Consider the following 57,671-nt stretch of genomic DNA (forward strand, 5'->3'; position numbering starts at 1 on the left):
TGATCTTCAGCATGCCGTCTTCGTTGACGATCGAGCCGCCGTCGGTCTTGATAACGGCCTTGTCGTTGTCGACGACGCTGGCCTTGTAGTAGACGCTCTCGGGCGCCGCGGGAGCAGCGGGGTCGGCCGTGGCGGTACCGGCCGCGACGCCGACAGCAGCAACCAACATCGCGGCGGTCGCGACGAATTTCCTCATCATCATTTTCTGCGGAACCTCGATACAGAGTGGTTCTGGGACATGAGAAATAGAAATCGACGTCAGCTAACGAGCGGTGAACCTGTTGTGTCCGTTCATTCAAATTCTGTTCACCATCGGGCTCTTGCCGATTGTCAGGTTGCGGAAACATGCAGTATGCGTGCGGTTTTCGGACACCACCTACAATTCGAACAAAAAGGACATCGAAGGTGTAGTGTGATGAAGGTCACATCCCCTTGTGGCCCGGTGTGACTCGCCGGTGATTCAAAGTCCGTATTCGCGCCCACGATAGGGTGGCACGGTGCGATTGCTCGTAACCGGCGGAGCCGGATTCATCGGCGCGAACTTCGTCCATCAGACCGTGTCGGATCGACCGGACGTCCGCATCACCGTGCTCGACGCACTGACCTATGCTGGAAATCGCGCCTCGCTGGCGTCGATCGCGGATCGGATCGAGTTCGTACACGGCGATATCGCCGATTCGGGTCTGGTCGACCGACTGGTCTCCGGAGCCGACGCCGTGGTGCATTTCGCGGCCGAATCCCACAACGACAATTCGCTGGCCCGGCCGCGGTCGTTCGTGCAAACCAATATCGTCGGCACATTCACCCTGCTCGAGGCGGTGCGCAAATACGACGTGCGCTATCACCACATCTCGACAGATGAGGTCTACGGCGATCTCGAGCCGGACGACCCGGCATTCACCGAAAACACTCCTTATCAACCGTCCAGCCCGTATTCGGCGACCAAGGCGTCCAGTGATCTGCTCGTCCGTGCCTGGGTGCGCTCGTTCGGGGTGCGGGCGACGATCTCCAACTGCAGTAACAACTACGGTCCGTATCAGCATGTGGAGAAATTCATCCCGCGCCAGATCACCAATCTGATCGACGGGGTGCGACCGCGCCTCTACGGTGCCGGACATCAGATCCGGGACTGGATTCACGTCGCCGATCACAATCGCGCGGTCTGGGAGATTCTCGACCGCGGGCGCATCGGGCAGACCTATCTGATCGGCGCCGACGGTGAACTGGACAACCGGACCGTCGTGGAGTTGCTGCTCGCCGAATTCGGCCGGGACCCCGGCGATTTCGACCACGTCACCGATCGGCCCGGACACGATCAGCGCTACGCCATCGATGCCACCCTGCTGCGCACCGAACTGGGCTGGCGGCCCCGGTACGGCGATTTCCGGGCCGGACTGGCCGCGACCGTCGCCTGGTACCGCGACAACGAAGCGTGGTGGCGCCCGCAGAAGGAACACACCGAACGCGCGTACGCGGCGGCCGGCGAAAAGGTGCTCTAACCCCAGATCACGACGTTGTATTTGATCGCGGCCGCGGCCAGTGCCACCACAGTCGCGACCACCACCGTGATCGCGGGCCCGCGTACCGGCGTCACACCGCGAGAATCGCTCAGCCGCAACGGCATCCACCGCAGCAGCACCGCGAATCCGGCGATCGCCAGCGGTACGAAATAGCGGCCCTGCACGCCGTCGATCATCCAGTAACCGACGGGCGTGAACGACATGTAGAGCGTCACGTAGATCATCGCCACACTGGCCAGTACGGTGAGCGCGACGATCCAGGTGCGCCACCGGTTACCGGTCAGCCGATCCGCGATTCCGGCGCTCACCGCCAGCGCCAGCAGGCAGGCCAGGATCGACAGCGCGGGAACGTCCACATAGGCGAATCCCAGCTCGCCGAAGAATTGGGTGAACCATTTCTCGTCCCGATACCAGATGCTGTCACCGAAGGTATTCGCGAAATGCACCGGATTCGAAAGAATCTCGTGTAGCTGATCGCCCGGACGCACCGAATGCCATTCCGCCGGCTTGCGCATCAGGCCCATACCGTCGCCGGTCGGCGCGGCGATCTTCATCCAGACCGCGAACAGGATCGCGCCCAGCGCCGCGAAGCACCACGGCAGCCAGCGCAGCACGTTCCCGAAGCCGTACTGCCGGGCGGGAATCAGCACCACCAGCATGGCGAGGATGACGTAGGTCGGCTTGCTCAGCGGCAGCGCCAGCGTCGCCGCCAATGCGGCCACCACCTCCGGCTTCGTCAGCCGGGTGTCGAGGAAGACGCCCTTCACCAGCAGGCACGACACCAAGACCGCCAGGGCGTTGGTGACGGTGTCGGCGGTGACCGTACCCGCCTGGAACAGTGCGATCGGCAGCACCGAGACCGTGAAGGCCAGCCACTGGATCCGGAACGCCCGCAGCGCCCGCAGCGCGAATGCCACGATCACCAGATAGGCCAGTAATCCGGCCAGCCGGGTGAGCAGCACCGTATCGCCGACATCGAGGCCGACGGCCTGCGCGAGCCGAATGCCCACGGCCGCGGGCACATACGGCAGCGGGGAGTAGGCGGCGGTGTTGGTGAACCACATCTGCTTGGTCGCGGTCGCGGTCACCGGCGCGGAACCCAGCCGGTCGTAGGCGGTCTCGTCGGCGGCGAGCGGGGCCGGCTCGGTCGGGTGACGGTTGTAGTCGGTGAAGGCGTAGCCCATCAGCCCGTCGATACTCAACGGGATCTGGCCGCCGTAGGAGATGCCGCGGTCGTCGGTGATCCGTTCGGGGGTGAATCCGCCGTGCGCCACCTGATACGCGCGGCCGAACTGCGTGATCTCGTCATGACCCCAGAACGGCGGGGTGATGGTCGCGAACACGATACCGAAGACGCCCGCCACCAGGACGAATACGGCCGCGGCCGGGCCCAGGTGATGCGCGACGGGAGACCAGGCGCGCCGGAGCAGATCCGCGGTCCGCCGCTGATCGGTGGCCCGGCTACTTCCGCGGCTCACCTCGTCGCGCTTCGGCTGCTCGGTGTCGGCTTCGCCGGTCACGGCGCCGGGGTCGGAAGCCTGCCTATCGGCTGCCTCCTTGTCGGCCTGGGTCGTCATCAGTGTGCCTGCCGGACCTGTTCGGGCGTCTCGACGCCGACGGCCGAATACCGCAGGTACATCAGGCGGGCGGCCTCGTGCCGGGACCTGCGGATGCCGTCGAGGATCAGACCGGCGGTCCACGCCAGGCTGCCCAGCAGCAGCAAGGTGAAACCGAGGAACAGCGTCGGGAACCGCGGCACCTGGTGGATTTCGTAGAACTGGATCACGATCGGCACGATCAGGATGATCGAGATCAGCCAGGCCAGCGTTCCGAACAGCCCGTAGAACGCGACCGGTCGTTCGTGCCGGGCCAAGCCGAAGATCAGGCCCAGGATCTTGAATCCGTCGTGGTAGGTGCGCAGTTTGGATTCACTGCCCTCCGGCCGATCGCGGAAGCCCACCCGCACCGAGGTCTGCGGTACCCGCAGGTGCAGCGAATGCACGGTCAATTCGGTTTCGATCTCGAATTCGCGCGACACCGCGGGGAAACTCTTCACGAAGCGGCGGGAGAACACCCGGTATCCGGAAAGCATATCTTCGACGTTTTCGCCGAAGACCTTGCCGACTACGCCGTTGAGCACGCGGTTACCGGCTTCGTGGCCCGCGCGGTACGCCTGCGTGCCCTCGTCCTCTTTCCGCACGCCGAGGACATGGTCGTAGGGGCCGGACAGCAGCGCCTCGATCATCTTCGGGGCGGCGAAGGCGTCGTAGGTGTCGTCGCCGTCGATCATCAGGTAGATATCGGCCTCGATATCGGCGAATGCGCGCCGGACCACGTTGCCCTTGCCCTTGACGGTCTCGGTGCGCACGATCGCGCCCGCCTCGCGGGCACGTTCGGCGGTGGCGTCCGTGCTGCGGTTGTCGTAGACGTAGACGTCGATGCCCGGCACGGCAGCCTTGAGGTCCGTGACGACCTTGGCGACCGCAGCCTCCTCGTTGTGGCAGGGCACGACTGCGGCGATGCGAAGCTCGGTGGGGTTCACCCCGTCAATCCCTCATTTGATCGGCCGATGAAATACGGAACACCGGGAGGGTACAGGTCGGCGCGGGACCCGCGCCCGCTAACCCTCACTGTGTCGGATGCGGGCCGGCGTGCCCCGCCTCGACCTCGCGCCCTGTGCATCCGCTGTGCGGCGCCTGATCACACCCGCCGCGAGCCGCGCTCCCACCTGCGTCACGCGGTGGGGAACCCGGGTGCGGTACCGTCGCCGGGTGGCCAGCAGTGAGACGGCGACCGAACCGGTCGATCGAACCGGCGATAGCTTGCGACACAAGGTCGTCACCGCCTTGCGGCAGGGGGCGGCGTTTCTGGTGGTCGGCGCGATCGGATTTCTCGTCGACGCCGGAACCTACAATGTGCTGGTCTTCTGGGGCGGCGACGGAGTTCTGAATCAGGCGCCGTTGGTCGCGAAGATCATCTCGATTCTGGTGGCCACGGTGGTCACGTATTTCGGCAACAAATGGTGGACTTTCGCGCACAAGCAGGGCGGAAGTCCCGCTCGCGAATATCTGCTGTACGCCGTTTTCAATGTGGTTGCCATCGGATTGCAGCTGGGGTGTCTCGGATTCTCCCGATATGTGCTGCACCTGTCTTCCCCGCTGGCGGACAACATCTCCGGCACCCTGATCGGCCAGATCGTGGCGGTGGTTTTCCGCTACTGGGCCTACGACACTTTCGTCTTCGCCGAGTCCCGCTCGGGTCGGGATATGCGGGACACCCGCACCCGGTCGGGCCGGTGATCGTGCTTCGCAATTGTCGATCACCGGCCCTCCGGTCGGACTCCGCGACGTGAGACGGACATAATGGGTATCGCTCACACCGAGCCTGCACTTAACCGCGCCCGCGCCGGATTCGGCGCCATCGGACACTGTTTACGAGGGATTCCACCATGGATCAGTCGGCTGGCCAGGCCGTGACCGCAACCGAGAACGATCCGCGGATCGCCGAGCCCGCGCCCGGCGCCCTGCGGACCGAGCACCGCGCCCCCGACCGCCTGGTTCTGGCCCGCGGCATTTTCACCGGGCCGGCGCCCAAGATCAGCGACGAACTGTACGCGGTGGTCAAGGGCAAATCGCATCGCGAACGGCTGTCGCTGCGGCTGGAAAAAGGCGCGCACGCCCACACCAACACCTATTTCGGCCGGTTCGCGGCCAGCTACTGGCAGCGCTGGACGACGGTGACCCAGGTCGAGGTCTCGATGCGGGTCGCGGTCGGCGATCGGGCCCGGATCCGGCTGGCCGCCTCCGATATCGCCGGGCACCGGCGCATCATCGACTCCGCGGACGTGGATTCCGACGGCATGGTCACCCTGCGGGCCCCGCTGGATCAGTACGTGGACGGTGGTGCGCTGTGGGTCGAATTCGATGCTGTCGGAGGCGAACTCGGGATCGGTGAGCTCACCTGGACCGCCGCCGCTCCGGACCGGGTCCGCCCGGTCGCGATCGCGATCTGCACTTTCAATCGGGCCGAGGACTGCGCGCACACGGTCGCCGCACTCGCCTCGGATCCGGAAGTGCTGGCCGCCATCGACGCGGTGTACGTGGTCGACCAGGGCACCGACCTGGTTTCGGACCGGGAGCTGTTCCAGCGGACGCAGCCGCTCTTCGGTGACAAACTGCGCTACATCCGGCAGCCGAATCTCGGCGGTGCGGGCGGATTCACCCGCGGGTTGTACGAGGTGTCGGCGGCCAACGAGCACGCCGATGTCATCCTGATGGACGACGATATCCTCTGCGAACCCGAAACGGTGTTGCGGCTCAATGCCTTTGCCAATCTAACGGTGGAACCGACACTGGTCGGCGCGCAGATGCTGTTCCTGCTGAACCCCGACTATCTCAACGTCGGCGCCGAGGAGGTGCACCTGAACGAGTTGCGGCACGGTCAGAAGGTGCCCAAGGCGTTGCGCAACACCAGCATGCTCAAGCGCAATCAGGAGCGCCGCGTCGACGCCGGCTACAACGCCTGGTGGACCTGCCTGATCCCGGCCGAGGTGGTGGCCCGGATCGGGCTGCCGCTGCCGATCTTCTTCCAGTGGGACGACGTCGAATACGGTGTCCGCGCCCGCGAGGCGGGATTCGTGACCGTGACGCTGCCGAACGCGGCGGTCTGGCACGCGGACTTCTACTGGAAGGATTTCGACGACTGGGCGCGCTACTTCAGCATGCGCAATTCGCTCATCGTCAGCTCCATGCACACCGATCTCGACCCGAAGGCGGTGACCCGCAAGCTGTTCCGTGAGATCGCGGAATATCTGGTCGGTATGCAGTACGGCCTCGCGCACACCACGCTGCAGGGCATCGAGGACTTCCTGCAGGGCCCGAAGATTCTGCGCGACGGCGGAATTCAGGCTTTGGCCACCGCTCGAACCAGCCGCGCCGACTACGGCGAGACCAAGAAGCACGCGGCCGCGACCGCACCGGTCCGGCAGTCGGACATCCAGCTCCGCCGCGCGGGCGGTGAACCGAGCCGTCCGCTGCTGGTGCTGGTCAAGCGCGCGATCCAGCAGTGGACCGGGCGTACCCAGCACGGCATCGTGGGCGTCACCCGTGAGGATGCGCACTGGTGGCATCTGGCCCTGTTCGATCACGTCGTGGTCACCGACGCGTCCCAGTCCGGCGTGCGAATCAGGCAGCGCGACAAGGAGAAAGCTCGCACCCTGCTGCTGCGCACCATCCGAGTCCTGCGCCGGCTGCGCCGCGAACTCCCGGAGCTGAGCCGGCAGTACCGCGCGGCGGCGCCGGAATTGACCAGCCGCGAGAACTGGGAACGGCTGTACGGCATCTGATTCGGGTGTCCGCCCGGCACGTCACCGGGCGGGCCTCGGCGAATTCGGTAGTGGCAACACCACTGTGTTCGCGGAGTGCGGACCGAGTTACAGGAACAGGTCCGTGGTCAGCGGGCCGTCACCGGGGACGACGCGGTACTTGTCCAGATCGGTGATGCCGTGCGCGTTCAGCACCTCGTCGTCGATGAAGAAGTTGCCGGTGGTGTCCTTGGCGGAAGAGGTGAGGACAAGGTACGCGGCGTCGGCGTAGATGTCGGGGGTGCGGGAGGTCTGGACCATTTCCTCACCGCCGAGCAGGTTGCGGACCGCGGCGGTGGCGATCGTGGTGCGCGGCCACAGCGAGTTGACGCCGATGCCGTACTTGCGCAGTTCCTCGGCCAAACCCAAGGTGGTGAGCGACATTCCGTACTTGGCGATGGTGTAGCCCAGTGAGCTTCCCGCCCATTTCGGGTCGAGGTTCAGCGGCGGTGACAGGGTGAGGATGTGCGGATTGCGCCCGGCCTCGGCCGACTCCTTCAATGCCGGGATGCTCGTCTTCGACAGCAGAAAACTGCCGCGGCAGTTGATGTCCTGCATCAGGTCGTACTTCTTCATCGACAGCGTTTCGGTCGGTGACAGATCGATCGCCGAGGCGTTGTTGACGACGATATCGATACCGCCGAACCGCTCCACCGTCTGCCGCACGGCTTCGGCGACGCCCTCGTCGTCGCGCACATCGCCGACGAATTTGTGCACCCGACCGCCCGCGGCCTCGAGCTCCTCGGCGGCGGTGTGGATCGTGCCCGGCAGTTTCGGATGCGGCTGATCGGTCTTGGCGATCAGCGTGATGTTCGCACCGTCGGCGGCGGCCCGCTTGGCGATCTCCAGGCCGATGCCGCGGCTACCGCCCGACATGATCATGGTGCGGCCGGCCAGTGGCTTACCAGCTTCGGTCATATCCCTGCTCCCATCTGTGCGATCACCCCGGGCTCCATGATCGGCGATGCCGTGGAGGCCGGGGTGCTGAACTACTCGATTCGCACAGTAGGGCACCGAGCGAGACTATGCAATCAGTTGCATAGCAGTCAGTGTCGATGGCGACGAGGATCACGTTCCTTGTACATCCGCCGCTGCGATTTGCTGATCTCGCGCCACACCCGCTCCCGTTCGGCCCGCAACCGCGCATCGCTGCGGGCGGCGAGCCGCTCGTTCTCGCGCTGCAATTTGCGGTAGCTGTCCAGTCGTCGCGGCGGCAGTTCGCCGCTCTCGAGGGCCGCGAGGATCGCGCATCCGGGTTCGGTGCGGTGACCGCAGTCGGAGAATCGGCACTGCGCTGCCAGCGATTCGATATCGGTGAAGGTCCGGGCCAGACCCTGTTCGGCGTCCCAGAGACCGATCGCCCGAAGTCCGGGTGTGTCGATCAGAGTTCCGCCGCCGGGAATCGGCCGCAACTCGCGATGCGCCGTGGTGTGCCGCCCGCGCTTGTCCGAGGCGCGAACCCGGTCCGTCGCGAAGACTTCTTCGCCCAGTAGCGCATTCGCCAGGGTCGACTTGCCGGCGCCGGACGATCCGATCAGTGCGACCGTTCCGGCCGCCACCGCGCGCAGCGTATCCATACCGGCAGCGGTGGTGGCCGAAACGGCCAGCACCGTCGCACCCGGCGCGGCGGCGCGCACTTCTGACAGTGAAATATCCGGCGCCAGATCGCATTTCGTCAGCACCACCACCGGCTGCGCACCGGACTCCCACACCAGGGCCAGCATCCGCTCGATGCGACCCAGGTCGATCTCGCCGTCGGCGGCGACACAGATCGCGACGGTATCCACATTGGTGGCCAGTACCTGTGCGTCGGAACGGCCGGATACCGTCGCGCGCTGCAGAATCGTGCGGCGCGGCAACAACTTTCGTACCGTGAACGCCGGGCCGGCGGTCGTTTCGGCCGGTGCGACGGCGACCCAGTCACCGGTACACAGGCCGTTGATGTTGGTATCCGCCCGCGGACAGTCGGCGCGTGCGAGCCCGTCGGGCGTCGCGACATCGCATTCACTGCGATCCATCCGGATCACGCGGGCCGGGACCCAGCCGGTATCGAGCAGTCCTGTGTACGCGGCGGAGAGGTCGGCGGTCCAGCCGTAAGGAATGAGACGGTCGTCATCGACCATGAGGGGAGACATCCTTCGTCGGGCACCGAGCCCGCGAAGGGCTCAGTGCATGGGGAGAAGAGTGGAAATACATGCGGCGGAGCGCTTTTCGGTCTGATACCGGGCTCCGGCCGCGACAATTCGACTGTCGACGTTCACGTATTCCACCTCCTCGACCCTCTCGTGTCTCGATACTCGGTTCGGTCGCGTGCGCGACCGGATGGATAAACGATGACAGCCCGCCGCGCGGGCCGCAACGTATTTTTCGGGCCTACTTCTTCCCGGGCTGCGCGTCAGAGCGAGCAGGCGAGCAGCAACTGCAGCAGGATGAGCACCCCGACCACGCCGAGGCTGATGTAGGACACGATCGCGCCCGGCGCGGCTTGCGGCACAGGCCCGATCGCACCGTTGATGAAGGCGATAGCAGGCGATTTGTAGTACACGTGGGTGCTGTGGCCCTCGGTGACCGGCACGGTCGTCTCGGCCGGTCCCATATCCCACAGCCACTTGGTCGCCACTCGTACGTGGTGCTGCCCGGGGCCGACCGGAATGTGGGTTTGTCCCCACTTCGCCACCGGCACCTCCATGCCGTTGACGATGATCTTCGGGCCGGTCAGCGCGAGCAGGAACCCCAGCGGGAAGTACGAGGCGTCGACGACGATGCCCTGCGGTCCGGGTTGCGGCTGGAACTGAACCGTCGGACCGTAGGGGCCGTATTGGCCTTGCGGTGCAACGGGATTGGGCGCACCGTAGGGCATCGGCATCGGCATCGGCATCGGCATCGGCATCGGCATCGGCCCGCCGGTGAACTGCGGCTGGCCCGGGTACGGTTGCGCCCCGTAGGGATTCGCCGGCGGTTGACCGTAGGGCTGTGGCGGAGCCGGGGGAGCGCCCCAACCCGGCGTCTGATGCGGCTGAGAGACGTTGTGCGGCTGGGGGATATGTGGCTGCGAGCCCGCGTGCGGTTGCGGATATCCCGGTGCGGCAACGGCTCCGCTACCGCCGTTCGGCGGCGGCGCGCCGTAGGGACCGTTCGGCTGCGGCGGGGGATACGGCTGTGCACCGTTCGGTGGGAATGGTTGCCCATAGGGTGGCTGCCCACCGTAGGGGTTGCTCACAGCCGTACCTCCTCATGCGAAAAGCACTGATCTAACCGGGTTTATGGAACTGCTCGCGTCGCCCCAGACGCCGCAGCCGCAACCATTCTCGCAGACCGGCCGGATCTTTTTGCTGTACGAGGAAGAACCAGGAGAACCGCGCCCATTCTTGGGGTAGCAGTTTCCGCATCCCGGGCTGTGCCATCAAATAGCCACGGTTGCGGTAGGTGAAATAGCGTTTGACCGGATCGTCCGGATATTGGGTGTGCATGCGGCCGCCCAGAATCGGCTTGAATTCCGCCGACCCGTTCGGATGCAGATACGCCGTCTGCAAACAGGTCCCGAACGGCAGGCCCGAGCGCACCAGCCGCCGGTGCACCTCCACTTCGTCGCCGCGCACGAACAGTCGCAGATCCGGCACGCCGATCACCTCGAGCGCCTCGGCGGAGATCAGGGCGCCGTTGAACAGCGAGGCGATACCGGGCAGGAAGTCCTCGTCACCGAGTTCGGACCGCAGCCGCCGCCACACCACCCCGCGGCGCAGCGGAAATGCCAGCCGATCCGGATCGTCGATATCGGCCACCACCGGCGAGACCTCCGAAAGGCCGTGGCGCTCGGCGCAATCGAGCAACTTCTCGAGCACGTCCGGGCCTTCGGGGCGGCCGTCGTCGTCGGCCAGCCACACCCAGTCCGCGCCCATGGTCAGCGCGTGCAACATGCCGAGGGCGAAGCCGCCCGCACCACCCAGGTTGTGTTCGGAACCCAGATAGGTGGATTCGATCGGCTGTTCTTCCACCAGTTCGCCGACCTCGGGCTCGTTGCCGTTGTCGATGACGATCAAATGGTCGATCGGGCGGGTCTGCGAGGCGAGCACCTTCAGCGATTCGCTCAGCAGTTCCCGGCGTTTGTGGGTCACGACCACCGCGATGATCCGGGCCACTCCGCTGTCCGCGGACGAGGCCGCCTGATCATCCATGGTCGTGTCCTTGCTCTCTGCCGCCGTGGTCATGCGGGATTGCGTTCCAGTTCGAGCTCACGCAGGATCTGCTTCACGTGATCGCCCGCCTCCGGGCCTTCGTACGCGCGCACCACATCCTCGATATCACCCTGCATCCGCAGCGTGCCGTGGTCGATCCACATTGCGGTATCGCACAATTGGGCCAGGAATTCGTTGGAATGGCTGCAGAACACCAGGATTCCGGAGCGCGCCACCAGGTCGCGCAGCCGGTTGCGGGCCTTCTTCATGAATTCCGCGTCGACCGCGCCGATCCCCTCGTCCAGCAGCAGGATCTCCGGATCGATCGAGGTCACCACGCCCATCGCCAACCGCACTCGCATACCGGTGGAATAGGTGCGCAGCGGCATGTTCAGGTATTCACCGAGTTCGGTGAAGTCGGCGATCTCGTCGACCTTGGCGAGCATCTGCTTGCGGGTCTGACCGAGGAACAGCCCGCGGATGATGATGTTCTCGTAGCCGGAGATCTCCGGATCCATCCCGACGCCCAGGTCGAACACCGGCGCCACCCGGCCGCACACCCGCGCGCTGCCGCGGGTGGGCTCGTAGATGCCCGAGAGCAGCCGCAGCAGTGTCGACTTCCCGGCGCCGTTGTGGCCCACCAGGCCGACCCGGTCACCCTCCTTCAGCGACAGCGTGATGTCGCGCAGGGCCTCGACCACGACCACATCGGACTGATTGCGCCCGATGGATCCGCCGGCCTTGCCCAGGAACGCCTTCTTCAGCGAACGTGACTTGGCGTCGAAGATGGGAAACTCCACCCACGCCTGGTGGGTTTCGATGCTTACTCCGGTCATATCGTCCTCTACACCCAGTACGGCACGCGGGAACGGTATTGCTTCAACGCCAGGATCGCCACCGCCCAGCCGACCACGGTGATCGCGCCCACGACCAGCCACGACCGCACCTGCACCGGGTCACCGAGCAAGGGTGCGCGCACGATCTCGAGATAGTGGTAGGTCGGCACCAACTCGACCAGCTTGGCCCGTTCGCTCACCGCCCCGCCCTGATCCCGCAGCGATTTCGTGGTCCACATGACCGGGGTCAGCACGAACAGCATCAGCGTCATACTGCCCAGAATCGGGGCGATATCGCGGTAGCGGGTGGAGAAGATGCCGAACACGATCGACACCCACGCCGAGTTCAGGAACACCAGCGCGATGGCGGGAATCGCCAGCAGCACCGTCCAATCCAGATGTTCCCAGACGCCGAAAGCTACCAGCATGACCAGATAGATCACGATGTTGTGTGCGAAGAACAGGAACTGCCGCCACACCAGCCGATAGACGTGCACGCTCAGCGCCGAGGGCAGCTGTTTGATCAGCCCCTCGTTGGCGATGAACACGTCCGAACCCTCGAGGATGCTGGCGTTGATCACGTTCCAGACGATCAGGCCGACGGTCACATACGGCAGATACGTCCACAGGTCCTGATTCAGGATCGCCGCGTAGAGGACACCCATCGCGGCCGCCTGCACGCCGGTGGCGATGGTGATCCAGAACGGGCCGATCACCGATCGCCGGTAGCGCTGCTTGATGTCTTGCCAGCCCAGCTGTAGCCACAGCTCACGCTGAGCGAACCCCTCGCGGAGGTCTTTGAAGGCCCGCGGGAACGTTTGCGCATCCGACATCAGGGGCACCGAGGCGTCGGCCGGGCGTTCGGCTGTGGCCGAATCGGCAGGGGCAGCTGCTGGCACAGTGCACGACTGTAGCGCAGAGCCGGTCCCCGCCGGTGGGGGCTCGAGGGTATCCGATGATCGGCGGTGTTCAGAGGTACTGACCGCCCCCGGTGACCGATCCACCCTGTCCGCCTTCGCGCGGGATGTGCGCACCCGACGGCAGAGCGTGACGCATCTGCTCGAGCTGCGCGCGGGCCGCCATCTGCTGGGCGAACAGCGCGGTCTGAATGCCGTGGAACAGACCCTCCAGCCAGCCGACCAGCTGGGCCTGGGCGATCCGCAGTTCCGCATCGGACGGCACGGAATCCTCGCTGAACGGCAGCGCGAGCCGCTCGAGTTCGTCGCGCAGCTCAGGGGAGAGACCCTGCTCGAGCTCGTGCACCGAGGTCCTGTGGATCTCTTTGAGCCGGCTGCGGCTCGCGTCGTCCAGCGGAGCCGCGCGTACCTCCTCGAGCAGCTGCTTGATCATGGTGCCGATCCGCATCACCTTCGCGGGCTGCTCGACCATATCGGCGAGTGATTCCTCGCCGCTGGTCTGCGCGCCCTCGGCGTCGGTCTCGCCCTCGCCGACCACCTGCCCGGCGAACGGCGCCTCACCCTGGGCGCCGGCCGGAATAACCAGCGGCCGCCCCTCGGGTCCGATCACCACGATGGAATCCGGTGCTCCGTCCGATTGCGTCATGGCATCCATGATGTCTGCTTCCCGCGCCGAGCGCTAAGTGAACGACGCATCGCCCGGTGGGGGCGCCGTGCCGGAACGGGGTATGCGGTCCGATTTCGGGCGGAAGTATTCTGTTGCGGTTCTGTCAGCCTCGTGTGTGGTTCGGTTTGTGAAAGTCGGTTGCCATGTCGCGTGATATCGCATTGGGTCGGCGCACGGTTCCGCCGACTTGCCCGCTGCCCTTAGAGTGGCCAGCATGACTTACGACGTCGCGAGGGTTCGGGGGTTGATACCGTCCCTGGGCGACGGCTGGATCCATCTGGACCCACAGGCAGGAATGCTGGTCCCGGATTCGGTATCGCGCGCCGTGTCAACCGGTTTCCGGACCTCTGCGTTTTCGCACACCAATCGTCATGCCGCCGCGCGCCGCAGTGGTGCGATTCTCGACGCGGCCCGGGAGGCGGTAGCCGATCTCGTCGGCGGCGATCCGGCGGGTGTCGTACTCGGCCCGGACCGGGCCGTCCTGCTGGCCTGGTTGGCCGAATCGCTGAGTTCGCGGCTCGGGCTCGGCACCGGCATCGTGCTCTCGCGCCTGGACGACGAGGCCAATGTGGCCCCATGGCTGCGCATCGCCAACCGCTACGGCGCCCACGTGCGCTGGGCCGAGGTGGAGATCGAAACCTGCGAGATGCCGGCCTGGCAGTTCGAGGAACTGATCGGCCCGACCGCGCGACTGGTCGCCGTCACCGCCGCCTCGCCGATCGTCGGTTCCGCGCCCGCGGTCCGGGTCGCCGCCGACCGGGTGCACGAGGTGGGCGGGCTGCTGGTGGCCGACTGTTTCGGCGCGGCGCCCTACGCTCTGATCGACATCGATGAACTCAATGCCGATGTCGTCGCTCTCTCCGCGCCGGCCTGGGGTGGCCCGCAGATCGGCGCGCTGGTGTTCCGCGATCCGGCATTTCTGGATCGCATTCCCTCGATGTCGCTCAATCCCTACGCCAAGGGCGCCGAGCGGCTCGAGGTCGGCGGACATCAGTACGCGTTGCTGGCGGGCCTGACCACCTCCATCGACTATCTCGCCGGGCTGGACGAACAGGCCACCGGCAGCCGCCGGGAGCGGCTGGAGGTATCGATTACCTCGCTGCAGGACTATCACGACCAGCTGTTCGAACATCTGATGGAGGTGCTCGACGCGGTCCCGGATCTGACCGTGATCGGCCGCGCTTCCACCCGCATCCCCACGGTCAGCTTCACCATCGCGGGGATGCAGGCGGAGAAGATCTCCGCCGAACTCGCCGATCACCGCATCGGAACGGTCAGCGGCGCGCACGGCGGCAGCCGCTTGCTCGACGCGCTGGGCGTCAACGACGAGGGCGGCGCGGTCACCCTCGGATTGGCGCCCTACACATCGAAATTCGAGATCGAACAGCTCGGCCGGGCGCTGAACTCACTGGAGAAGTAGGTCACGGCCGTCCGACGCGTGGTCGCCGGGTGCGGCGGACGTTCACGCCTCGTCGATGCGCAGGACCACCTTGCCGACGGTTTCGGCCGAATCGAGCAGTTCGTGCGCGTGCGCCGCCTCCGTGACCGGGATCTCGGCATGTACCACCGGCACCACCGCGCCCTCCGCGATCAGCGGCCACAGCTGCCGCCGCAACTCCGCGATGATCTCGGCCTTACTCGACCGCCCGGTGGCCGGCCGCTTACGCAGATTGGTGGCATGGATGGTGCCGCGCTTACCGAGCAGCTCCGCCAGATTCAGTTCGCCCTTCGCTCCGCCCTGCATGCCGATCACACACAGCTGTCCGTCCTCGGCGAGGGCGGTGACGTTACGCGGCAAGTATTTCGCGCCCATATTGTCGAGAATGATGTCGGCGCCACCCAATTCGCCGATAACTTCCACGAAATCCTGTTCCCGATAATTGATTCCGATGCTCGCACCCAATTCGGCGCAGCGATCCAATTTGTATTGTGAACCAGCGGTCACCGCGACGCGCGCACCGCGATTCACCGCGACCTGAATGGCATGGGTCCCGATGCCGCTACCGCCGCCGTGGACGAGTAGCAGTTGCCCGGCGTGTAATCCGGCGCGCATTACCAGATTCGACCACACGGTGGCGGCGACCTCCGGAAGTGCCGCTGCCGCAGCCAGATCCAGGCCTTCGGGCACCGGCAGTACCTGACTCGCGGCGACCACCACGCGCTGGGCGTAGCCGCCGCCGGACAGCAGTGCGCACACCCGATCGCCCGGCCGCGGATCCCGCACGCCTGCGCCGGCCTCGGCCACGACGCCGGACACCTCGAGGCCCAGGATGTCGCTGGCACCCGGCGGTGGCGGATAGAAACCCTGGCGCTGCAATAGATCCGCGCGATTGACCCCGGCCGCCACCACGTCGATCGCCACCTCGCCCGGCCCGGGCGGCGGCAGATCCGGCACCTCCGCCCAGCGGATCACCTCGGGTCCACCGAAACCGTCCAATGTCACCGCATACATAACTCGACTCTATGTGCTCGCCGCGCTGGAACGGGTGCGGCTGTGGATCCGCTCCGGGTGATCTTGTCCGCGGGTCGCTGACCAGGCGACATTGCTTCCATTCGGGCCAATAGAATGACGCCATGGCTTACGAACCGAGTGGTCGCCCGGCATCGCCGCCGTGGTTGAGCTCGGCACAGCAGCGGGCGTGGCGTGCCTTCATGGACGGGCACCAGCGTCTGATGGTGGAACTGAACCGCCAGCTCCAGGCCGACAGCGATATGAGCCTGCCCGAATACCGCATCCTGGTGATGCTCTCCGAGGCCCCGGGCGGTTCGCTGCGGATGAGCGATCTCGCCGACGGTGTGCTGTCCTCGCGCAGCCGCCTCACCCACCAGATCCGCCGCATGGAGGATCAGGGCATGGTCCGCCGCACCAGCTGCGAAGAGGACGGCCGCGGTGTCCGCGCCCACCTCACCGAGGAAGGTATGCGCCGCCTGCGCGCCGCCGCCCCCGGCCATGTAGCCGCGGTCCGCCGCACTTTCGTAGACCTGCTCAGCCCCGAAGAACTCACCGCCATCGGCGACGCCTTCGACCGAGTGAACGCCAAGACCGATCCGCGGCGAACCTGAGCTGACGCGCGGCGAACGTCGGCGTGCCGGGTGTAGCTCCACCGATACCCCGTTCGAACCGAATCGCCCGCCGGCGTTCCGATCGGAGAAGCAGGCGGGTAACGCTCCTGTCACTGCACCCGATCGAACTGCAGTACCCGCTGTGGGAACGATTCCGATTTCGATTGGATTGGGGGACGGCCGGCCCGATGAGCACTCACCGAAAGCACGGCACAGCACCGATTTTGATCCTGGTACCCGCCGTCGCGGGGATGTATCTGGCAGCTGGTTGCGCACTTCCCGATTCGCCCGCGGCCACCGGAACCACGAGCACGACGACCCTGTCGACCCCACCGACCACCGCATCGATACCGACGTCCACCGCGTGGACGGCGATGCGCACTCTCAGCACGCCGACCACGACCGTCGCGCCGGCCACGATCGAGCCGGTGGCCGACGACTATGCCGCGGTGTGTGCCGACGCTGTCAGCGGGGTCCGCGTCGACGACACCGAGTGCGACGATGCGACGGAAACCTATGTCGGCGACGATGCCACCGCCGCCGAGTACGCCGCGGCCGGCCTCGCGGGCGGTGCTGTGGGTGCTGCCATGTGGTACTACTACACGACTCGCAACCGGGTGGTCGCCCCAGCGATCGGCGCTCGCGTCGCGGGCGGTAGCTACGCCACCCCGCTCCCGAGCCTCGCCCGCACCCCCGCCATCTACCGATCCGGCAGCATCGACCCTAGCGGTGGAGCGATCACCAGCAGCACCATCCATCGTGGCGGCCTCGGACACCGAGATCACAGCGGCTCTTAGCGGAGTTGACCAGGGACGTTGTTCCCGTTTGTCCGTCGATGTGCACACGACGACGAGCAGGCATGTGCCGGACCGGAGATAGCCATGCCGCTCGGCGCCGTGGCGGCGCCCATCGCCTCTGCAGATAGCCCTTCCGGCACCACGGCGAAACCGAATCAAGACTGGAAACGACTGCGGCGCCGACCGATACGCCGGTTGGCGCCATAGTCGTCGACGCGCATGCCTGCGAACCGGTGTTGCTTCGCTCACCTGACGAATCGGCACAAGGCGGCCGTGGAACCACGGTGTCGGCTAGAGACGTGTCGCGGTGCGGACGAGGTCGGCGACGGCTTTGGATCTGCTGTGTGGTGGCCAGGCGATGACGGTCGTGACCGCCGGCGCGTCCGGCACCGGCACGATCGCGTGACCGTCGCGTAGCTGGGTTCGGACCGACTCGGGCATCACCGCGCAGGTTCGTCCGAGCGCGATCAGCTGGGCCAGCTGGGTGTGGTCGCGAACCTGCGGGCCGGAGCCGTCGGGATAGCTCCCGTCCCGTCGGGGCCAGCGCGGCAGGGGCAGATCGGTCAGCGCGGAGACCTCGGCCAACGACAGGTGGGGCCGGTCGGCGAGGGGATGGCCCGCGGGCAGGACCAGAACCTGTCGTTCGGTGTGCAGAGCCTCGGTGTCGAGTCCGGCGGTCGTGTCGAAGGGCCGGTGGAGCAGAGCGACGTCGGCACGGCCGTCGCGCAGCAGCGCCTCCTGCTCGCCGGGCCCGCACAGCAGCACCTCGACGGGGACAGCGCCCGGTTCGGCGGCGTAGGCGTCCAGCAGCTTCGACAGCAGTTCGCTGGACGCTCCGGCCTTCGTGGCCAGCACGACACCGGGCCGACCGGCGGCGCGGCGAGTGCGGCGCTCCGCGGCTTCGACCGCGGCGAGCGCGGCACGGGCCTCCCGCAAAAGCACCGACCCGGCCTCGGTCAGGGCGATCGAACGAGTGGTGCGATGCAGCAGAACCACGCCGAGACGCCGTTCGAGCTGTCGGATCGCCCGGGACAGCGGTGGTTGTGCCATGGCGAGCCGCCGCGCCGCTCGCCCGAAATGCAACTCCTCGGCGACGGCGACGAAGTATCGCAACTCCCGCGTCTCCACCACGTCATCGTATCCGGCATTGATACCCGTGCGGTATCAACGGCCACCCAGTCGGTGTTGGACCCGCCACCTGAGACCGAACCAGGATCGACGGTATGAGTGAACAGACGATCGCGCTGGTGACCGGCGCGAACAAGGGAATCGGATACGAGATCGCGGCGGGGCTGGGCGCCCTCGGCTGGCGCATCGGTGTGGGCGCGCGCGATGGACACCGCCGCGACACGGCGGTGGAGAAGTTACGCGCGGCCGGGATCGATGCCTTCGGCGTTCCGCTCGACGTGACCGACGGCGCGAGCGTGGCCGCCGCGGCCGATCTGATCGCCGACCGCGCCGGAGGGCTCGACGTCCTGGTCAACAACGCCGCGATCACCGGCGGCATGCCGCAGGCTCCCACCTCGGTCGATCCCGCGACCGTGCGAGCTGCCGTGGAAACCAACGTGATCGGGGTCATCCGTGTCACCAACGCGATGCTGCCCATGTTGCGCGCTTCGGCAGCGCCGCGAATCGTGAACATGTCCAGCAGCGTCGGCTCCCTCACGCTGCAGACCACACCCGGCACGGACACCGGCCCGATTTCCGCTGCCTACGCGGCGTCGAAGACCTTCCTGAACGCAGTCACCGTCCAATACGTCAAGGAACTGGCCGACACCAACATCCTGATCAACGCCGGCTGCCCCGGTTTCACCGCCACCGACCTCAACGGCTTCCGCGGCGTCCGAACCCCGCAACAGGGCGCCGCGATCGCAATCCACCTCGCCACCTTGCCCGACGACGGACCGACCGGCGGATTCTTTTCCGACGCCGGAACAGTGCCCTGGTGACAGGCCCCTGACCTGCGGTGGGTGTGGGATTTGAACCCACGGTGGCGTGAACCACGACGGTTTTCAAAGTAGCCCGGCGGGCTTTTGGTGATTCGTGGCGGTTTTGTGACGTTGGGCGTGTGAGCTGACCAGTTGCTGGCTAAGTTGGTGGAGGTTGGTTGCGTCGGAGGCTGCCGCGGGCCGGTTGCTGGCCCGCGGCAGAAAACCTCGTCGGCTGGTGACATGAATGCAGTTTCAGAGGCACTCGTCGGGATCGTTCAACCCCTTATATCTTGTGTAGCCATGCATTAGAAAATCGGCATAAGCCAACAATGCTCGTGCTCGGGCTCGAACAAAAGTCTCGTAATCGTCATCGAAGAGCGAGTTAGGGCATGCGGCAGACCTTAGAATTTCGTCGATTGACGCGGGCGGCATCTTCTTCTTGTAAACGCTTGGTGCATCGCCGGAGAGCAAGTTGTTGTCGATCGCCGAGATAATTGCAAAGTTTGCCAGCCTATTGATTTCTGTGGTGGTTTTTCCAAGCTTCTTCAGGAAACTCCTGGGCATTAAGTGATGGAACTGGTCTCGATTGTAGGATTGAAGCACCGGGCCTAAGTCAATAACTGTGCCAGATATGAATGAACGGGGCATCCTGTTAGCCAAGAGTAGTATCAAAGTTTTGGTGTGGACGGTCCCTATTGTGAAGGATTGGTCCAAAAAGTACTCTTCGTCGAGCGTGACTCCGAAGGAATCAATATTTGATGTGCCACGCTCCCTCAGTGCAATCATCTCGGTGATATCGCGCGTTAGATTGCGTAGTACGCCAGCGCTAAATCTGCGCGAGAAGCAGGATTTCCAGATCCATCTCTCGATTGCGGCGCGTTGTCCATCGCTCATCCTTATGCTCTTACCGTCTTCGACAGCAAAGAATACCGCAAGTGGTACCAGTAACGACGAATAGGGAAGGTTGGCAAGCGTCCTTACCTTCAAATTTGATCGCAAGAAATCAATCGCTCCCTTGACGCCGTTCTCGATCTCGTCGAACCGCGCACGTACATCCGCACCCTTAAGGCCCATCAAGGTGGCTGGGGAAGCGTCCTTAGCCACAACGGCCGCGCAGCATCGGAGTATGAGATTAGTGTCTTCTGATATATCCCCGAATCCGTGATCTGATACTTCGTCTGCGAGTGTTCTTATCCGCTCTTGCAGGTTAAAGTCGTCGCTCCATGTCCAGGCCGATAGAAGTTGGAACGTGTCCAACTCGACACCTAGCCGATTAACACGTTCGAATACAATCGCAACCTTAGCCCTGTCCTCAGTAGCAACCTCCTGTGTCGGGATCGTTGCTTCCTTGAAGACGGACTGTACGCGGTCTATCAGTTCAGCTTGCTTCGCCGGAAGAGGTTCGGTCGCCTTACGGTAAGCTGTGACGTCGAAAAATGTTCCTATCGGAAAGTGCTGACTCGCATCCAGCTCACCTGCCTGCGGGCAGACAAATTGACTTTCCTGAAGATCCGCCTCTGCGCTCATGTCGAAGTAGACCTTAGTCCACGGCGCATCCTCCGCCGGAGTCAGCTCTGTCTGAAACACCCCGAAAATGGAAGTTAGTCGCTGCTGCCCGTCGAGAACGTAGTCAATTGGGTACTCAGGTTCGACATCCGGCAACTCAAATGGCCCGAGCTGTCGCTCATAATTTAGCTTTTCTTTTGTCCGCCACAAGATGAGCGCTCCGAAAGGATAGCCTTTATAGATCGAGTCCATTAAATAAGCAACACGCTCAGCATCCCAGACGAACCCGCGCTGGAATGCTGGCACTCTGATGGTGCCGTTTTGGACCTGCTCAAGGATTCTCCGGATGGTTAGTGGCATCATTTCCTCGGTCGCTTGTGGTAACTGGTCTAGCTGTACTCTACAACCAGATAATGAAACGTGGCGGCACAAACGGAAGACGGAGCCGGACTCTTGAAGGCGGGCTTCTGTCCATCCTTAAGAGCCAGCTAAGTTTCCCTGTCGACCCGCGGTTTTCGAGGTGGCGTCTGGCAGGCAGCTAGACAGTTGAGTACTTAGCGCTGGTCGGCGCGGCCAAGCGCGAGAAGAGAGGACTGAAAGAAGGAATCTGGGCCAGGGAAGACCGGCACGAGGATAACCGGCACCCGCACTGGGGAAAGGTTCCAATTCGGGGCGGCGTGGTGCCCGGCCCCGGTCTGTAGCCAGAATTACCGGGGAGGCATTTATGCGGATCCGCCGGCGGGCTAAACCCAATACGCTGCGGCTGCGAGTGTGTCGACGTGCTCAATACGAATAGCCAGCGGGCGTGGCACCTTGTCGCGGACGTCGAAGGAGCTCAAGCAGCTCATCGAGTGCCCCGGTGAACGGGGTGCCCGATCGACAGATATGCGGATCAAGTCGCGATAGATCGGCGCCGTACATCGCTGGCTATCAGTGCCGGCGCCAACATCAAGGTCGTGCAACGCATGCTCGGGCACAAGACCGCGACTCTGACACTCGACCTCTACGGCCACCTGTTCCCCGATGACCTGGACACCGTTGCTGCTGGGATGGACGCGGGCGCCGAAGCCGCTGCGGGCCAGCTGCGGGCGAACCCGTGCAGGACTCGACCGACGAACCGGAAAACAGCCCCTCACCTGCGGTGGGTGTGGGATTTGAACCCACGGTGGCGTGAACCACGACGGTTTTCAAGACCGTTCCCTTAGGCCGCTCGGGCAACCCACCTCGTTCCGGGCACGCCGGAACGGTGTCTCAGCCTACTGGCGAGGGTGCGGGGATGCCGAATCGGTCCGGGGAGCCCCGGAAGACTCGCCGGGGATCGGGCCGTCGTGGGTTTTCGACGCCTCGGGCGACCTCTGGCAGGATGGCGGCCATGGTTCGTCGCCGGATACGGCGTCGGCTGTCCGGCGCCATCATCGCCGCACTCCTGGTGAGTGGGGCGATCTGGGGAGCGCCGCTGACGGCCGCCGCGCCCGCGCCCCCGGCCGATTCGGGTTCCGCGGAGGGGCCGCCTCCGGCGCTGGACGATCCCCGTCCGGCCACCGCCTCGATCGACCGCATCGAACCGATCAACGATCGCTGGTTGCGGGTCTTCGTGAATTCCCCGGCGATGGGACGCACGGTGCAGGTGCAGGTGCTGCTTCCGGCGGACCGTAGTCATCCGCGCCCGACCCTCTATCTGCTCGACGGGCGCAGCGCGAGCAACGCGTACAACAACTGGACCGAGCGCGGTGGTGCGGTGCAGTTCTTCGCCGACAAGGATCTCAACGTGGTCCTCACGATCGGCGGCCCGGCGGGGTACTACACGGATTGGCAGCATCCCGATCCGGTGCTCGGCACCAACAAGTGGGAGACCTTTCTCACTCGCGAACTGCCGCCGCTGATCGACGCGACATTCGAAGGCAACGGCCGCGATGCCGTGGAGGGCGTCTCGATGGGGGCGGAGGCGGCGATGATGCTGGCGATACGCAACCCGCAGGCTTATCGCGCTATCGCGGCCCACAGTGGTTGCTACGCAATGGGTTCCGATTTCGGCCAGGCGCAGGCACGCGCGGTGGTGCGCACCTACGGCGGCGATCCGGACAATATGTTCGGCAAGCAGGACGATCCGGACTGGCTCGCCCACGACGTGATGATGCACGCCGACACTCTTCGCGGTAAGGCGATCTTCCTGTCCGCCGGTTCGGGCGTGCCGGGTCCCTACGACGGCCCGGGTAATCCGGAAGCGCTCTCGACCGTCGGTTTCGGCGGTCCGCTCGAGGCCGGTGCCAACGCCTGCACCATGGCGCTCGCGGATCGGCTGGAGCGCATGCAGATCCCGGCGGATGTCGATCTGCGTCCGGTGGGGACGCATTCCTGGCCGTACTGGAAGGACGAGCTGCCGAGGGCCTGGCCGACGCTAGCGGGAGCCCTCGGCGTGCACTGACCGCCGCGGAGCCGGGTCAGCCGGCGAAGCGCGCGACCGTGTCCGGGGCGGTGGCGAAACTCAGGAACCGATCGTTCTCGTGTGGATCGCCCGCGGTCACCCGCACCCCGTCGGTGCCGTAGGGCCGCACCAGAACTCCGGCTTCGGCACTGGCCGCGCCGAACTCCGCGCTGTGCTCGCCCAGCGGCAGCCAGACGAAATTGGCCTGGGTCGGCGGCACCCGGTATCCGGCCGCCAGCAGCGTCTCGCGCATGCGTTCCCGCTCGGCCACCACATGATCGGTGCGGTCGAGCAGTTCGTGCCGCGCCTGCAGGCAGGCGACGGCCGCGGCCTGCGCCAGCCGATTCACGCTGAACGGGATGTGCACCTTCATCAGCGCGGTGATCAGTTCCGGATCGCCCACGGCGTAACCGACACGCAGCCCCGCCAGCCCGTATGCCTTCGAAAAGGTGCGCAGCACAACGACATTCGAGCGGCCTCGGCCGATCTTGACGCCGTCGGCCCGATCGTCGGCCGGCAGGCGCAGATATTCGAAGTACGCCTCGTCGAGCACTACCAGCACGTCGTCGGGGATCGCGTCGAGGAAGCGGGTCAATTCGGCGCGGCCGTACGCCGTTCCGGTCGGGTTGTTCGGATTGCAGACGAAAACGAGCCGGGTCCGCTCGGTGATCGCCGCCGTCATCGCATCCAGATCGTGCGCGAATTCGGCGTTCAGCGGCACCGGCACGGCCGTCGCGTTGCCGACCTGCGTGACGATCGGATACGCCTCGAACGAGCGCCAGGCGAACACCACCTCGTCGGCGGGGGAGGCGCATGTAATCTGCACCAGCTCTTGACACAGCGCGACGCTGCCGCAGCCGATGGCGACATTCTCGACCGCTACGTCGTGGAATTCGGCCAGGGCCGCTCGAAGTTCGCCCGAGGAGTTGTCCGGGTACCGGTTGATGAGTTCGGCCGCCTCGGCGATCACCTTGGCGACGCTCGGGAGCGGCCCCTGGGTGGTTTCGTTGCTGGCCAGTTTCACGGCGCCCGGATGGCTGCGCCCCGGAGCGTAGGCCGGAATGGACTCCAGGTCCGGACGAATACGAGCACTCACCCCAACACCTTAATTCCTCGCACGTCGCGACGGCTCGCCGCGGTTGTTTCGGAGGTCCCGGCGGCCCGCCGGCCACTCCGAACCGGCTGGGCGGTATGTCGGAAAATTTTCCGAGGAATGGGTACTTCCGTGCAACTTCTCCCGAATGTAACGGATGCGAACTACCCTGGTTTCATGTCGGGCATCTATCGAGATGAAGCACCATTGCGCGACAGCGGGCAGGTGGTCGACGGCGCTCCGGACCCGGCGGCCGGAGGTCGGGTGCCCATCACGGTAATCGAGCCGGAGGGCTACGCGCGCGGCGGCATTGTCGTACTCCACGAGTCCCGTCAGTTTGCCGATGTATTGCTGGAAATGATGAAATCGCTCGCCGGCGAAGGCTGGATCATGGTGGCGCCCAATCTGTTCCACCGCTTCGATCGGCAGCGCGGCCACGGGGACGGCGCCGGGACGGCCAACGATCGCGATCTCGCCGCGGTCGGGGCGCGCGTCTCCGACGGGCCGGGTGCGCTCGCCACCGCGGTCGCGGACGGCGCGGAGGTCGAGCAGGTGTTCGGCGCGGATCTGTTCGCCGATTTCGACGCATGCTTCGACTGGCTGGTCGGCCGGGGAGTCTTCCCCGACACCGTCGGCGTGCTCGGCTTCGACAATGCCGGCACCGCCGCCCTGTTGGTCGCTACGAACCGGCCCATCGGGGCCGCGGTGAGCGTCGCGGCACCCGGCATCATTGAGCCGCTGACCGCGGAGGCGACGGCGCTGGTGGACGCCGCCCCACAGTTGCAGGCTCCGTGGCTCGGTCTCTACGGCAACGACGATCCCGTCAACCCGGCCGACCATGTGGAACGCCTGCGCGACGCGGCGGCGCGAGCCGCGGTGGCCACTCTGGTGGTCAGCTACCCCGGCTTGCATCACCGGCCGGACACGCCCGGATTCGATATGGCCGACTTCGAGCAGCTGCCCGAAGACGAGAAGCGGCTGCTGATCGACGCACAGACCAGAATCTTCGATTGGTTCGACAGCCACCTGCGTTGACCAGCCGTTTTGCGTCCTGACCGGTTGCTCTGTACTCTTGCCTCTCGGCGGTTCGAAAGGACCGGCGCCCTCGAAAGAAGGCTCCAGGAGGCGTGCCAGAGCGGCCGAATGGGACTCACTGCTAATGAGTTGTCCCTTCACGGGGACCGGAGGTTCAAATCCTCTCGCCTCCGCCACGCCCGGGTAACCGGGCACACAACTGAACAGGACCTGCGCCCGTAGCTCAACGGATAGAGCATCTGACTACGGATCAGAAGGTTGGGAGTTCGAGTCTCTCCGGGCGCGCAGAAAAGAGCCCCCGAGCTGCATCAGCAGATCGGGGGCTCTTTCCTTCCAAGATCATCGGGGTGAAATCCCTCACTTTCCCCTTACATTCGGATCCGTATTTTCCTTCGCGTACCGGTCGAGGACCTCGCGAACGTCCGGTCCGTGCGTGCGCCGTTCGACGTAGTGATGTTCGGTCGTCGCCAGCTGAGCGTGCGACAGCTGGGCCTGTGCCTGCTCGACACCGAGCCCGTCACGAATCACCGTTCCGATGGTCCGCCGCAGCGAGTACGGGGTGATCCACTTCAGGTCATCGGGTAGGGCGGCGCGCAGCGATCGACGAAGGTTGTTCTGCAGCACGCCGGTAGTCGTAGCTATCGGGATCAGCGGCCGATCCATCCGAGCACGGTTTGCCGTCTGCGTTGGTGGCGCCGTCACGATTGATTTTTCCGTAGGAGTCCAGGGCGTAGGAGTCCAGGGTGAGCGTGATGAACATTGAGGGCCGGTACTTGCCCGCGTACTGACGGCCGATCGTGGCCTTGTCGATCTTCTTGCGTGGCAGATCGGGGACGTCCTGGCGGCGGCGGGTGGAGCGTTTGCGCTCCGATTTCGGCTCGGGATCGAGAGCCGGAAGGCGCCCGCGCCCACCGGTTTCGCGCAGATCCGCATCCACGTCCGAGACCACTTCGCGGATACCGGCCATCATGTCCTGGTCGCCGGATGCCTTGGCTTCCTGATAGTTGGTCATCAGGCTTGCGCGGGTCTCGACCACCTCCAGTTGGTGTTGGGTGGGGTCGCGTTTGATGTCGACGGGTTCGGTTTCGATGTGCCAGCCTTCGTGGGCTTGCTGCATCCGCAGGGAGCGAGCCTTGGCCGCGCACGAGGGGCACACATTTTCCAGCGTCGATTTGCACGGGGCGCCAACATATTTCGTATCCCCGGTATCGGGGTCATAGGTGTACATCGGGATCGGGCGCCGGCACTCGCCGTGTTTGTCGGCGGCGGCCTGGGCGATCTCGTGCAGGTTCGGAATCGAGCGGCGATCGGCGGCGGTGTCCCGGACAGGGCCGAGCGAGGCCGGATCGGTGTCAGGCTGTTGGTCTGCCATAGTCTGGCCTCCCTCGAGGTTGATGGGTTTCACGCGGCGTTTCCGCCTTCCTGACGGGGCAGCCCGCCCAGTCCGCCGGGGATTGTGTGCGAACAGGGGCCGAAATCGGCTTAGCGAGCGAATCAGTGCGCCGGAACGCCAGTTCCAAGCGAGCCGGGCCGGTGATGCTGACGCGGCATTCCTGCGCGCCGAATGCGTGTGGCAGATGGCTTGCACGGTTGGCCCAGTCGTCGGGCCATTGACCCAGCAGCATCGCGGCTCGCACGGTGTCGGTGGCCTTCCCGATGTCGATGCCCAGCAGCCGCGGAATCTTCACCGCTGCGCCGAGGTCGTCACGAACGGACAGGCTGCAATAGTCCAGCCGCGGCGACCACTGCCGCCGATACCGGAACCAGGACAGGAACCGCGACCGGACACGGCGAGTGATCCAGCGGGAGAACGATTCCGGGGCCTTCACCCGCCACAGGGCCAGCGCAGCGACCGAGGCCATTGTCATGCCGAGGGCCGGGAACCAGCCGTAGAACCAGAAATGGCCGGCCACCGCGGCGATCGGCAGCGACACCATCGGGAACAGCCGCGCCCACCAGGCCGCGAGGAACTGGTCAGCGCGCCGAAGGAGCCTTGTCCGTATACGTATCTTCGTATACGCTGAGCGATGTGAGGACGCTATTGCCGCCGGTCGAGAGCTTGCTGACGATCGACACGCGCGGCATCACGGGACAAGAAGGTGTGCGCAATGAGATTCCGCCCTACGGCTCTCGCGTGGATCGACCCCGATGTGACCGTCGCGCCAGACTGGGATCGGGCTCAGGTCCAGCGCCTGGCGAGGCATCTGGGCTATGCCCTCATTTGGCCGGCGAGTTCGTTGCTGCCGTTGCCTGATCAGGTCCGCGCGGCCGACGTCGATGCGGTGATCGTCCCTTCGGCAAGCCACCTGGACCCGCTAACCCTGAACAACCTCATGGGCTTAGCTGATGTCGAGGCCGTCCTACCTCGACTGTCGTTCGCTCGATGGCCGATGCAGCAGAGTGGACGGCGGGGGTGAACGCCGTGGAAACCCTCGGACTGCTTTTCGTGGTCCTGCCTCTGTCGGTCGTGGTGTATTGCGTGGTGGCGTACTGGCCGGAGCGCCGTCCCTTAGATCGTCGGACGAGGCGGGCTGAACTGGAGGTTGTCGATTCGGATACAGATTCGAATACATGAATATTTCGCGCGATAACCAGTCCGAATACGGTTTTACGTATACGAAGTGCGCTACACTAGTTTCCGGTCCTACGTGCTAGTGATTTTCGAATTGAAGGGAATGAGCCTCATGGCGGAACCTGCCTACGTTTCCATCGCAGGCGAATATGCTCGCCGAATTCGCGGCGGAGAATTGCCGCCCGGAACTCAACTGCCGAGCTATTCGGAAATCGCGGCGCGCAACAATGTCTCCGACATCGTGGTGCGGAAGGCGCTCGAGCTACTTCAGAGCCAAGGGCTCGTCCGGTCTGTGCGTAGGCGCGGAGTGTTCGTATCGGATCGGCCGAACCTGATCCGGATCTCGCCCGAACGTCAGATGGAGGACCCGGAAGTGACGTTCGCGAACGAGTCCGACAGCACGGTTCAGATCGACCGGGCAACGGAGAAGGTTCCGGCCACAGAAGCACTGGCCGATGCTCTCGGCGTAGCAGTCGGCGAAGAGATCACCCACGTTGTCACTCGCGCCAGCGAAGATGGCCGGCCTATCTCCGTGTCGGACAGCTACCAACCCGTCGACGTAGCGGACACATCCGACGCTGCCACACTCGAGGAAACAGTGGCGGACAGCATCCCGGTGCCGTCACACGCGGAGTGGCTGAAGACCACCCCCGGCGACCTCGTGAAGACCGTCCATCAGCGTTACATCACCGCGACAGGGCGAGTAATTATGGTCTCGGATGTGTCCTATCCGAGGGATCGCTATTACGCATTTGTTTTCCGCATGAATTTGAAACCGGAACTTGAAGCAGCTAGCGAGAACTAAAGCTCTGCACAACCGCCGGTCATCCGAAGATGGATGACCGGCGGTTTTCTTTTATTTCCGGACCCAGGCCTGAGCCCGATCGGCGAGATTCCACCAAGAGACGAATTTCGAATCCTCTGATTGGATCCTCCATCGCGATTCCAGCGCGTCGAAAAAGGCTTCGTCGCCGGTCTTTCCGCCTTTCGGCTCACCGATGTAGATCAACCGGCGACCGCCGTTCGCTTCGAAGGCCGCCAGCGCATCCGACGCCATCGTGTTGCCCCATCCAGGCGGCCAGCACAGGAACAGAACCTCATCGGCACTGCCGACTGACCGCGCAGCGAACTGCCCGAGATCACCAACGCTCAGCCAGACATCCGCTTGGCCTTCGGCCTGAGTGAACGACGGATTGTCGGACCGGTCCGGCGGTTCCGAGTCATACGCCGCAACGTCCAGGCCTGCGTTCGCCAGCTGCGCAGCCCAGTAGCCGCGGCCGGCTCCGAGCTCGACTACCGAACGCCCATTGCAGAATTGATGCATCCAAGCCACGGTCTCCGGCGACGGAACCGCATAAGCGTAGGCGGCCTGCAAGATGGTCTGCGCGAATCCCAGTCGCGCGCTTCCTCGAGGCCGGCCACCGTCGACGACCCGGCGCCCCTGATGTTCGGACACCGATGGCGCCACGATGTTCCAGTATGGGTTCGCGCTGATCGAGGGCCCGCCTGTCATGTAGTGCACGAGCCGCAAATCGAACGCTGCGTCGGCCTGGTCGTTCCCCGTCCCCGGCAGCATCGGCGCGGTGTCGAGGTACTCCGCCACCTTCGGATACTCGGTCCGAAGACGCTGTTCGTCCCCCAACAATCCGGCCAGTTCTTCACGACGGTCCGCCGTCAGCGCAAGCTCAGCCATGCTCCAAGTCTCTCCGCGCACAGCCTGTTTCGGCGAGCAAATGCACTCACCTGCATGGGTCGTTGCCGAATTTGGCTATAGAGGATCAAGGGCGGCGCTGGCGCGCCGCCGAGCGGCGCCGCCACGCGGCGCCGCGCAACCGCTCGCTGAAAAGACGTCGCTCGCGGCGCGTCGGGCGCGTCGGCGCCGCTCTGGCGACGTGGCAGAACGCCAACTGATCCTCTCTGACCACTTTCATCAACGAGGCAGTGCAGGGCGCGACGCCTGCCGTCCCCGACTGACCTCCCGCAGCCGAGCGCGAATGGCCGGCACCCAGCCCAGTCGACCGCTCGTGTCGCCTGGCCGAATCTACTTCCAACCGATCCTCCCGAGCGGAAGGCTGGCGCTCTGCCTGATCGAAAGCTATCAGCGCACCGCTCCCATTCGGTGCTGCCGCACGAGCTTCGCTCTGTGGCCTCACAGAACCCTTACCGCACGCAGCCTTGACGATGCCATCTTCGATGGTGGTCTCCACCCAGCTCTCGCCCTTGGGCACCTGGACGAGGCCAGCAGGTCGTCGGGTCAAACTCGGTGGGAACGACGTTTTGGATGGCGCTGCCTTCGTAATCGACATAATCTGGCTCGATGCAGGAAAGAGCCTGCGGCAGCGGCGATGTGACCGGGGGAAGGTGTTCGACTGGTCTACGTCAAGACCTGCTGTGAACATCGAGTGCGAGCAACTGGGGGTTGAGCAAGTGATCGTGGGCCGGGTCAGGACAGATGAAGGGCAGAAATAGGCGTGCCGGATCAAACAATCTGGGAAATTGAACCCCACACGTTGGCAAAACACGAAATTCTAAGACGCTATCTCGAGGCATGGTTTCCCATCATGTCCAGTTGGAACACAAGGGTGCTCTTCATTGACGGATTCGCTGGACCCGGCGTATACGCCAACGGTGAGCCGGGCTCACCTCGAATTGCGCTTGAGGCTGCGGCAAAGATTCGTCCTGCCGCCGGCACCACAGCACTCTTCCTATTCAACGAGAAGGATCCCGCCAGATTCGCGACGCTCGATAAATGGTGCAGCGAACATAAGCAGTCGTCCGACGTGAAAGTCGCTACGCGGAACCAGGATTTTACGGAGCTTGCCGAGGAGATCATCGAGCGCCGTGGCGTCAAGACCCTGGTGCCAACGTTCGCATTCGTCGACCCATTCGGATTCAAAGTACCAATTGAAACGATAGCCTCGCTCGTCAGGGATCAACGATCCGAACTCTTCATACTCTTTTCGTATAACAGTGTCAACCGCTGGATCGGACATCCTCAGCAGCAGGAGAATATGCAGGCATTGTTTGGATGTGACGAATATCGAGGAGCAGAAGGATTGCCGCCGACGCAGAGAAAGGAATTCCTCGCCAACCTCTATGAACGCCAACTAACCCATTACGGAAAATTCGAGCATGTTAGCCGCTTCGAGATGGTTGAATCCCGAGGGCGCACTAGTTACTTCCTGTACCACTGCACCAGGAGCCTCAAGGGCCTGGAGGTGATGCGGTCTGCCATGTGGAAGATTGACCCCGAGTCAGGTTGCCAATTCTCGGATCGGGTGGCCGGACTGGATTCACTATTTGATGAACCGATCGCCTTTGATCTCGACCAGCGGTTGGCGGCACATTTCTCGGGTCGGACTGTTTCCGTCAAGGAGGTTCAGAACTTTGTTTTGACGGGGACGCCGTTTGCCCTTGAGCATCTCAAGGTTAAGACCTTGAAGCCGATGCAGGAGAGGGGGGAAATTACCTGCCTCAATCAGAAACGCGTGGGGACGTTCCCCGACCGTGTGCTTATCAAGTTCCTATAGTCCCATAGCGGTCGGCATCTCGTTCCATAGTTGACCGTCGAGCTCGCGGCCGAGCGCTTTTGGGGTTCGGCCGCCCCACTGTTTGAAGAAGAATGGCACAGATGCCGCAGTGCACGAGTCTCGGATATCACGCGCCCACGCGAGATCCATCGGACGATAGTTCGTGCCGGACTCCCCGCCGGCGATAACCCAATCTATGCCGTTAAGGTCGATTCCAGTGAGCGGTCCAAGCAGCGGCTCGCAGGAGAGGAATCTGACCGCGGCGGGCACGCGCCGTAGGTGATCTACTCGCTTGAGTGCGTCGCAGTTCTCGACGGAAACTCCCATCCATACATTCTTTGGCCAGTCGAGCTTATCGGCCAATCGCGCCAGTCGCAGCGACCGCTTGGTGAGGATCTGGTAGGTATGCCGGGGCGTATCGGCCATGACGTCGAATACGTCACGTATGAAGCTCAATGGGACTTGGGCGTGGAATAGATCGCTCATTGAGTTGACGAACACGACACGCGGTGAACGCCATCGGTACGGCTGGTCGAGGACGGCAGGGTGGACTGTGACACCAAAACCAGGGCCGGAAGTTGCAGGGTTGCCGTCGTTCTGATACTTCTGCGCGCCCATTGCTTTTAGTCGCTTGGCAAGGGTCATCGCGTAGCAGTGGTCACATCCCGCCGAGACCCGGTCGCAACCGGTAACAGGGTTCCAGGTTGCCTCGGTCCACTCGATGGACGACTTGTCCGCCACCTCAGCCTCCGTCGCTAGAACACACGTTCGAATATCGCTACCTACTCAAAGTACGCGAATCACCGCGATACCGCACCCGCCGAGTCGCCAAGGGTGGTCCGTATGATCCTCGACCCGCGCCGATCGTCCGAAACTCGTGCACCGCACATCATTACAGCAATGGTTGGTTCACAACAGAGAATGGAGGCGGCGATTGCATGGGATTGTCATCCTGCCACGGAACTCCCTTGGGATCGGGTCATGTCCATCGGAAGGCCGTGCGGAGCCGCTACACGGCGAAGGGGCAGAACTGCAAGCCGGAGCGATCAACCGAAGAGAGTGCCGTTACCACCGTGGTGACCCAATGCCCTGAGCATCATTACGGTGTCACAGGGAGGGTGAGGCCCGTCGGACTCGGACATGAACCGTCGTTACTTTGGCCGCACAAACGTCTGCGTACATCGGCGTACCGACCCAGATGTCATAGACCGTCCAAGGCAGAAGCCGTTGCTTCACAAGCACTCTGAACGATTCCAGCGGACAGCTATGTACACCCGAACCCATCAGAAGGTTGGGAGTTCGAGTCTCTCCGGGCGCGCAGTGGAACGGCCTCTCACCTGTCAACAGGTGAGAGGCCGTTTCGCATTCGTCGACAGTGCCCTATCGCGCCTACGAGCAAGCCGGGCCTCTTCGCTTCCGCAATCCGGAAGTTATCGACGCCCTTCGGAGGGCGGTTTCGTCGCCCAGCGGGCAAAGCTGAGCCGCGGCAGCACGGTCTCGACGTCGGCCACCACCATCACCGCGTTCAGCGTAACTGGGTCGAAATGGGCGGTAGAGGGCGCGATTACGGCCTCGGCGCCCGATTCCCGCACTTGGTCTGCCAGTGGAATCCGGCTTGTCTCCGGCGGCCATACAAGGCGGTAGCCGAGGCGGCTCGCCAGCCGTCGAACCTGGGCCATATCCCAGTCCGGTGCCCTCGCCTCCGGATGGACCCATCCCAATGCGATCGGCCGGGGATCAGTCATCGGCCTTCCTCGCGCCGCTCGTCCCGCGACGGAAGTCGGATCAGGGCCCAGGTGAGATCCGACAACCTCATGGCAAGCAGAACCAAGATCCAGTCACAACCGGTCATAGTGTCGAGCCCCCTTCGCCGAACCGCCATTGGTCGGGCCAGGGCGCCGAGGACTGCGACACCCGACGTCCGGACCGCATTCAGAGTCGCTGCCGAAGGCGCCTGCGTAATGCCACAGCCTGTGGCACTGTGGGCTTATGGACGAGATGGGGGCTGGTGAACGCGTTGCCAGGGCGCGGAAACTAGGGCGTCTCACGCAGGTCCAACTGGCTCAGAGGGCGTCTGTCTCCCTCTCCTTGCTCCGGAAGGTCGAACAGGGTGACCGCGCCGCGTCGCCGGCGTTCATCGCCGCTGTGGCGCGGGTTCTGGGCGTCGGGATCGGCGACCTGACCGGGCAGCCCTATTCGCCGGTCCGGGCGGACGCGGCGGCGCACGCGACGATCCCCGAACTGCGGCGGTCGATTCTGTCTTTCGACGATGAGCCGCCCGCATTGCCGGTGACATTCGAGGACCTCAGCGCCGCTTTGGACCGGGTGCGAGAGGGAATGCGTCGCGCACGCTACACCGACCTCACGGCTGAACTTCCGGATGTGATCCGGGGCCTGCACCTGCTGGCCGACGCGGAGAGTTCCGGCAGTCGCTCGGAAGAGATACATTCCGCTCTCGCGTACGCCTATTCCAAGGCAATGCTTTTCGCCTACCAGTACGGGTATCTGGATCTCGCGGGGCTGGCCGCCGACCGTTGCGGTTGGGCCGCATCGCGCAGCGGTGATCCGATCTGGCCGGTTGCAGCCGAATACAACCGAGCCCTCATCCTGCTCTACTCGGGCGCATACGCCGGTGGTCAGAAGACGATCGAACGTGCCTATGTCGCAAGCGAAGACATCGCCACCTCGCCGAATCTGCTGGCAGTTCGTGGCGCTCTGCATCTCCGCGGATCGATTCTCGCGGCCCGCGCTGCCGACGCCGCGACCGCGGACTCACACCTCACCGAGGCGCGGCAGATCGCAGATGCGATCGGCTCGTCCCGATTCCGCCACTACGGCACCGGCTTTCGGCCTTCCAACGTCGACATCCATTCGGTAGCAATACCAGTCGAACTGTCCGACGGAACCACCGCGATCTCCCGTGCCGCAGATATCCGCCTGCCGGCCTCGGTGGCGCCCTCACGAGCCGGCCACCACTTCATCGACCTCTCCCGCGCTTGGCTGCTGCACGGCGACAAACAGCGAGCCCTGCTGACCCTCCAGCAGGCCCGCAAGGTCGCTCCGGAGTTGACCCGCAACCACTCTCAGGTCCACGAGACCATCCGGGTCCTGGCGCACAGCCGTCGCGGCACGGACAACCTCGCGCAGTTCGCCCGATGGGCGAACGTCAAGATCTGACTACCTGAGCGCGCATTCGGCACTCACCGAGCATCTCATCGACGAACCGGTCGAACCGACTCAGGCCGCGCCGCACCGCGTCCTGGATTTCCTCGCCGAACGACTCGAGGTACCGGCGCGAACGGACCGCTGATACCGGCGCCTCACAGCCACGCGGGCAGATTCGGCAGGTATCCGGTGAGCCCCACGCCCTCGCTGCGGCCGATCAACCACGCCAGCAGCTCCGCTGCGGGCCCGGAAATGGTATCGGAAGGGTCGGGGCCCACCTTGGCGGTGAAATCGGTATCGGTGGCGACGAGGGTGAAGCTCGGCGGCGGTGGCTGATCCGGGTCGGAGGTCATCGGCTTGGCGTCGGCGGGGCGATGCGCGGAGGCCGCGTGGTCGAATCCGGCGGCCACCTCCGGCAGCATCCGGGCCACGAAGGCGGGCGGCCAGTCCGCGGGCCGGTAGCCGATGTTCAGGTCGACGCGGTGAATCTCGAGCTCGCGCAGGCGCAACCACGGCACCACCGCGGCGGCCAGATCCTTACCCGTGCGAGCCCGCACCCGGTGCTGCCAGCGTTGCGGCGGCATGGCCCGGGCCAGGCCGAGGAAGCGATCCGCGGAGGCGCGCAGATCGCTCAGCTGCTCGGCAAGCGGGCGCGGCGCACCGGCCTCGATATCGGAATCGCGCAGCAGTTGGCTTGCGTACTGCGGGGTTTCGATGCCGGTGCGGGCCCACAGCAGCAGGTTCACCAGGCCGTCGGCATTGCGGGACAGGTGGGCCAGCAAATGGCCGCGCGTCCAGCCCGGCAACAGTGAGGGCTCGGCGATATCGCTGTCGTGCAAGGCGTCCACCGCGGTGACGAGCGACTCGGTCGCCGCGTGCACGGCTTCGAGCAGGTCGACGGGAACGGCTGATTCCGGCGCTTCGCTGGTCACGTGGGTGACCCTACCCAGCGCTGGGAACGCGCGCTGGTCGAACTCGATTGCCGTCGGATAACTGTTCACTGTCCCGACAGCTGACCGTCGACTCGGCAGGATAGGTATCACCGGTGGGAACCAGTCATCTGCTCCGATTCGCCCTCGCCGGCGCCGTACTCTGCGCGGCCGCCGCCTGTTCGTCCGGCGGTGGCGAACCGCAATGGCACACCGACCGGGACCGGCCGCTGACGGTCTCGCTCGACGATCTGTCCGCCCGCACCGGCGGCGGCGCGGCCGTCGCCTTCGGCGCACCGGCCCACGGCCGCCTGGACCGCACGGCCGACGGTTCCCTGCGCTACACGCCGGAGCCCGGATACCAGGGCGAGGACACCTTCACGGTGACCACCTCCGATGCGGTTCACCTTTACACCACCGATATCGCGCCGCTCGGCGAGTTCGGTGGAACCACGGTGCAGGGCAGCGGATTCGGGTCCGCGTGGACACCGGTGCCGGGCTCGGCCGACGAGTTCTACGGCCTCACCGACCGCGGCCCGAACGCCGACGGGCCCGGCAAGAACGAAAAGATCGTTCCCATCCCGAGTTTCGTGCCGAAGATCGGCAAATTCCGGCTGACTGGAACGCGTGCGGTGCTGGAATCCACCATCGACCTGAAGAACCGTGCCGGCGTCGGCTTCAACGGACTCGTCGACACCGCGGCGTCGACCGGGGAGACCATGCGCGACCTGGACGGCCACCCCTTGCCGCCCATCGACCACGGTCTGGACCCGGAAGGACTGGTCGCGCTGGCCGACGGCACCTTCTGGGTCTCCGACGAATACGGTCCGTTCCTGCTGCACTTCGGCGCGTCCGGTACCGAAATCGACCGCCTCGCACCCGGTTCCGGGCTGCCGCGCGAATTGTCGCTGCGGACGCCGAATCAGGGTATGGAAGGCCTGACCGTCACGCCGGACGGGCGGCGATTGGTCGGTGTGATTCAAAGTGGTTTGCAGACACCGGGATTGGATTCCGCTCGGGAGGTGCCGATGACCCGAATCGTCACTGTGGACTTGCCGACCCGCGCCGTAGCCGAATTCGTCTACCCGCTCGAGGATCCGAAGCGCAAACTGGCCGTCTCCGAAATCACCGCACTCGACGACCACACCTTTCTCGTGGACGAACGCGACGGTGAACTCGCGCCGAAGGCGAACAAGAAACTGTGGACGATCGATCTGAACGGCGCCACCGATATCGGACCGCGAGCCGCCGTTCCCGGAACTCGATACGACCCGAATCTCGGCCTGCTCGTCGGCGATAAACCGCTGGAAACCTATGTCGGCAAGGTATCGACCGCCGAGGGAATCGCCGCGCTCGGCAAGGCGGGTATCACCCCGGTCGCGAAGAAGTCGAACCTGGATCTCGCCGGATTGGTCGCAGGGCTGAATCCGGCCGGCGCGTTCTTCGGCCACGACAAAATCGAGGGCGTCGCCACTACCGACGGCGGCCGCACGCTCTACATCTCCGACGACAGTGATTTCGGATTGGCCGCAAGCACCGGCAGCCAGCCGCCCTTCGGCCTGAAACCGAAGATCTTGCCGGACGGCCGCCAGGACACCGGCGAAATTCTGCGAGTCGATACCGGGGCGCTTCCGGCACACACCACCACGCACACCGTCACCGTCTCGGTGGGCCAGCGCTAGCCGGCATTCTCAGGTTTTACCCATGTTCTGCACAAAGGCATGCCAGTCGCCGCTGTCACCGTGGGTATATGAACACAGTTGTCGAGGTACTGGTCATGGGCGTCATGCTCGCCACCTTCGCGGCCATGGCGATCGCGGGGGCGGTGGCGGAATCGGCGCCCCGCTCACTGGTCATGCTGCGGAACGACGATCCCGAGGCCCTACGCGCTTCCGCCCGCCGCCGCTGATCACGCGCTGCGCGACCCAGATCTGCACCGCGAGCGCGATCAGCCACAGCGACATGGATCCGACCTGGATGCGCTGGGCGATGCCCAGTGCGTAATTGCCCGGCAGATTGTCGGCGATCAGCATCCAGGCCGTAGCGGTCGAGCCGATGATGAGGATCCACAATCCGGAATGCCGCAGAATCGGCCAGCGCCGGTAGCGGAAGGCGGCGACGCTGAAGGCGATCATCGCCACGAATATCGACGTGACCGCGAGCGTGCTGGTCAGCGCGTGAATCTGGTGCAATTGCGGAAACAAGCCGCTGTCCGACGGCGGGCACGGCGCCCGGCAGGTATGCAACGGCCATTGCGCATCGGCGATCGTGGACGCGCCGAAACAGCCCAGCGCCACCCAGCCGACGGTCGACAAACGCCGCCGTGAGAAGACGAACATCGCCGTGACCGCGGAAACCAAGGTGAGCGAACCGGCGATGGTGTCGCCCAGATCGAACACCCAGCGGTAAGGGCGCCCCTCGGCGTCCAACTCGCTGAGGAACGACCTGATCGGGTTCAGATGGATCGGCAGGACGAATTCCAGGACCCACGACGAATAGCAGACCCCCGCGACGGCGACAGCGGCCGCGATCAGTGAGCGGACCAGGCGGAACCGCACGCGCGCGGGTGCGTGGTCTCGCTCCAGTACGGCGACCGCACCGGATTGGTCCGCCACACGATCATGCGGCTCGCTCGGCGTCATTGCCCTCGTTTCACGTCATCGCCCACGTCCGGAATGTGCCGTATTTCCGCTGCAATGTCGGCTGCACTTCCATCATTGTCTATCGATCCGACAAAGCCGACTGCACCCGATCCGCGGCGGCCACCGACTCCTCGTGTTCCCAGACCCGCACCACCAGCCAGCCCGCGGCGGCGAGCCGCGCATCGGTATCGCGGTCGCGGGCCACGTTGCCGGCCAGTTTCTCCGCCCACCACTGGGCGTTGTTCCTCGGATAGGTGGCGTGTTCGGGGCAGCAGTGCCAGAAACACCCGTCCACGTACACCGCCACCTTGCGGCGCGGAAAAACCAGGTCGGCGCGGCGGCGCAGACCCGGAAGCGGTGCGCGGTCCACGAAGTAGCGCAGGCCCCGCCGATGCAGTTCGGTACGCAGCGCGGTCTCCGGGGCGGTACCCGTCCGCCGCTGCCGGGCCATCCGGGCACTGGTCACCGCGTCGGTGACGGGACGGCCGGAACTCATGCACAATCCTTACAGCGTCCACCGGCGGGCCGGTGTTCCCGGGGCCGGATTCGGTGACCTATTCGACACCTCACGCCGCCGCTGAGACGTGCGGGACACCCGCGCCCGGTCGGCTGCGCATCATCACTCACGCCGCCTCCTGCGGCAGGCCTCCCATGCGGATCAGGTGGTTCTCCACATCGGCGATGAAACCGGGAGGGAAGCGCAGCGTGCCGCGGGCGGCGCGGCGCAGAAAACCGGCGGTCGCGCGGGCCGACAGCAGGCGGGCGTCGTCGAGGAACCAGCGCAGATCTTCGTACGGCTCGTGCACCGGCCACGTCGAGACCGGGACCCGATAGGCCGTGCCGGCATGGCCCCACGCCGCCGTCGGCCAGCGATGCGCGGTCAGCGGCGTGTACTCCGCGGCCACGCCGCCGGACGGGGTGGCCAGGCGGGAGCCGATCCACGACGCCATCCGCACACTCACCGCATTGCCGACCAGCTTCCACCGATGTCCGGGGCGGACCCCGGCCGCGCCGAGCGCCGGTGCGGTCCAATCGTGGGAAAACCCTTGCAGCCGTTCGGCATCGGTGATTCCTGGGGTGACAATCTCACCGGCCGGCAACCGGACCGCGGGCGGACTGGCGATCCCGAGCCCGGACCCGCCTTTCAACGTCGGCACCGCATTCACCGCCCAGCCCAGTCCGCGCACACCCTCGGTCCAGTAGAAGCCGCACGGATCCACCTCCGGATCGCCGATCGTGCGCGGCCCCGCATCGGTTCCGAACAGCACCGGCCGCGGATCCTCCGACCGCGACGCCAGCATCAGCACGCGCTGCCGCCGCTGTGGCAGCCCGAAGGCGCGCGCGTCGACCACTCGGTAGGCCCAGGTGTAGCCCAGTTCCTCCAAGGCGGCCGTGATGTGCCGCATCGCCTGTCCACGCCCCAGCTGCAACATGAACGGGACGTTCTCGATCAGCAGCCAGCGCGGACCGCGTTTGCGCCGAACCAGCCGGAACACCTCGTCGACCAGGCCGGAGCGCTCGCCGGTGATTCCCGCCGTCCGTCCCGCCTGCGACAGATCCTGACAGGGAAATCCGGCGGCGACCAGCTCCGTGCGGGCGGGGAGTCCGCGCAGGCGGGTAACATCGGCGTGTGTTTCGACCTCGGGAAAGCGGGCGGAGAGGACGGCGCGAGCGCCGGGGTCGATCTCGCACAGTAGCTCGGTATGCCAACCATGGGCGCTGAGCCCGAGTTCCAACCCCCCGATTCCGGCGAACAACCCGACCATGCTGAATTTTCGGCCTACGCTCCGCTTCGGCGGGTTCTCGGCCCCTGTGGCCTCGATTTTTCCCTCCTCCGCTCAGTCGCTGCGCTCCCTCGCTCCGTCAGTCCACAATCGAGCCGGGCCGAGAACACTGGCGTGCACCGCTCGAGAATCTATAACGCGCCGCGGGCGAGCCATCCGGGGGCACACCGAAAATTGGTTGGCGGGCGGGGGCGTCGCTGGCAATCTGGAAGGTCGTACGCGCGCTCGGTCGGGGGCCGGGCGGTGCGGTAGTGATCGATTCGGCGAAGGACGACCTGGCGAAGGGGGATTGTTGTGTCCGTCGCTACGACGGAGACCGTATCCGATTCGGAGGACGACAGAACCGGAACGGTCGACGAAAACTCCACCACCCGAGTGACGGGCGCGGGTTCGCTGCGGCGTCTGTGGCCGGAGATCCTGCCCTACCGGGCGGCGCTGTTCGGCAGCGCCGTGCTGTCGGGGCTCGGCATGCTGTGCGATATCGCGTTGCCGCTCGTCACCGCGCGGATCGTCGACGGGCCGGTCGCGCAGCGGGATTTCAGCGGCATCTGGGTGCCAATCGGCCTGGTGGTGGTGCTGGCGGTGCTCAGCACGGTCGCCTCGTGGTGGCGGCGGTGGATCATCGCGGCGCCCGCGAGCCGGCTCGAGGTGTCGTTGCGCGGCAAGCTCTTCCAGCGATTGCAGGTGCTGTCGGTCGGCGTGCACGACGGGATGGAGTCCGGGCAGCTCACCTCGCGGGCGATCACCGACATGTCCACCTTGCGGCGCTTCTTCGCCTTCGTCGCGCCGTCGCTGCTGTCGCTGAGTGCGACGCTGGGCGTGGGTGTGGCGCTGCTGTTCGTCTTGAGCTGGCAGATCGGGTTGATCGAACTGCTCATCGCGGTTCCGCTCGTCCTGCTCGCACTGCAATTCGAACAGGGCTACGGTCGTGCCTCCCGTCGCGCGCAGGACCAGTCCGGCCATCTCGCCACCACGGTCGAGGAATCCGCACAGGGCATTCGCGTCCTGAAGGCGTTCGGCCGCGGCCCGTGGTTCGCCCGCCGGTTCCGCGCCGAGGCGCGCGAACTGCAAACCCTCGAGCTGGCCAAGGTGCGGTTGGCGGCGCGGTTGTGGACCGCGCTGAACACGCTGTCCGCGTTGGGTATCGCGGCCGCACTCGCCATCGGCGGATATCTGCACACCGAGCACGCGATGACGGTCGGCGCCCTGGTCGCCGGAATCACGCTGACCACCTACCTGCAGTGGCCGATCATGGGCTTCGGCTTCCTGCTGGCCGAGATGAACCACGCCCGTACCGCGGCGCAACGGTTCTGGGAGGTGATCGACACCCCCGTCGAGATCACCGATCCGGAGCATCCCGTGCCCGCGCCGCAGCCGCTGCGTGGTGAATTGCGGTTCGAGCGGGTGCGTTTCCGCTTCCCCGACGCCGAACGCGATCTGCTGCACGATATTTCGCTGCACGTGCGTCCCGGGGAGACAGTTGCGGTGGTCGGCGCCACCGGCAGCGGTAAGTCGGCGTTGCTGGGCCTCGTGCCGCGACTGTTCGACGTCGCGGCGGGTGCGGTGACGATCGACGGGATCGACGTGCGCTCCATGCGACTGTCGGATCTGCGGTCACAGGTCTCGGTGGCCTTCGAGGATCCGGTGCTGTTCTCGGCCAGCGTGCGCGAGAACATCACCCTCGGCTACCCCGACGCCGGCGAGGACCGGATCCGCGCCGCACTGGACGTGGCCTGCGCCGTGCAGTTCGTCGACGAGTTGCCGTGGGGTCTGGGCACCCGGATCGGGGAGCAGGGCCTGAGCCTTTCCGGCGGTCAGCGGCAGCGGCTCGCGCTGGCGCGAGCAGTCCTGGACCGGCAGAAACATTCGGGCGGGCACGTCGTGGTCCTGGACGACCCGCTCTCGGCCCTGGATGTGAGCACCGAAGAACAGGTTCAGAAGCGACTGCGGGAGGCGCTGGCCGGTGCCACCGTGCTGCTGGTGGCCCACCGCCCGTCGACCGCGGCCTGGGCGGATCGCGTCGCCGTCCTCGAGGGGGGCCGCATCATCGCCGACGGACCTCATGAACGACTACTCGAAACCTGTTCGCGCTACCGGGAATTGATGGGAGGTGATCTCGATGCCGGAGATCCCGAGCGAGGACGTAGCTTCGCGCACGAACACTGACCGGGCGGGCACGAACGGCGGCCGCCCGGAAGCCGCGGACCACGACGAGGCTGCCGGCGCCGGGGCCCTCCGGGTCGACGCCGATTTCGAGGCCGAGTGGCGGGGCGTGGCCGCCGAGGAAGGGGAGCAGACCGATGCGGTCAACCTCGCCCTGGCGGCACGGTCACGCCGCCTGCTGTGGTCGCTGATCCGGCCCTACCGCCGGTGGGCGGCCGCCGCGCTGGTGTTGATCGTGATCGACAATGCCGCCCTGGTGGCGACGCCGCTGTTCGTCGCACACGGAGTCGACACCGGTGTGGGGCGCGCGCTCGACGGCGACTGGTTGCCGCTGGCGCTGGCCGTGGGCGGCATCCTCGGCTGCACCGCGCTCGGCGGCGTGACGACCTATCTCTTTCTGCGTATCTCCGGCAGGTTGAGCCAGCAGGTGCTGTTCGATCTGCGGCTGCGGGTTTTCACGCACGTGCAGCGGCTCTCGATCGATTTCCACGAGAACTACACCTCCGGCAAGATCGTCGCGCGGCTCACCAGCGACCTGGAATCGCTCGAAGATCTGCTCGAGCGCGCGCTGAACGACGCGCTGAGCGCCGTGCTGTCGGTGGTGACGATCGCGGGAATTCTGCTGTGGCTGGATATTCCGCTCGCCGCGGTGGTGCTGCTCGGTTTCGTCCCGCTGGTCTTCGTGACCCGCTGGGCACAGCGGCGTCAGCGCGCCGGCTACCGCCGCACCCGAGGCGCGATCGCGACGGTGGTCGTGCACTTCGTCGAGACGATGGGCGGAATCCGTGCGGTGCAGGCCTTTCGGCGCGAGGAGCGCAACGAGGCCATCCTCGTCGACTCCGATGCCGAATACCGCGCGGCCAATATCAGTGCGCTGCACGGGATGGCGGCCTACATCGGCCTGGTGCGGTTGATCAGCAATGTGACGAATGTCGTCATCCTGGTCGTCGGTGCGTGGCGAGTGATCCACGGCGACACCGAAATCGGTGTGCTCGCGGCATTCCTGCTCTACCTGCGGCAGTTCTACGGCCCCTTGGACGAATTGGCCCAGGTGTTCAACTCCTATCAGTCCGCGGCGGCCGCGCTGGAGCGGATATCGGGCGTGCTGGAGGAGCGGCCGAGCGTGGCCGAACCCGACGCCCCGCATCCGCTCGATCGTGCGCGAGGTGAATTGCGCCTGAGCGATGTCGTCTTCGGCTACCCGAGCCGAGACGACGTGTCCGGCACCGCGGATCGGCTGGTGCGGTCGGTGCTGCCACGCTTCTCGCTCACCGTAGCGGCCGGGCAGGTGGTCGCGCTGGTCGGTGCCACCGGTGCCGGAAAGTCGACCCTGGCCAAGCTGATCGCGCGGTTCTACGATCCGTCGTCGGGCACGGTGTCGCTGGACGGTATCGATCTGCGCACGATCGCCGACGCGGATCTGCGCCGCGCGGTCGCGATGGTGACGCAGGAGTCGTACCTGTTCTCCGGTTCGGTTGCCGACAACATCCGGCTCGGCAGACCCGAGGCCACCGATGCCGAGGTGTTCGCGGCGGCCCGCGCGGTCGGCTTGTACGACTTCGTGATGTCGCTGCCGGACGGATTCGACACCGATGTGCGCAAGCGTGGCGGGCGATTGTCGGCCGGCCAGCGCCAGCTCGTCGCCTTCGCGCGTGTCTTCCTGGCCGATCCCGCGGTGATCGTGCTGGATGAGGCCACCTCGAGTCTGGACATCCCGGGTGAGCGCCAGGTACAGCGTGCGCTCGAGACCGTGCTGCGCGGGCGCACCGCGGTGATCATCGCGCATCGCCTGTCGACCGTCGCCATCGCCGACCGGGTGCTGGTGATGGATTCCGGGCGCATCGTCGAGGACGGGACGCCCGCGGATCTGATCGCATCGACCGGACGGTTCGCCGCTCTGCACACCGCGTGGCGCGAATCGCTGGTGTAGCGCAGGTGAACAACTCGCGCGCCGCGACCACACCGCAAGCCCGGTTGTCACCTACGGTAGAGGGGTGAGTAAGCCAGCCCAGGGCAATTCCGAGACCGCCCAGGCGAGCGAGGCCGCGACGCCCCGCTGGCCGGCCGTGCTCACCTGGCGCGCGCACGACGGATCCCGGATGGAATCGGTCCGCGTGGTCCTCACGGGCAACCGGATTCGCGCGTCCGGGCGCATCATCGCCGGCGGCTGCGGTGAACATCCGGCCTTCAGCGCGTCCTACGACCTCGTCACCGACGAGATGGGACGCACCAAGCGGCTGTCGCTGCGCAGTACGGTCGCCTCGGGCGAACGCCATGCCTCGATCGCCCGCGACGAGGAGAGCTACTGGCTCGTCGATGCCGGCGGCACCCACGTGCGGTCCATGTTCGGCGGCGCGCTGGATGTGGACGTGGTGTTGAGCCCGTTCTTCAACACCCTGCCGATTCGCCGTTTCGGGCTGGCCCATGCCACCGAGGATGTGCAGGTTCCGGTGGTCTACGTGCGGGTTCCGGATCTGCTTGTGCAGGAGGCGATCCTCACCTACAGCAGCGGCGCCGACGGCATCCACGTGCTCTCGCCGGTGTCGAGTGCGACCGTCACCGTCGACGACGACGGATTCGTCCTCGACTATCCGGGCCTGGCCGAGCGGGTCTGACGCCGCGCGGTCGCTCAGTCCAGCGAGCGGATAACCCCGCCCCGCCGTCCCGCATCGCGCAACCGTTCCAGCCAATCATGATCGCCCGGGCGGATATCGGTGATGTCCCAGCGGCGCAGGGTGTCGTAGCGGTCGCGTTCGCTGTAGCCCGCGTCGATCAGTTCGCCGAGGGTGCCCTCGTCACGCAGGCTGTCGCGCGCGGCCGCGAGCAGGCGCAGCGCATCGTCGATCGCCTCGGTGAGCGCGGCCGCGTTCGGTTCGCAGATCGCGCGCACCAGGTCGGGTGCGGTCGCCGCGACCCGGGTGCCGTCGCGAAACGATCCGGCGGCCAGGCCCAGTGCTAAATCGCCGCCCGCGGCCCCCGCGACCGCCAGCGCCTCGGCCAGCACGTGCGGCAGATGCGAAATGCGCGCCACCGCACGGTCGTGTTCGTCCGCCAGGACCGGCACCACGATCGCACCGCAGTCCAGCGCCAGCCGCGCGACCCGGTTCCACGGCTCGGCGCGAGTGCCCGGATCCACGCCGACCGCCCAGGCCGCGTCGCGAAACAGGTCGGGAGACGATGCGGCCCAGCCGGATTCGGCCGTCCCCGCCATCGGATGCCCGCCGACGTAGTGCGCGCCCAATTCCTGCCGGTGCACCTCGACGCGCACCGGTTCCTTCACACTCACCACATCGGTCAGCGGGCAGTCGGCCGCGAACGTCTTCACATCCGCGAGAACGGTATCGATCGCCGGCATCGGCACCGCCAGCACGATCAGCGCATCGTCGGCGGCGGCCCGGGACAGCACCGCCGCGATATCGGATTCGACGTCGAATCCGTCGGCCCGGGCGGCCTGCGCACCCGGGGCCGACCGGTTGTAACCCCAGGCCCGGTAGCCGGCCGCGGTCGCCGCGCGCAGCAGCGAACCACCGATCAAACCCGTACCGAGTACGCACACCGAGGAATTCCGATCGCCCGTCATCGGATCAGATTCGCATACGACTTCAACATTTCCGCCGAAGCCGACTACCGTTGCGGCCATGGCACAGCGCTCGAGCACGAACAGGGCCGCGTCGGACGATTACGACGATGTGGAAGGGTTCGCCGTGGCGGTCGTCCGCGAAGACAGCACGTGGCGCTGCAGCCCGCTCAGTGCCGCGGCACTGTCCAGTCTGTCCGCGGCCGAGAACGAACTGCGCGCCCTGCGCAGTACCGGTGCGGTGTTCGGACTGCTGGACGTCGACGACGAATTCTTCATCGTCCTGCGGCCGGGGCCGACCGGTAGCCGGTTGCTGATCTCGGACGCCACCGCCGCGATCGATTACGACATCGCCGTCGAGGTGCTCGACGCGCTGAATGTCGAAGTCCCCGATATCGATCCGGACGAACTGGACGAGATCGATCCGTGGGAGGAAGGCGATCTGGGTGTGCTGGCGGACCTCGGCCTGCCCGAGCCCGTGCTCAGCGTCATCCTCACCGAAACCGATCTCTATCCGGACGAGCAGCTGGGCATGGTCGCACAGCGGCTGGGCTTCGCCGACGAATTCTCCGCGGTCCTGGACAAGCTGCACCGTTGAGCCCGGCGTCACCGCGCGGAGACGAGGACCTCGTCCGGGCCGCGCTCGCCGCCGCGGCGCAGACGGACCCGCGCGACGTCCCGGTCGGTGCCGTGGTCTTCGGCCCGGACGGCCGTGAGCTGGCCCGCGCCGGCAACGCCCGCGAGGCGCTCGGCGACCCGACCGCGCACGCCGAGATCCTGGCGCTGCGCCGCGCGGCGCAGGTGTACGGCGACGGCTGGCGGCTCGAGGGCGCGACCTTGGCCGTGACGTTGGAACCGTGCACGATGTGCGCCGGAGCTCTGGTGTTGGCGCGGGTCCACCGCCTGGTCTTCGGCGCCTGGGAGCCCAAGACCGGTGCGGTCGGCTCGCTCTGGGACGTGGTGCGTGACCGTCGCCTCAATCATCGCCCCGAGGTGCGAGGCGGCGTGCTGGAGGCCGAATGTGCGGCCGTGCTGGACGCCTTCTTCCGCGCTCAGCGGCCTTGACCACCCGATTTCGGTTTCGCTCCGCCCGTCCGGTAAAGTCACCTGCGGTGGCGTGTCCGAGCGGCCTAAGGAGCACGCCTCGAAAGCGTGTGTGGGGTAACCCCCCACCGAGGGTTCAAATCCCTCCGCCACCGCCACAGCGCCCTACCTGAATTGCCAGGTAGGGCGCTTTTCGTGTCGCTGGGACGTGCTGGTGCCCACATTTTGCCCACAATCTCCGGCGTCGTTCCTTGACCGCCGAATCGAGCACGCCTGCGAGCACACCGTAGGCACGGATAACTACGGTGGCGCTGTACCCGTGCTCGACCAGTTCGGCTATCCAGGGCTCGACGGTCCCGATGTCTCGACGGTTCCGATGTTCAGCGCCGCTTGGTCGCCGATACGCACCCCGTGGCGCAGCCGGCGGTGTCGTGGCTCGAGGCCGAGCGTGGGCAGGCTCCGGAGTCCGGACGTGCCGGTGAATCGGCATGTCGCGGCCCGGTACGTTGGTGCTCGTGGAACTACGAATCTTCACCGAGCCTCAGCAGGGGGCTACCTACGATGATCTGCTCCGGGTTGCGAAGGTGACCGAGGATGCGGGGTTCGACGCATTCTTCCGGTCGGATCACTATCTGAAGATGGGCGGGGTCTCCGGTCTGCCCGGACCCACCGACGCGTGGATCACGCTGGCCGGGCTGGCGCGCGAGACCTCCCGGATTCGGCTGGGCACACTGGTCACCGCAGCGACGTTCCGCCATCCGTCGGTGCTCGCGATCTCGGTCGCCCAGGTCGACCAGATGTCCGGCGGCCGGGTCGAACTCGGGCTCGGTTCGGGGTGGTTCGCCGACGAGCATCGCGCCTACGGCATCGAACTGCCGGAACTCGGCGAGCGCTTCGACCGCTACGCCGAGCAACTGGCCGTCATCACCGGCCTGTGGCAGACACCGGTCGGGGAGACCTTCGATTTCACGGGCAAACACTATGAGCTGCAGGGCAGTCCGGCACTGCCCAAGCCGGTGCAGCAGCCCGGCCCGCCGGTGATCATCGGCGGCGCCGGCAAGAAGCGCACACCGGCCCTGGCCGCGCGGTACGCGCACGAGTTCAATCTGCCGTTCACGGATGCGGAAACGGCTGCGGCGCAATTCGATCGGGTTGCCGCGGCCGCGCGCGACATCGGCCGCGATCCCGGTGAGATCGTCCGCTCGGCCGCCCAGGTGCTGTGCGTGGGCCGCGACGAGGCCGAGATCGCCCGCCGCGCCGAGGCGATCGGCCGCAAGGTGGACGAACTGCGCGCCAACGGCCTGGCCGGCACCCCGGCGGAGGTGGTCGACAAGATCGGCCGCTACCGCGAAACCACCGGCATCACCCGCCTCTACCTGCAGGTACTCGACCTGTCCGACCTCGACCACCTGGAATTGGTCGCCGGCGAGGTCGCCGCCCAGCTGGGCTGATCCATCCGATAGCAGGGTCGGCTCAGCCGACCTTCACCCGACTCCTGGGTTCGTCCGGATTGTCGACGTGGAGTTCGCGCAACCGCGCGCCCTCCACGTCGATATCCGGCACGATCCGGCTGAGCCACCCCGGAATCCACCAGGCCGCGTTGCCCATCAGCACCAGCAGCGACGGGATCAGGACCATCCGCACCAGGAAGGCGTCGAACAGGACGCCCGCGGCGAGCGCGAAACCCATCGACTTGGCCGTCGCATCCGATTCCAGCAGGAACGAACCGAAGACCGAGATCATGATGACGGCGGCCGAGGTCACCACGCGAGCGCCGTGATGGTAGCCGGAGATCATGGCCTCGGTGGGTGATTTCCCGTGCACGTATTCCTCGCGCATGCGGGTGACGAGGAAGACCTGGTAGTCCATGGCGAGGCCGAAGACCAAGCCGATCAACATGATCGGCAGGAAGCTCACGATCGGCCGTGGTTCGGAGATGAGACCCAGCGCGCCCTTCTGGAAGATCAGCACCGTGGCGCCGAACGTCGCCGCCATGGAGAGCAGGAATCCCAACGCGGCGGTGAAAGGTACCAGCACCGAACGGAACACCGCGATCAGCAACAGGAATGCCGCACCCGCCACGATGGCCAGATAGGGCAGGATCTTACTGAGCAGCGCATGGTCCACATCCGCGTATATGGCTGTGGTCCCGGTGATGCCGTAGTCGATGCCGTATCTGTCGTGTAGTGCGGCTTCGGCGTTGCGCGCGTTGCGAACCAGATCCTTGGTGGCCTGATCGTTGGGCCCAGTGGTGGGTACCGCGGTCATCAACGCGCCGCCGCCGTCCCTGCTCGGCTGCGGCTGGGTCACATAATCCATACCCGGATAGGCCGCCAGCTCGTCGTGTAGCGCGGTCAGCGCCGCCGGCCGCTGATCGGCGGGCACCTGCGACAGATCTGCGACGACTTCCAGCTTGCCGTTGCTGCCCGCACCGAATCCCTCGGTGCGCAGGTCGTAGGCCTTGCGAATGGTCGTGGTCTTCGGCTGGCTGTCCTCACCGGGCAGGCCCAGATTCAAGTTCAGCGCGGGCGCGCCCAGCAGGCCCAGCACGATGATGCTCGCGACCAGCGTCAGCCACGGCATCCGCCCGATCACCCGTGCCACCCGCATACCGTTGGTGACCACCGAATCGTCCTCGGGATCGTGTTGCGCGATCATCGGAAGCTTCGGCTTGAACAGGTACTTGCCGAAGGCGCCGAGCAGTGCCGGCATCAGGGTGATGGCGGTGAGCACCGCGAAGGCCGCCGCGATCGCCCCGCCCAGACCCATGAAGGTGAGGAAGCGGATGTTGACGATGGCCAGGGCGACCAGCGCGATGATCACCGTCGCGCCCGCGAAGACCACCGCCGAACCGGCCGTCCCCAAGGCTGTGCCCGCCGCGATCTCCGGCGAACTCTGCACCGCGCGTTCGTGTTTGTAGCGCGAGACGATGAACAGCGCGTAGTCGATCGAGAGCGCGATGCCGATCATCGAGGCCAGGAATGTGGTGAAGCTCGGTACCGACATGAACGACGTGCCGAGGAAGATCACCGAGGTCGCCAATCCGAGTCCGACGATCGCGGTGATGATCGGCACGAAGGCGGCCACGATCGCGCCGAAGGCCACCACCATCACCACCAGCGCCACGGCCATGCCGATCATCTCGGCCCGACCACTGGGTTGCTGTTGTTCCATCGCCAGCGACCCGCTCATCTCCACCTGCAGTCCGGCGGCGCGCGCCTCGTCACCGACCGCGTAGGCGGCCGCGCGGTCGTCGGCGGTGATATCGGTGAACTTCTGGATCGTGAACGGAACGGTCAGCACCGCAACGGCATCCGGATTCTCCTTGTTCAGGACGTCGACCGGCGCGGCACTGCAGCGCGAGACGAATTCCGGCGAACCGCGATCGGGAGCGAAGCAGCCCATCTGTTCGGTGGCGGTGATCGGATCGGCCAGGGGAGTCTTGTGGTCGACGATGTTCAGATCGTTCAGTTTGGTGACCGTACCCGCGACGGCCGCCCGCTGGGATGCGTCGGTGAGTTTCTGTCCCGGTGCCGCCCCGAAGACATAGGTGCCGGTGACCGCCTCGAAACTGAACGCCTCCGACATCCCCGGAAAGTGTTTGTCCATGATCTCGGTGGCACGTTCCGACGGCAGATTCGGAATCGTGAAGTCGTCGTTCATCGGCTTTTTCAGTTGCGTGCCCAGGCTGCCGATGATCACGAACAGAATCAGCCAGACCGGGAGCACGATCCACTTGTGCCGAAAGGCGAACCTTCCCCACCGATACAGATACACGGACACGAGGCGCTCCTAGTGGTCGCGGGCCTCGATTGGCGCTGACTGCGAACCGGGGCCGGTCGCTGATCGAGCTGTGCGGTTGCCAGTGCGCTCGCCGGTACCGTCGGTCCGCCGAGTGGCCGAGCTGGAGAGCATTAGGTTCGAGTGTGCTGGTTCGTTGCTGCAAGATCAAGATCTGTGCGGTCCGAGATCCGCCGGATACGGCACGAGCCCCCATCCGGTGTTCGGATGAGGGCTCGTAACGTGGTTCGCCGATCAGCCGACCGGGGCCGGCTCCTTCTGCGCCGCGGTTTCGCGGTCACGCTGCTGCAACTCGCGCAGCTTGGTGCCCTCGACGTCGATATCGGGCAGGATCCGATCCAGCCACTTCGGCATCCACCAGGACCACTTGCCCAGCAGCACGAGCAGCGACGGAATCAGCACCATCCGTACCAGGAAGGCGTCGAACAGCACGCCGGCAGCCAGCGCGAAGCCCATGGATTTCGCGGTCACGTCGGACTCCATCATGAATCCGCCGAAGACGAAGATCATGATGACGGCCGCGGAGGTGACCACCCGGGCGCCGTGGTGGTAACCGGACACCATGGCGTCCTTCGGCGACTTGCCGTGCACGTATTCCTCACGCATCCGGGACACAAGGAACACCTGGTAGTCCATCGCGAGACCGAATACCAAGCCGATCAACACGATCGGCAGGAAGCTGACGATCGGATGCTGGTCGCCGATCAGGCCGAGCTTATCCTGCTGGAAGATCAGCACGGTGGCGCCGAAAGTGGCCGCCATCGACAACAGGAATCCCAATGCGGCGGTCAGCGGCACCAGGATCGAGCGGAACACGAGCACCAGCAGGATGAACGCCGCGATTGCCACGATCGTCATATACGGCACGATCTTGCTGAGCAGGGCATTGGACACATCGGCGTAGATCGCGGTGGAGCCGGTGATGCCGTATTCCATGCCGTATTTCGCCTGCAGGTCCGACTCCGCGTCACGTGCGTGTTTCACCAGGTCCTGGGTGTCGGAGTTGTTCGGGCCGTGATCAGGCACCGCGGTCAGCTGGGCTCCGGTGCTGTTCACATAGTCCGGAGTCTTGTCCGGGTTGAGCTTGTTCGTCGACGGCATGGTCACGAAGTCCATGCCCTGGTAGGCGGCCAGTTTGTCGTGCAGGGCCATGACGGCTTCCTGACGCTGCTCCGGCTTCACCTTCGTCAGATCCGCGACGACCAGCAAGGTACCGTTAGTGCCCTCGCCGAAACCTTCGGTGCGCAGGTCGTAGGCCTTCCGGACCGTGGTGGTCTTGGGCTGGCTGTCCTCACCCGGCAGGCCGAGGCTCAGATTTACCGCGGGTGCGGCGAGCAGGCCGAGCACGATCACGCTCGCGCCGAGGGTCACCCACGGTGCCTTGGCGATCAGCCGAGCGAAACGCTTGCCATTGGTGACGGCGTTGTCGTCCTCGGTGTCGGTGCGCGCCACCAGCGGCAGCCTCGGCTTGAACAGGAAGCGGCCGAAGGCGCCCATCATCGCGGGCAGCAGGGTCAGTGCGACCAGGATCGCGAACAGCGCGGCCAGCGCGCCACCCAGACCCATCCAGGTCAGGAAGCTGACGCCGACGATGCTCAGCCCGCACAGCGCGATGATCACCGTCATACCCGCGAAGACGACCGCGGAACCGGCGGTGCCGATGGCGACGCCTGCGGCCTCCTCCGGCGAATCCTGCACGGCGAGTTCGTGTTTGTAGCGTGAGACGATGAACAGCGCGTAGTCGATCGACAGCGCGATACCGATCATCGCCGCCAGCACGGTGGTGAAGTTCGGGATGTTCGCGATCGAAGTGCCGGCCATGATCAGCGAGGACGCCATGCCGACGCCCACGATGCCGGTGAGAATCGGCACGAACGCCGCGATCAGCGCGCCGAAGGCGACCATCATCACGATGAAGGCGACGGCGTAGCCGATCATTTCCGACTGTCCGCCCGGCGGCGCCTGCTCGGTGGCGATGGTGCCGCTGATCTCGACCTCGAGGCCGGCCGCGCGTGCGGCGTCGGCGACGTTGTAGGCCTCTTCTCGATCGGCCTGGGTGACGTCGGAGAACGACTTGATCTTGAACGGCACGCTGAAGTGGGCGACGGTATCGGCGTTGTTGTTCTTGCCGAGCACGTTCAGCGGCGCGAGACCGCATTTCGCAACGAAATTCGGGTCGCTGCGATCACCGGAGGTACAGCCGATCGCCGCCGTCGCGGTGACCGGATCGACCAGGATGCCAGGATTCTGCGGGTCCTGCTTGATCTTGGACTTGTCGACGATGTCGAGATTGTTGATCTTCTCGACAAGCGCGGTGAGCGCCTGGTGATTGTCCGGATCGGTGAGCTTGCCCTGTTTGGCCGCGGCGACATACGTGCCGGTCACCGCATCGAATTTGAAGGCTTCCGATTGTCCTGGGAATTCCCTGTCCAGGATGTCGGTGGCCTTCTGCGAGGGAAGGTTGGGCAGGGTGAAGTCGTCCTGGCTCTGCTTCTTCAGTCCGACGCCGAGGGCGCCCACGATCACGAAGATCAGCAACCAGACCGGTAGCACGATCCATTTTCGGCGGAAGGCGAACTTCCCCCACCGGTAGAGGTACACGGACACGCGGTATCTCCTAGCGATAGCTGATGTGCGGTGCTGAGTTCAGGCCCCGTAGACAGCACTACTGCGGACGCCGCACTGCGACCCGCGTCCATCGACACTTCTGCCTACCGTGCGGTAGGTAGACTACCCAATCAATAAGCGGAGGAACAGCCTCGATTTTTCGGGGCGCGCCCTCCGCTTGGATCGGTGGATGAGAGGATCATCGCATGCGCGCCCGAACTACCTCAGGATCCGTTGTTCCAGTTCAGAGCACCAAGGACGCGATTCGTGAGGCGGCGCTCCAGCTTTTTACGAACAAGGGTTTCGAGCAGACGAGCCTGCGCGAGGTCGCGGATGCGGTAGGAATCACAAAGGCGTCGCTCTACTATCACTACGCGTCGAAGCTCGATCTACTGCTCGCGATCATCGAACCGATCTTCGACGACATGAAGCTCGTGGTCGACGAACTCGACGGTGTGCCGCACAGTCCGGCGGGCGCTCGGGAGGTGCTGAATCGCCAGCTCCGCACCCTGTTACGACATCGCACCGCGGGTGCGATGTGCGTGCGCGACACCGCGGCCATTCTCAACGCGATCGGAGATCGGCGGCCGGACATGTTCGATATGCACCGGCGACTGTGTGTCTGGCTGGCCGGACCCGCCCCCTCACACGAGGCGCAATTGCGAGCCAGCGCCGCCCTGGAGGTGCTGGGCACGGCGCTGTGGTCGAACGAGCTCGTGCCCGACGCCGGTGACGAGGTGATCGAGCGGGTCCTCATCGAGGCCGCCCTCGGCGTGCTGAACGGACCGGGTGGACAGCGCTAGTGCACATCTCGGCGAGGATCGACTACGCGGTCCGCATCCTGTTGGAAATCGCTTGCGCGCAATCGAATTCGGTGAAGGCGGAGACGATCGCGACGGCACAGGACATTTCCCCGAAGATTCTGGAATCCATTGCGGCGCAACTGCGCCGGGCCGATCTGGTGGTCAGCAGGCGCGGCCCCGACGGCGGATACCGGCTCGCCCGTGCGGCCGGTGAGATCAGCATCGCCGACGTGATCCGCGCGGTCGAGGGGCCGCTCGCCTCGGTGCGCGGGCAGCGCCCCGAGGACGTGGTGTATTCGGGGGTGGCCGAACCTCTGCAGCGGGTGTGGATCGCGCTGCGGGTCAATATCCGTGCGGTGCTGGAACAGGTCTCGATCGCGGATATCGCCACCGACGAACTGCCCGATTTCATCGCGGACCTGGTCTCCGATCCCGGTGCCTGGACGCGGCGGCCCGCACCTGTCCCGCCCGGCGTCACCAACCTCACGACCCACAACGCCTAGGCCGCAAGTGGGACCGGGTGGTGGGGACTGTGCCGGTCGAGCCGGCTTCGCCGGTGTCCGGGCCGGCTTTCGCCGAGCGAAAAAATCTTGCCGACACCGCCCCGGATTGACGGTAGCCTGCACCCATCATGTTGATCAGGTTGCTGCGCGCCTTTCTCGCCCCCTACCGCACCCAGTTGGTGGGGGTTGTTGTGTTGCAGCTCATCTCCGTCATCGCGATGCTCTACCTGCCCAGCCTGAACGCCGACATCATCGACAACGGCGTCACCAAGGGCGATATCGGCTACATCTGGACCACCGGTCTGTGGATGCTGCTGGTGTCGGGCGTGCAGATCGTCGCCTCGGCGAGTTCGGTCTATCTGGGCGCACAGGCCGCGATGGGTGCGGGGCGGGAAATGCGCGCCGCGCTGCTGCACCGGGTGGGCACCTTCTCCGCCCGTGAGGTCGGCATCTTCGGCGCGCCGTCGCTGATCACCCGCAACACCAACGATGTGCAGCAGGTGCAGCTACTGGTCGTGATGAGCGTGACCATTTTGGTGATGGCGCCGATCATGTGCATCGGCGGCATCGTGATGGCGCTGCGCCAGGACCTCGGACTCTCCTGGATCCTGCTGGTCGCGGTGCCGGTGCTCGGCCTGACGATGGCGCTGATCATCTCCCGGATGGTGCCCGGATTCCGGCGCGTGCAGGAGCGCATCGACGCGGTGAACCGCGTGCTGCGCGAGCAGATCACCGGTATCCGCGTGGTGCGGGCGTTCGTGCGCGAGCGCTATGAATCGCAGCGCTTCGGCGTGGCCAACGACGAGCTGACCTCGGCCTCACTGCTCGTGGGCCGATTGGCCGCGCTGATGTTCCCGGCCGTGATGCTGATCAGCAACGTGACCACGGTCGCGGTGATCTGGTTCGGCGGGCACGCCATCGACTCCGGCAGTATGCAGATCGGTTCGCTGACCGCGCTGCTGTCCTACATCATGCAGATCCTGATGGCGGTCATGATGGCCTCCTTCCTGGCGATGATCGCCCCGCGCGCGGCGGTCTCGGCCGAACGCATCGCCGAGGTCCTCGAAACCGACTCCTCGGTGCTGCCGCCGGCGCAGCCGCAGACCTTCGTCGCCGATCCGGGAACGGTCGAGTTGGCCGGCGCGGAATTCGCATTTCCCGGCGCCGCGGAACCGGTGCTGCGCGATATCAGCTTCCGGGTCTCGCCCGGGCAGACCACCGCGATCGTCGGTTCCACGGGATCCGGTAAGACCACGCTGATCAATCTGATTCCCCGGCTGATCGACGTCACCTCCGGTGTGGTGCGAGTCGGCGGCACCGATGTGCGGCAGGTGGATATGGATCTGCTGCGCTCGCAGATCGGGCTGGTGCCGCAGAAGGCCTATCTGTTCTCCGGGACCATCGCGGAGAACCTGCGCTACGGCGATCCCGAGGCGACCGACGAACAGCTGTGGTACGCACTGGAAATCGCGCAGGCCGCCGACTTCGTGCGGGCCATGCCCGAAGGGTTGCAGACCCCGGTCGCCCAGGGCGGCACCACCGTCTCGGGCGGCCAGCGGCAGCGGCTCGCCATCGCGCGCGCCCTGGTGAAGAAGCCCAAGATCTATCTGTTCGACGACTGCTTCTCCGCGCTCGACGTCGCCACCGACGCCCGGGTGCGCGACGCGCTGCGGCCGGAGACGCGTGAATCCGCGGTGATCACCGTGGCACAGCGCGTGTCGACCATCCGCGACGCCGACCAGATCGTCGTCCTCGAGGACGGTGCCATGGTCGGCCTCGGCACCCACGAACAGCTGTTGCGCGAATGCGAGGAGTACCGGGAGATCGTGGAATCGCAGTTCAGTCCCGAAGAGGTGGCGCGATGAGCTACCTTGGCGCAGCCGCTTATCGGGCCGCCCGGGTGCGGGTGTCCCGCAAGACACAGGAGGCGGCGCGATGAGCTACCTTGGCGCAGCCGCTTATCGGGCCGCCCGGGTGCGGGTGTCCCGCAAGACACAGGAGGCGGCGCGATGAGGCCCGGGGGGCCGATGCCGGGTGCTCCCGGGCAGAAGGCGAAATCGTTCGGGCCGACGCTGAAGCGGTTGTTGCGCCGCCTGGCTCCGGACCGGACGGCCGTCGTGGCGATCCTGGTGCTGGCCGTCGCCTCGGTCGTCATGAACACCCTGGGCCCGCAGATCCTCGGTAAGGCGACCAACCTCATCTTCGACGGCGTCGTCAGCAAGCAGCTGCCGGCGGGGCTGACCAAGGATCAGGCGGTGGCGTCGCTGCGTGCGCAGGGCCAGGACCGGCTCGCGGACATGATGTCCTCGATGAACATCAACCCCGGCCACGGTGTCGACTTCGGTGCGGTCGGCCAGGTGCTGACGCTGGTTCTGGTGCTCTACGTGCTGGCTTCCTTGTTCAACTGGTTGCAGGCGTATCTGCTGGCCACGGTGATCAACCGCGCGGTGCAGCGACTGCGCACCGAGGTGGAGGAGAAGATCCACCGGCTGCCGCTGAGCTATTTCGACACCAATGCCCGCGGCGATGTGCTCTCCCGCGTGACCAACGACGTCGACAATGTGGCGCAGAGCCTGCAGCAGACCATGAGCCAGCTGGTCACATCGGTGCTATCGGTGATCGGCATCCTGATCATGATGTTCTGGATTTCGCCGCTGCTGGCGGTGATCGCGCTGCTCACGGTTCCGGCCGCGGTGATCGTCACGGCCCAGATCGCGAAGCGGTCGAAACCGCATTTCGTCGATCAGTGGAAGTACACCGGCCTGGTCAACGCCCAGGTGGAGGAGGCCTTCACCGGCCACGAGGTGGTCACGGCGTTCGGCCGCATCCGTGAGGTCGGCGAGGAATTCGACAAGCGCAACGACAAGCTCTACCAGGCCAGCTTCAAGGCGCAGTTCATCTCCGGGCTGATCATGCCGGTGATGATGTTCATCGGAAACCTGAACTACGTGCTGATCGCCGTGGTGGGTGGTCTGCGCGTGGCCTCGGGCAGCCTGTCGCTGGGTGAGGTGCAGGCCTTCATCCAGTACTCGCGCCAGTTCAGCCAGCCGCTCACGCAGATCGGTTCGATGGTCAATCTGCTGCAGTCGGGCGTGGCCTCGGCCGAGCGCATCTTCGAAATCCTCGATGCCGATGAGCAGGTTCCGGATCCGCGCGAGGAGGATCCGCGTCCGATCGATCGCGGCCGGGTCGAATTCGACGCGGTGTCGTTCCGCTATGAGCCC

49 protein-coding genes, 4 tRNA genes and 3 pseudogenes (1 of these 56 running past the window's edge) are annotated in these 57,671 nt (G+C 65.6%); 28 read left to right on the forward strand and 28 right to left on the reverse strand.

Features of this window, described 5'->3' with window-relative positions; genetic code table 11:
- Positions 1-202: pseudogene (locus tag C5E41_RS13205) on the reverse strand (hypothetical protein); the annotation flags it as partial.
- 295 nt (positions 203-497) lie between these two features.
- Here C5E41_RS13205 and rfbB point away from each other — a divergent pair.
- Positions 498-1,499: a dTDP-glucose 4,6-dehydratase gene (gene rfbB, locus C5E41_RS13210; RefSeq protein ID WP_104376136.1), complete on the forward strand. Its 1,002-nt coding sequence runs from the start codon at positions 498-500 to the stop codon at positions 1,497-1,499.
- Here the strand turns inward: rfbB and C5E41_RS13215 are convergent.
- Positions 1,496-3,097 carry a DUF2142 domain-containing protein gene (locus C5E41_RS13215; RefSeq protein WP_104376137.1) on the reverse strand — a complete coding sequence of 534 codons (1,602 nt, stop codon included), beginning with the start codon at positions 3,095-3,097 and terminating at the stop codon, positions 1,496-1,498. The genes rfbB and C5E41_RS13215 overlap by 4 nt on opposite strands.
- Complete coding sequence (locus tag C5E41_RS13220) at positions 3,097-4,062, reverse strand: glycosyltransferase (RefSeq protein ID WP_104376138.1); 966 nt, start codon at positions 4,060-4,062, stop codon at positions 3,097-3,099. Before C5E41_RS13220 ends, C5E41_RS13215 begins: the two co-directional genes overlap by 1 nt.
- A gap of 229 nt (positions 4,063-4,291) precedes the next feature.
- On the opposite strand from C5E41_RS13220, the gene C5E41_RS13225 reads away from it, so the two are divergent.
- Together C5E41_RS13225 and C5E41_RS13230 are read left to right on the forward strand one after the other, a co-directional pair.
- A complete protein-coding gene (locus C5E41_RS13225) occupies positions 4,292-4,819 on the forward strand; it encodes a GtrA family protein (RefSeq protein WP_258080951.1) in 528 nt (175 codons plus the stop codon).
- Between the two features lie 149 nt (positions 4,820-4,968).
- Positions 4,969-6,864, forward strand: a complete 1,896-nt coding sequence (locus C5E41_RS13230) for a glycosyltransferase (RefSeq protein WP_104376139.1) — start codon at positions 4,969-4,971, stop codon at positions 6,862-6,864.
- Positions 6,865-6,951: 87 nt separating this feature from the next.
- Here C5E41_RS13230 and C5E41_RS13235 read toward each other — a convergent pair whose 3' ends face one another.
- The 7 genes from C5E41_RS13235 to C5E41_RS13265 form a co-directional block, all read right to left on the reverse strand.
- A complete protein-coding gene (locus C5E41_RS13235) occupies positions 6,952-7,800 on the reverse strand; it encodes an SDR family oxidoreductase (RefSeq protein WP_104376140.1) in 849 nt (282 codons plus the stop codon).
- A gap of 128 nt (positions 7,801-7,928) precedes the next feature.
- Positions 7,929-9,005 carry a ribosome small subunit-dependent GTPase A gene (gene rsgA / locus C5E41_RS13240; protein WP_104376141.1) on the reverse strand — a complete coding sequence of 359 codons (1,077 nt, stop codon included), beginning with the start codon at positions 9,003-9,005 and terminating at the stop codon, positions 7,929-7,931.
- 272 nt (positions 9,006-9,277) lie between these two features.
- The gene (locus C5E41_RS35065; RefSeq protein WP_258080952.1) at positions 9,278-10,102 is read right to left on the reverse strand and encodes a hypothetical protein; all 825 of its coding nucleotides are present in this window, start codon (positions 10,100-10,102) and stop codon (positions 9,278-9,280) included.
- A gap of 31 nt (positions 10,103-10,133) precedes the next feature.
- Complete coding sequence (gene glfT1 / locus C5E41_RS13250; RefSeq protein WP_104376290.1) at positions 10,134-11,057, reverse strand: galactofuranosyltransferase GlfT1; 924 nt, start codon at positions 11,055-11,057, stop codon at positions 10,134-10,136.
- A gap of 29 nt (positions 11,058-11,086) precedes the next feature.
- The gene (gene wzt, locus C5E41_RS13255; protein ID WP_104376142.1) at positions 11,087-11,893 is read right to left on the reverse strand and encodes a galactan export ABC transporter ATP-binding subunit Wzt/RfbE; all 807 of its coding nucleotides are present in this window, start codon (positions 11,891-11,893) and stop codon (positions 11,087-11,089) included.
- 8 nt (positions 11,894-11,901) lie between these two features.
- On the reverse strand, positions 11,902-12,726 hold the full coding sequence (gene wzm / locus C5E41_RS13260) for a galactan export ABC transporter permease subunit Wzm/RfbD (protein ID WP_104376143.1): 825 nt from the start codon (positions 12,724-12,726) through the stop codon (positions 11,902-11,904).
- Positions 12,727-12,862: 136 nt separating this feature from the next.
- Entirely contained in the window at positions 12,863-13,456 is a 594-nt protein-coding gene (locus C5E41_RS13265; protein ID WP_104376291.1) for a bacterial proteasome activator family protein, read from the reverse strand.
- Between the two features lie 235 nt (positions 13,457-13,691).
- Between C5E41_RS13265 and C5E41_RS13270 the strand changes: the two genes are divergently transcribed.
- Positions 13,692-14,897 carry a cysteine desulfurase-like protein gene (locus C5E41_RS13270; protein ID WP_104376144.1) on the forward strand — a complete coding sequence of 402 codons (1,206 nt, stop codon included), beginning with the start codon at positions 13,692-13,694 and terminating at the stop codon, positions 14,895-14,897.
- Positions 14,898-14,939: 42 nt separating this feature from the next.
- Here the strand turns inward: C5E41_RS13270 and C5E41_RS13275 are convergent, their stop codons facing one another.
- Positions 14,940-15,929 carry an NAD(P)H-quinone oxidoreductase gene (locus tag C5E41_RS13275; RefSeq protein ID WP_104376145.1) on the reverse strand — a complete coding sequence of 330 codons (990 nt, stop codon included), beginning with the start codon at positions 15,927-15,929 and terminating at the stop codon, positions 14,940-14,942.
- Positions 15,930-16,051: 122 nt separating this feature from the next.
- Between C5E41_RS13275 and C5E41_RS13280 the strand changes: the two genes are divergently transcribed.
- Positions 16,052-16,540 (forward strand): MarR family winged helix-turn-helix transcriptional regulator, encoded by a 489-nt coding sequence (locus tag C5E41_RS13280; protein ID WP_258080953.1) that lies wholly within the window; start codon positions 16,052-16,054, stop codon positions 16,538-16,540.
- Between the two features lie 188 nt (positions 16,541-16,728).
- Positions 16,729-17,337 carry a hypothetical protein gene (locus C5E41_RS13290; RefSeq protein ID WP_146097535.1) on the forward strand — a complete coding sequence of 203 codons (609 nt, stop codon included), beginning with the start codon at positions 16,729-16,731 and terminating at the stop codon, positions 17,335-17,337.
- A gap of 291 nt (positions 17,338-17,628) precedes the next feature.
- Here the strand turns inward: C5E41_RS13290 and C5E41_RS13295 are convergent, their stop codons facing one another.
- Complete coding sequence (locus tag C5E41_RS13295) at positions 17,629-18,465, reverse strand: LysR family transcriptional regulator (RefSeq protein WP_104376292.1); 837 nt, start codon at positions 18,463-18,465, stop codon at positions 17,629-17,631.
- Positions 18,466-18,560: 95 nt separating this feature from the next.
- On the opposite strand from C5E41_RS13295, the gene C5E41_RS13300 reads away from it, so the two are divergent.
- A complete protein-coding gene (locus C5E41_RS13300) occupies positions 18,561-19,286 on the forward strand; it encodes an SDR family oxidoreductase (RefSeq protein WP_104376149.1) in 726 nt (241 codons plus the stop codon).
- 234 nt (positions 19,287-19,520) lie between these two features.
- On the opposite strand, the gene C5E41_RS13305 is transcribed toward C5E41_RS13300, so the two are convergent.
- The gene (locus tag C5E41_RS13305; RefSeq protein WP_104376150.1) at positions 19,521-21,137 is read right to left on the reverse strand and encodes a DUF262 domain-containing protein; all 1,617 of its coding nucleotides are present in this window, start codon (positions 21,135-21,137) and stop codon (positions 19,521-19,523) included.
- A gap of 557 nt (positions 21,138-21,694) precedes the next feature.
- Here C5E41_RS13305 and C5E41_RS35070 point away from each other — a divergent pair.
- Positions 21,695-21,862 (forward strand): annotated as a pseudogene (locus C5E41_RS35070) (site-specific integrase); the annotation flags it as partial.
- A gap of 51 nt (positions 21,863-21,913) precedes the next feature.
- Here the strand turns inward: C5E41_RS35070 and C5E41_RS13315 are convergent.
- Positions 21,914-21,998, reverse strand: a tRNA-Ser gene (locus C5E41_RS13315).
- 148 nt (positions 21,999-22,146) lie between these two features.
- Here C5E41_RS13315 and C5E41_RS13320 point away from each other — a divergent pair.
- Positions 22,147-23,199: an alpha/beta hydrolase gene (locus tag C5E41_RS13320; protein ID WP_104376293.1), complete on the forward strand. Its 1,053-nt coding sequence runs from the start codon at positions 22,147-22,149 to the stop codon at positions 23,197-23,199.
- Between the two features lie 16 nt (positions 23,200-23,215).
- Here C5E41_RS13320 and hisC read toward each other — a convergent pair whose 3' ends face one another.
- On the reverse strand, positions 23,216-24,295 hold the full coding sequence (hisC, locus tag C5E41_RS13325) for a histidinol-phosphate transaminase (protein WP_104376151.1): 1,080 nt from the start codon (positions 24,293-24,295) through the stop codon (positions 23,216-23,218).
- Positions 24,296-24,469: 174 nt separating this feature from the next.
- Here hisC and C5E41_RS13330 point away from each other — a divergent pair, with 174 nt between their 5' ends.
- The 3 genes from C5E41_RS13330 to C5E41_RS13340 all read left to right on the forward strand — a co-directional run bounded on the left by C5E41_RS13330 (position 24,470) and on the right by C5E41_RS13340 (position 25,612).
- A complete protein-coding gene (locus tag C5E41_RS13330; RefSeq protein ID WP_104376152.1) occupies positions 24,470-25,327 on the forward strand; it encodes a dienelactone hydrolase family protein in 858 nt (285 codons plus the stop codon).
- Between the two features lie 86 nt (positions 25,328-25,413).
- Positions 25,414-25,503: transfer RNA gene (locus tag C5E41_RS13335), tRNA-Ser, on the forward strand.
- A 36-nt stretch (positions 25,504-25,539) separates the two neighbouring features.
- Positions 25,540-25,612, forward strand: a tRNA-Arg gene (locus C5E41_RS13340).
- 72 nt (positions 25,613-25,684) lie between these two features.
- Here C5E41_RS13340 and C5E41_RS13345 read toward each other — a convergent pair.
- The 3 genes and pseudogenes from C5E41_RS13345 to C5E41_RS13355 form a co-directional block, all read right to left on the reverse strand.
- Positions 25,685-25,939, reverse strand: a pseudogene (locus C5E41_RS13345) (site-specific integrase); the annotation flags it as partial.
- Positions 25,902-26,699 carry a replication initiator gene (locus tag C5E41_RS13350; RefSeq protein ID WP_104376153.1) on the reverse strand — a complete coding sequence of 266 codons (798 nt, stop codon included), beginning with the start codon at positions 26,697-26,699 and terminating at the stop codon, positions 25,902-25,904. The gene C5E41_RS13350 and the pseudogene C5E41_RS13345, both read right to left, overlap by 38 nt.
- Entirely contained in the window at positions 26,680-27,264 is a 585-nt protein-coding gene (locus C5E41_RS13355) for a hypothetical protein (RefSeq protein WP_104379566.1), read from the reverse strand. Before C5E41_RS13355 ends, C5E41_RS13350 begins: the two co-directional genes overlap by 20 nt.
- 747 nt (positions 27,265-28,011) lie before the next feature.
- Between C5E41_RS13355 and C5E41_RS13365 the strand changes: the two genes are divergently transcribed.
- A complete protein-coding gene (locus C5E41_RS13365; protein ID WP_104376294.1) occupies positions 28,012-28,704 on the forward strand; it encodes a GntR family transcriptional regulator in 693 nt (230 codons plus the stop codon).
- Between the two features lie 51 nt (positions 28,705-28,755).
- Here C5E41_RS13365 and C5E41_RS13370 read toward each other — a convergent pair whose 3' ends face one another.
- Complete coding sequence (locus C5E41_RS13370; RefSeq protein ID WP_258080955.1) at positions 28,756-29,613, reverse strand: hypothetical protein; 858 nt, start codon at positions 29,611-29,613, stop codon at positions 28,756-28,758.
- 757 nt (positions 29,614-30,370) lie between these two features.
- Between C5E41_RS13370 and C5E41_RS13380 the strand changes: the two genes are divergently transcribed.
- Positions 30,371-31,429 (forward strand): three-Cys-motif partner protein TcmP, encoded by a 1,059-nt coding sequence (locus C5E41_RS13380; RefSeq protein ID WP_181063231.1) that lies wholly within the window; start codon positions 30,371-30,373, stop codon positions 31,427-31,429.
- On the opposite strand, the gene C5E41_RS13385 is transcribed toward C5E41_RS13380, so the two are convergent.
- Both C5E41_RS13385 and C5E41_RS13390 read right to left on the reverse strand, forming a co-directional pair.
- Positions 31,424-32,170 carry a DUF5131 family protein gene (locus tag C5E41_RS13385; RefSeq protein WP_104376159.1) on the reverse strand — a complete coding sequence of 249 codons (747 nt, stop codon included), beginning with the start codon at positions 32,168-32,170 and terminating at the stop codon, positions 31,424-31,426. The genes C5E41_RS13380 and C5E41_RS13385 overlap by 6 nt on opposite strands.
- Positions 32,171-32,859: 689 nt before the next feature.
- A complete protein-coding gene (locus C5E41_RS13390; protein ID WP_104376160.1) occupies positions 32,860-33,174 on the reverse strand; it encodes a hypothetical protein in 315 nt (104 codons plus the stop codon).
- 253 nt (positions 33,175-33,427) lie between these two features.
- Here C5E41_RS13390 and C5E41_RS13395 point away from each other — a divergent pair, with 253 nt between their 5' ends.
- Entirely contained in the window at positions 33,428-34,606 is a 1,179-nt protein-coding gene (locus C5E41_RS13395; RefSeq protein ID WP_219823156.1) for a helix-turn-helix domain-containing protein, read from the forward strand.
- 143 nt (positions 34,607-34,749) lie between these two features.
- On the opposite strand, the gene C5E41_RS13405 is transcribed toward C5E41_RS13395, so the two are convergent.
- On the reverse strand, positions 34,750-35,526 hold the full coding sequence (locus C5E41_RS13405) for a maleylpyruvate isomerase family mycothiol-dependent enzyme (RefSeq protein WP_104376295.1): 777 nt from the start codon (positions 35,524-35,526) through the stop codon (positions 34,750-34,752).
- 113 nt (positions 35,527-35,639) lie between these two features.
- Here C5E41_RS13405 and C5E41_RS13410 point away from each other — a divergent pair, with 113 nt between their 5' ends.
- Both C5E41_RS13410 and C5E41_RS33845 read left to right on the forward strand, forming a co-directional pair.
- A complete protein-coding gene (locus C5E41_RS13410) occupies positions 35,640-37,205 on the forward strand; it encodes an esterase-like activity of phytase family protein (protein ID WP_181063232.1) in 1,566 nt (521 codons plus the stop codon).
- A 68-nt stretch (positions 37,206-37,273) separates the two neighbouring features.
- Positions 37,274-37,432 (forward strand): hypothetical protein, encoded by a 159-nt coding sequence (locus tag C5E41_RS33845; protein WP_181063233.1) that lies wholly within the window; start codon positions 37,274-37,276, stop codon positions 37,430-37,432.
- Here C5E41_RS33845 and C5E41_RS13415 read toward each other — a convergent pair.
- From C5E41_RS13415 to C5E41_RS13425, 3 genes are all read right to left on the reverse strand, one after another.
- Positions 37,377-38,138 (reverse strand): DUF998 domain-containing protein, encoded by a 762-nt coding sequence (locus C5E41_RS13415; protein WP_439956331.1) that lies wholly within the window; start codon positions 38,136-38,138, stop codon positions 37,377-37,379. The genes C5E41_RS33845 and C5E41_RS13415 overlap by 56 nt on opposite strands.
- A 106-nt stretch (positions 38,139-38,244) precedes the next feature.
- The gene (locus C5E41_RS13420; protein ID WP_104376163.1) at positions 38,245-38,661 is read right to left on the reverse strand and encodes a very short patch repair endonuclease; all 417 of its coding nucleotides are present in this window, start codon (positions 38,659-38,661) and stop codon (positions 38,245-38,247) included.
- 127 nt (positions 38,662-38,788) lie between these two features.
- Complete coding sequence (locus C5E41_RS13425) at positions 38,789-39,931, reverse strand: DNA cytosine methyltransferase (RefSeq protein WP_104376164.1); 1,143 nt, start codon at positions 39,929-39,931, stop codon at positions 38,789-38,791.
- A 312-nt stretch (positions 39,932-40,243) separates the two neighbouring features.
- Here C5E41_RS13425 and C5E41_RS13430 point away from each other — a divergent pair, with 312 nt between their 5' ends.
- From C5E41_RS13430 to C5E41_RS13440, 3 genes are all read left to right on the forward strand, one after another.
- Positions 40,244-42,115 (forward strand): ABC transporter ATP-binding protein, encoded by a 1,872-nt coding sequence (locus tag C5E41_RS13430; RefSeq protein WP_104376165.1) that lies wholly within the window; start codon positions 40,244-40,246, stop codon positions 42,113-42,115.
- A complete protein-coding gene (locus C5E41_RS13435; RefSeq protein ID WP_104376297.1) occupies positions 42,069-44,042 on the forward strand; it encodes an ABC transporter ATP-binding protein in 1,974 nt (657 codons plus the stop codon). The genes C5E41_RS13430 and C5E41_RS13435 overlap by 47 nt, the downstream gene beginning before the upstream one ends.
- Before the next feature lie 64 nt (positions 44,043-44,106).
- Entirely contained in the window at positions 44,107-44,727 is a 621-nt protein-coding gene (locus tag C5E41_RS13440) for a putative glycolipid-binding domain-containing protein (protein ID WP_104376166.1), read from the forward strand.
- 14 nt (positions 44,728-44,741) lie between these two features.
- Here C5E41_RS13440 and C5E41_RS13445 read toward each other — a convergent pair whose 3' ends face one another.
- Positions 44,742-45,692: a prephenate dehydrogenase gene (locus C5E41_RS13445; RefSeq protein ID WP_104376167.1), complete on the reverse strand. Its 951-nt coding sequence runs from the start codon at positions 45,690-45,692 to the stop codon at positions 44,742-44,744.
- Positions 45,693-45,750: 58 nt separating this feature from the next.
- Here C5E41_RS13445 and C5E41_RS13450 point away from each other — a divergent pair, with 58 nt between their 5' ends.
- The 4 genes from C5E41_RS13450 (at position 45,751) to C5E41_RS13470 (ending at position 48,184) form a co-directional block, all read left to right on the forward strand.
- On the forward strand, positions 45,751-46,287 hold the full coding sequence (locus C5E41_RS13450; protein ID WP_104376168.1) for a tRNA adenosine deaminase-associated protein: 537 nt from the start codon (positions 45,751-45,753) through the stop codon (positions 46,285-46,287).
- Positions 46,284-46,754, forward strand: coding sequence for a nucleoside deaminase (locus C5E41_RS13455; RefSeq protein ID WP_104376169.1), 471 nt, complete (start codon positions 46,284-46,286; stop codon positions 46,752-46,754). Before C5E41_RS13450 ends, C5E41_RS13455 begins: the two co-directional genes overlap by 4 nt.
- A 46-nt stretch (positions 46,755-46,800) precedes the next feature.
- Positions 46,801-46,891 (forward strand) — tRNA-Ser (locus tag C5E41_RS13460).
- Positions 46,892-47,248: 357 nt separating this feature from the next.
- Positions 47,249-48,184: an LLM class F420-dependent oxidoreductase gene (locus C5E41_RS13470; protein WP_104376298.1), complete on the forward strand. Its 936-nt coding sequence runs from the start codon at positions 47,249-47,251 to the stop codon at positions 48,182-48,184.
- 22 nt (positions 48,185-48,206) lie between these two features.
- On the opposite strand, the gene C5E41_RS13475 is transcribed toward C5E41_RS13470, so the two are convergent.
- The gene (locus C5E41_RS13475) at positions 48,207-50,516 is read right to left on the reverse strand and encodes an MMPL family transporter (protein ID WP_104376171.1); all 2,310 of its coding nucleotides are present in this window, start codon (positions 50,514-50,516) and stop codon (positions 48,207-48,209) included.
- 252 nt (positions 50,517-50,768) lie between these two features.
- Complete coding sequence (locus C5E41_RS13480; RefSeq protein WP_104376172.1) at positions 50,769-53,141, reverse strand: MMPL family transporter; 2,373 nt, start codon at positions 53,139-53,141, stop codon at positions 50,769-50,771.
- 206 nt (positions 53,142-53,347) lie between these two features.
- Between C5E41_RS13480 and C5E41_RS13485 the strand changes: the two genes are divergently transcribed.
- The 4 genes from C5E41_RS13485 to C5E41_RS13500 all read left to right on the forward strand — a co-directional run.
- Entirely contained in the window at positions 53,348-53,944 is a 597-nt protein-coding gene (locus C5E41_RS13485) for a TetR/AcrR family transcriptional regulator (RefSeq protein ID WP_104376173.1), read from the forward strand.
- Positions 53,944-54,447: an RrF2 family transcriptional regulator gene (locus C5E41_RS13490; protein WP_104376174.1), complete on the forward strand. Its 504-nt coding sequence runs from the start codon at positions 53,944-53,946 to the stop codon at positions 54,445-54,447. Before C5E41_RS13485 ends, C5E41_RS13490 begins: the two co-directional genes overlap by 1 nt.
- 128 nt (positions 54,448-54,575) lie before the next feature.
- Entirely contained in the window at positions 54,576-56,312 is a 1,737-nt protein-coding gene (locus C5E41_RS13495; RefSeq protein WP_104376175.1) for an ABC transporter ATP-binding protein, read from the forward strand.
- A gap of 144 nt (positions 56,313-56,456) precedes the next feature.
- Positions 56,457-57,671, forward strand: the 5' portion of a protein-coding gene (locus C5E41_RS13500; RefSeq protein ID WP_104376176.1) for an ABC transporter ATP-binding protein. It continues 732 nt past the right edge of the window; the window shows 1,215 of its 1,947 coding nt (coding positions 1-1,215); the start codon lies at positions 56,457-56,459; the stop codon falls past the right edge of the window.

Source organism: Nocardia nova (assembly GCF_002933465.1).
GTDB classification, from domain to species: Bacteria; Actinomycetota; Actinomycetes; order Mycobacteriales; family Mycobacteriaceae; genus Nocardia; species Nocardia nova_B.

Excerpts from the sequence above, each read along its gene's own strand:
- C5E41_RS13290 (WP_146097535.1), top strand. The coding sequence starts at position 16,729 with ATGAGCACTCACCGAAAGCACGGCACAGCACCGATTTTGATCCTGGTA.
- C5E41_RS13390 (WP_104376160.1), bottom strand. The coding sequence starts at position 33,174 with ATGACTGATCCCCGGCCGATCGCATTGGGATGGGTCCATCCGGAGGCG.
- C5E41_RS13300 (WP_104376149.1), top strand. The coding sequence starts at position 18,561 with ATGAGTGAACAGACGATCGCGCTGGTGACCGGCGCGAACAAGGGAATC.
- C5E41_RS13330 (WP_104376152.1), top strand. The coding sequence starts at position 24,470 with ATGTCGGGCATCTATCGAGATGAAGCACCATTGCGCGACAGCGGGCAG.
- C5E41_RS13280 (WP_258080953.1), top strand. The coding sequence starts at position 16,052 with ATGGCTTACGAACCGAGTGGTCGCCCGGCATCGCCGCCGTGGTTGAGC.
- C5E41_RS13365 (WP_104376294.1), top strand. The coding sequence starts at position 28,012 with ATGGCGGAACCTGCCTACGTTTCCATCGCAGGCGAATATGCTCGCCGA.
- C5E41_RS13230 (WP_104376139.1), top strand. The coding sequence starts at position 4,969 with ATGGATCAGTCGGCTGGCCAGGCCGTGACCGCAACCGAGAACGATCCG.
- C5E41_RS13485 (WP_104376173.1), top strand. The coding sequence starts at position 53,348 with ATGCGCGCCCGAACTACCTCAGGATCCGTTGTTCCAGTTCAGAGCACC.
- C5E41_RS13395 (WP_219823156.1), top strand. The coding sequence starts at position 33,428 with ATGGGGGCTGGTGAACGCGTTGCCAGGGCGCGGAAACTAGGGCGTCTC.
- C5E41_RS13270 (WP_104376144.1), top strand. The coding sequence starts at position 13,692 with ATGACTTACGACGTCGCGAGGGTTCGGGGGTTGATACCGTCCCTGGGC.
- C5E41_RS13445 (WP_104376167.1), bottom strand. The coding sequence starts at position 45,692 with ATGACGGGCGATCGGAATTCCTCGGTGTGCGTACTCGGTACGGGTTTG.
- C5E41_RS13425 (WP_104376164.1), bottom strand. The coding sequence starts at position 39,931 with ATGGTCGGGTTGTTCGCCGGAATCGGGGGGTTGGAACTCGGGCTCAGC.
- glfT1 (WP_104376290.1), bottom strand. The coding sequence starts at position 11,057 with ATGGATGATCAGGCGGCCTCGTCCGCGGACAGCGGAGTGGCCCGGATC.
- C5E41_RS13355 (WP_104379566.1), bottom strand. The coding sequence starts at position 27,264 with ATGGTGTCGCTGCCGATCGCCGCGGTGGCCGGCCATTTCTGGTTCTAC.
- C5E41_RS13350 (WP_104376153.1), bottom strand. The coding sequence starts at position 26,699 with ATGGCAGACCAACAGCCTGACACCGATCCGGCCTCGCTCGGCCCTGTC.
- C5E41_RS13235 (WP_104376140.1), bottom strand. The coding sequence starts at position 7,800 with ATGACCGAAGCTGGTAAGCCACTGGCCGGCCGCACCATGATCATGTCG.
- wzm (WP_104376143.1), bottom strand. The coding sequence starts at position 12,726 with ATGTCGGATGCGCAAACGTTCCCGCGGGCCTTCAAAGACCTCCGCGAG.
- rsgA (WP_104376141.1), bottom strand. The coding sequence starts at position 9,005 with ATGGTCGATGACGACCGTCTCATTCCTTACGGCTGGACCGCCGACCTC.
- C5E41_RS13215 (WP_104376137.1), bottom strand. The coding sequence starts at position 3,097 with ATGACGACCCAGGCCGACAAGGAGGCAGCCGATAGGCAGGCTTCCGAC.
- C5E41_RS13305 (WP_104376150.1), bottom strand. The coding sequence starts at position 21,137 with ATGATGCCACTAACCATCCGGAGAATCCTTGAGCAGGTCCAAAACGGC.
- wzt (WP_104376142.1), bottom strand. The coding sequence starts at position 11,893 with ATGACCGGAGTAAGCATCGAAACCCACCAGGCGTGGGTGGAGTTTCCC.
- C5E41_RS13435 (WP_104376297.1), top strand. The coding sequence starts at position 42,069 with ATGCCGGAGATCCCGAGCGAGGACGTAGCTTCGCGCACGAACACTGAC.
- C5E41_RS13420 (WP_104376163.1), bottom strand. The coding sequence starts at position 38,661 with ATGAGTTCCGGCCGTCCCGTCACCGACGCGGTGACCAGTGCCCGGATG.
- C5E41_RS13265 (WP_104376291.1), bottom strand. The coding sequence starts at position 13,456 with ATGACGCAATCGGACGGAGCACCGGATTCCATCGTGGTGATCGGACCC.
- C5E41_RS13320 (WP_104376293.1), top strand. The coding sequence starts at position 22,147 with ATGGTTCGTCGCCGGATACGGCGTCGGCTGTCCGGCGCCATCATCGCC.
- C5E41_RS33845 (WP_181063233.1), top strand. The coding sequence starts at position 37,274 with ATGAACACAGTTGTCGAGGTACTGGTCATGGGCGTCATGCTCGCCACC.
- C5E41_RS13275 (WP_104376145.1), bottom strand. The coding sequence starts at position 15,929 with ATGTATGCGGTGACATTGGACGGTTTCGGTGGACCCGAGGTGATCCGC.
- C5E41_RS13450 (WP_104376168.1), top strand. The coding sequence starts at position 45,751 with ATGGCACAGCGCTCGAGCACGAACAGGGCCGCGTCGGACGATTACGAC.
- C5E41_RS13495 (WP_104376175.1), top strand. The coding sequence starts at position 54,576 with ATGTTGATCAGGTTGCTGCGCGCCTTTCTCGCCCCCTACCGCACCCAG.